Raw genomic sequence first — 57,671 nt, 5'->3', positions numbered from 1 at the left:
CACACCCTGTGCCTATCGCCAGGGCCCACACCACGGTGGGAACACTGCTCACAAGACTCTTGGCCACTTGACCCCCCACGGATTCACTGCCTTCCCTTGACGGGAGCGCCGGCCCTTACTGGCAGATGGTAGTATCCCGCAGCCGGCTGATATGGCCAACAGCATTGCCTATCAGTGAGCGTGCGTAGATTCCTCCCACCCAACTGCCGTTCGCGAAGCTGAAATGGGCATTGGGTGCAAGGACTGTGCCGTAGAAGCCATAGTCAAAGGCGGTGATGGCGGTTGCTTCGGGGAAGTTGAAGAGGACGCCGTGCTCGTCAATGCCACCCGTGAAGACGTGTCCGAAGTTGGCGAAGCGCGCCGTGGTTCCGCGGACGTTGATGACAGCCAGGGAGTTGGCGGGGGCTTCGAGGGAGAGCAGCGTGGCGTTGGTGAACACGCTGGCCTCCACGTTGAAGACATTCACCTCGGGGTTGACACCGCGCAGCAGGACGCCCCCCCAGCTCTCGATGATGACGGTGCCCGCGGAAGGCAGGTTGGACAGGCGGGTGGAGAGCGCGCGCAGCGCGGTGAAGCGCGCGGCGAAGTCGATGGGATTGCCTCGCGCCGCGGTGCCGCGGTTCACCACGACCGAGCCCTGGGGAAGGAGCTGTCCGCCATATCTGGCATTGCCCCAGACCGTGCCGTTGTTGAGGATGAGATTGCCACCCGCGACCAGGACGTTGGTGGTCTCCGTCGCGGGGAGCTTCCAGCCGACCTGGAAGTCCTTGAGGGAGATGTTGCCGCCGGCGGCCACCTGTCCTCCGACGTCGATGCCCTCGCGATAGTCCTCCTGGACGAAGAGGTTGTAGTCCCCCAGGTGGACATCGAGACACTGGCGGGTGCTGCCCTCGCTGACCTTCACGGTGATGCTGGTGTGGAGGCCCCCATTCCGGATGACGATGGTCGCGAGCCCCACGCCTTGAGACGTCACGGTTCCACCCAGGGTCACCGTGGCGACGTCCGCGTTGGACGCGGAGTACACCGTGCCCAGCGCGGGCGAGGAGATGTCGCGCTTCACGCCGTCGTCATAGTGGCCCACCACGACCAGGTGCCGTGTCGAGCCCACGCCGCGAAGCGTGGAGTCGCCGTTGATGACGGACATGGACGTCAGCTTCGCCGTGGTGGTCACGGGAAGCACGAGCGGAGGGGACTCCGCGGAGGTGCCCGTCGCATCGAAGCCATAGGCGGTGAGCGTCACCGTGCCAATGGCATCCCTCGGAATCCGGAGCTGGGTCGTGAAGGGCGCGGTCTTCATGAACGCCCCGTGGCCCACGCCTCCGACGAGCGCGCTCACGGGTAGGAAGCCTCCGGTGCCTTGCAGGCTCACCGTTATCAGGCTCCCCGGCGTCACAGGCGTGCCCGCGGCCGGCGAGACGATTTGCATGGCGCCCGCCAGCAAGGGGAGCGGCTCTGGGGGTGGGGGGCTGTCCTCGAGGGGCGCCAGGGTGGGCGGGCAGCTGTTCTCCCGGGTCAGGAGTCCTGGGGCGGGCATGGACGTGGCGAACAAGGGGCCCTTGACGGGGCTGTTGAGCAGCTCGACGATCCGGTTGTCCTGGGCGTCGTTGCTCATGACCTGGAAGTGTTCGGAGTCGTTGTCGCCGCTGACGACCGGGAAGGTGGTCAATGGGGTGCTGGTGCTGTTGTTGGCGAGCCCTCCCCGCTGGTCTGCCTCGGCGAGGAAGAGGTCGTACGGGTCGTCGCAGAAGATGCGGCTCTTGTTGCCTGTGACGGTGTCCAGTTTGGTCAGGATGAGCCTGTCCTTCACAGAGGACTCGGCGCCCTTGGTGTAGGGGTGTCTGTTCTGCATGTTGATGTACAGCGTCCGGGTGGAGGGAAGCAGCATCTCGAAGGCGGTACCGTGCTCGATGGTGTTTCCTCCGGTGCCGACCAGCACATGCGACGGGACCACGGTGGTCTGGATGCTGTTGATGGTCGGGCTCTGCGTCACGAGGTCATCAATGGCTCCTCCCTCGGCCCCGTCGATTTTGACGCCGAAGTTGCGCAACATGTTCCTGACGGCGGTCATCTCCGATGCGTTCAAGGACGTTCGCATCCTCACGACCTCGTCCGCGATGCGCGTGCCCAGGTGGGGGGTGTTCACGGTGATGAGCCGGTTGAAGTAGCCTTTTCCGAGGTTCGAGTCGTCGTGGTAGTCGGTCCGGTCGACGAACTTGCGGGCCATCAATCCGCCCATGCCATGGCCGATGACGTCGACCTGGGTGACGGCGACATTGTCATGGCGGTGCTCGGTCAAGGCTTCGTCCACGGCCTTCGAGACGACGTCGACGTTCTGCGGAGACTCGATGCCCGCCGAATTGTAGAGCGCGTAGTCCGCACAGGTGACGTCGAACAGGGGGTTGCCGGAGATGCGGGCGCTGCCCGTCCAGAACAGGCAGCTGGACCAGATGTCGTGAACGACCACCAGGGGGGGGCGGATGATGTTGAGCGGGAGCGTCTCCGTGACAGCGGTCCCTCCCGTCGGGGTGAAGGCCGCGGAGAGTGTCGTGGTCCGCTTGTTGACCCCGGCGGAGGTGCCGTTGTTGAAGTCCTCGGGGCTCGTATACAGCGCCAGCGCGTAGAAGCCCGTGCTGAGCTGCACGGCGGGGACCGACACCGTGTTGCTCACGGTGGAACTCCCAATGGCGCTCAAGACGCCGTTCGGGTTCCCGGTGGCGGCGGGCACGGAGAACACCATGTTTCCAGCGCCGCTGACCTTGGCGCGCACGACGAGCTTGGTTTCGCCATCGGCGACCACCGCGCGAATGGAGGCGCCGTTGTCCTCGTGCGCGAGCGCCTCCAGGTCTTGCGACACCGTGCGCGAGCTCCTGTCGATGAGCTCGGGGTTCGGGTCGACCACCTGGAAGGTCCCGAAGGTGATGTTGTCCAGGACCACCGCCGAGTCCAGGATGCCGTCCCCGAGGTCCTGGATGGAGAACTCGAGGGTGACGGGCCCACCGCCCCTGATGGGAATGTTGATGATTTTGTAGTTGGTGATGCCCATGTCCGGGAACGTGGGGATGGTGGACGGGTAGGTGATGGGGAAGTAGTCGATGCCGGCCGGGTCGTCCGCGAGCAGGTCGAACCCGGAGCCTCCGGCGCGCGTGGCGGAGGCATCGAAGAATTCGGCGCTGTTCACCGACGTCTGCTCGATGGTGCGCGTGTTCGTGGCATCGGTCACGCGGACGGTGAACACGTCATTGAATTCGCTGCCGACGTAGTCGGGCGACTCGGCGCTCAGGAAGCGATAGTCGAAAGACATGCGGGAGATTCCCGCGCGCACGTTGAAGGTGAGCCGCAGCGTCACCGCGTCCCCCTCGATTCCCGTGGGCGTGAAGTCCGTGCCGGGCTCGGTGGCGCGCGTCCCAGGCTGGTTCAGGCCGATGGTGCCGGTGCTCAGGACGGCCAGGGTGTTTCCCATGCGGGGCTTGATGACCCCAAAGGTAGGCAGCACGAGCGCCGAGTCATCCGCGGGCGCGGTGAGCGTGGCGGTGGTCCCCGCGGGAGCGTCCATGGCCGCGGCGAGCGCCGCGGCCGTGGCGTTCAGGGTGCTGGAGGTTGCTGGCGCTGGCGCCATGAACTGGCCCGCGAGGCGCAGCCGCTCCGTCCTGGCGTCGGCGCGCAGCCTGGAGGCTCGTGGCTGTTCCGGCTCGGGCGGAGGGAGACTGGCGTCACCACACGCCACGGCGAGCGCTACGACAAACGGGAGCAGGAGAACGGTGCGCGTCTGCATCAGGTTCACTCCGTGGTGTTGAGCTGGTGTGGCACGTGGGATGCGGGCTTCGGTGGGCGATAACGGGCACGGCCACCCAGCGGTTTCCCACTGGGTGGCCGGGTCTTCCGAGCAGGGGCCTGACTCAGGCCGCGAGCCAGGCGCGCTCTACTTGCGCTTGGCGGACATCACGTAGTCGCGGTGCCACTTCTTGGGCAGGTGGGCGAGCACATTGCCGTCCTTGCTCGTCATCGCGATGGACTCGTACTTCTGCTGAATCTGGCCGTCACCCACCACGAAGCCGTTGGCGTAGACGACGGTCTGGTCCGCGGCGAGCGCCAGCTTCTCCGCATCCGAGCCCACCTTGACGTTGTAGACCTTGCCGGCGTACGGCTCGCGGCTGACGTCGACGAGCTTGCTGGGGCCCGTCTTGGTCATGACCACGTCGCCCTTCTTCAGGGAGCGGGCCTGGACCATGCCGCGCGCCATGACCTGGATGGGGTGCATCTCCGTCATCAGCAGGGAGCGGCCGGACTCGCTGCGGATGCGCACCATGGGCACGGTCTCCACGCCGATGGCCGTGTCCATGACGGTGAGCGCGGGCTGGTGCGGGTTGAGCACCCGGTCACCGGCCTTCACCGACTCGATGGGCGCCACCTTGCCCGCGGCCAGCTCGATTTCAGTCCCCGCCGCCAGGCAGCTGTTGGTGATGGTGAGCTTCTTGAAGGAGTAGCTCGGCCGGTCCACCAGGTCGTCGTTGCTCAGGGTGATGGAGGACTGGTAGGGCGTGGAGACGGTGCCGGAGACGAGCACGAGCGGCAGCGTGATTTGCGCCGTCAGCTTCACCGAGTCCTGCACCTGACGGCAGCCGTCGTCGAAGAACGCGGCGTTGGCCTCCGTCATGTCCCAGTAGAGCGTCTTCTTGTCCGAGCTCAGCGTCACGCGGTTCCAGAACTGCGCCATCTTGGCCTGCAGGGTGTTGGTGTCCGTGACATCGCAGCCGCCGCCCACGTTGGTGAGGATGAGCTTGATGTGACCGGAGTCGGGACGCGCCACGTTGTTGTTCAGGTCGACGCGGTACTGATTGATGACCGCCTCGTTGAACGTGTGCGCGCTGCGGATGGAGACGTTGCCCTTGAACGGCAGCTTGACGGACTGGGGATTGCCCGTCAGGTCGTAGTCGCAGTCCTGGGTCCAGGTGCGGTTGAGGCACACGGAGATGAGGTTGTCGTTGAACTTGATGTCCAGCGGCGCCTCGATGACCGGCGGGAGGTTCAGCCGCGGCTGCTGGGTGGTGGTGGTCGCGACGTCGGAGCCGACCTCCTTGAAGACGTACGAGTCCGTGAAGCCCTCCACGGTGTCCTCGGCCTTGTAGGACGCAATCCGGTAGCGCGTGAGCCGGGTCAGGGCCAGGTTGCCCTTGGCGTTGACCGTCACGTTCGTTCCGAGGTCGTACTGCTCACCCCAGATGAGCTCGCCCAGCGGGTACCCCGTGGTGTCGGTATAGGTCGTGTCCGTATAGGTGTAGAAGGAGCCGCCCGGGAACGAGGACGTGGACGTGCCCGTGCCATCGTTGAGGACGTCGGTGTCCTCACCCGTGCTCGCGGCGGCGATGACGTGCTGCTCCTGCCGCGCGGCGGAGTTCTCCGCGAGGTCCTTGCTCACGGGCAGCAGGCCCGGCTTGTAGCCCAGGGCCACGTGCTCGCGGTGCCGCGTCTCCATCGCCTCGAACAGGTAGGGAGAGTTCTCCGGCGTCTTGCCGGCGATCTTGAGCCGCGCGAGCGCGAAGCGGTACTGTGCCGGGTCCGCCAGGTTCAGGCGGATGCGGACGTCGGGCTTGGCGATGCCGTGCAGGTAGCTCTGGTCTGCCTGGTACGTGGCCCACTCGGCCTTGGTCAGCCGCGAGGCATCTCCCACTCCTTGCCTGGTGCGGCCGAAGTTCGCCACCTGTTCATCCCGGGGCGCCGACGTGCAGCCCGACAGCAACGCCAGTCCCGTGGTGCAACCCATCACCAGAAAACGACGCATTCCCATCATAGTGCCTCCTCCGCTTCAGACCGCCGTCAAGGACATCCAGACACGTTCAAATCACTCACACACCTGGGCGTAGTCGGGGCAGCAGTCGCCGAACTCCGCGCAGCCCGGGTCGCAGAAGCAGCCGTCCGCGGCCTCGCCGCAGAGCCCCACGCAGCTTCCGGGCGCCGCGCAGACGAAGTTGCCCTGGTTCAAGTCACTGAAGAGCAGCACGTTGGGCGAGTTCTGGGGATGCAGCACGCAGTCAAGGGTCGCCGAGGCCTTGAGGTTGGTGTTGATCTGCGCCGGGGTGGCCGAGCGGTGGGTGCTCAGGTATTGGGCCACGGCCCCCGCGACGTGGGGGCTGGCCATGGAGGTCCCGTCGTCGACGTGGGTGGCCACCGCGTCACCAATGGACGCACCGAGGATGCTCACGCCCGGGGCGAACAGGTCCACGCATTGCCCCCAGTTGGAGAACCCCGCCCGGGTGTCCGCGTCGTCGACGGCCGCGACGGTGATGGCCTTGGGTTCGCTCGAGGGGGAGCGGGTGCAGGCATCCACGTTGTCATTGCCAGCGGCGACCACGACGGTGATGCCCTGATTCACCAGGTTGGCCACCGCGGTGTTGACGGGGACGAACGTCTCCCCGGCCAGGCTCATGTTGACGACGCAGGGCCCATCCTGGAGGGGACAGTGCGTCCCGACGAAGTTCAGGCCGGCGATGATGCCAGCCCAGCTTCCCTTGCCCGTGCAGCGCAACACCCGCACGGGGTGGACGGTGGCCTCCTTGGCCATCCCGTAGAGGGTGCCAGCGATGGTGCTGCTCACGTGGGTGCCGTGGCCGTTGCAGTCGTCGGTGCCCAGGCCGTCGACCACGGAGGTGAACCCCTCGCCCACCCGGCCTGAGAACTCCGAGTGCTCCGCGTTGAGGCCCGTGTCCAGGACATACACATGGACCCCGGCGCCCGTGCTGCCATGGTCATTGTAGGTGCCGTCGTGGCCCTGGCGCTGGTCCGCCCGGTCGATGCCATCCGCGGGGCTGGGGACCAGCCCCGTGAGCGAGACCTGCTGGTTCTCGTGGATGGAGGCCACGCCCGGGTTTCGCATCAGCCGGTCGAGCTCCGCCTTGTCCAGCCGCGCGGCGAACCCGGGGATGACCGAGTACGGGTGCATCAGCGAGTTGGCTCCACCCGCGCGGGCGATCTGGTTCGCCGCCGCGTCGATGGCCATCCCGGTGACCCCTTCGGAGAAGACGACGATGTACTCATCGGGGATGCGCAGGTCGTCGGGTGCCTTCGCCAGGCGCACGCGCTCGTGAGAGAGGCTCGTGTCGGCCTGGGGCTCTTGCGCCTGTCGCTCACAGCCGCCGCTCCCCACCAGGGCGAGGGTTGCGAGCGCGGACAGGACCTGGGCTCTGTTTCGAGGGCCGCGGAAGAAGTGAGGCTGTGGGGATCGCATGTCGTCTCCGCGTGGGGCAGGTGGACTGGTGGCGCGATGGCAACGGGGCTCCGCTGCCAGGTGGATGTGCTGGAGTGGGGGAGCGGCGGGGGAGACCGCTCGAGGCCGAGGCCGTGTGGCGCCAGGCACCCACGGGAATCCGCTAGACGGCGACTCCGGGGACGGGGTGCCAACGCAATGTTCGCGAGTTAATGACGCCCGCTGGCTTCAACCTATGCAGAGATTCTCAAATTTCACTTAGAGTGAATACTTTCATTGAGGATGCTGCTGAGGCTGAGATTGATTTGACTCTCCACGGTCCGGAGCACGCTGGTGAACTCCTGGGAGGAGAGGTCCAGGCGTTCCATGAGCAGCCGTCGCGTCTCGTCGTGCACGGCCTGTTGGGCGCTCTGGAGCCACCGGGAGACGGTGGACTGGTTGACGCTGAAGAGGGCGCCAATCTTGGTCGTGGAGAGGTGATCCACGAAGTGCAGGCGGAGCAGGTAGCGATGTTCGCTGGGGAGGGCGGCGAAGGCGTCCTCCAGGGCCCGGCGGAACTCGTCGTGGTAGCGGCGCTGGATGACCTCGAGTTCCGGGTCCGAGTGGGGGGCGGGGAGCAGCTCCAGGAGGGCGTCACTGAGTGGGCCTTCGTCGTGGGTTGTCCGGAGCAGGCTCAAGGCCGTGCGCAGGGAGATGACCCGCACCCAGTTGGCCAGGGTGCCCCGACCGGAGTACTCGGCGATCTTCGGTGCGCCTCGGCCGCGCACCAGCAGCCGCTCCCGGACGCGTTGGCGGACCTCGTCGACCACCGCGGGGGACAGCCGCATGTGCGCGAGCACGGAGGGCAGGCTCGCCATGTGGTGTCGCTCGAAGGCGGCGAGCGCCGAGGGAAGGCCCTCCGCGCACGCACACGCGAGGAAGAGGTCCGCTGGCACGAGCTGGGCGAGCAGGTGCGCCAGCGCGTCGCCTGACGCCCGGTGGGGGACGTGGGTGGCCAGATGACAGACGAAGGCGTCGGCGCCCAGGGGGATGTCTGGCCACTGTTCACTGCCCGCCCTCCAGCAACGCAGCAGTTGCTGCTCGAGGCCGTCAGGGGGCTGGGCCCCTTCGCCGCGAGTGCCGATGCGCGCGAGGAATAACGGTGCGAATGCCAAGCCCCCCCCCTTCTGGGCACCATTATATCCCAGCGTATGACCTTGCTGGCTAGGCAGGGTAATCTGGGTGAAGGTCGTCTTTGGGCATGAAAAGGGCGAGTTTCCAGGTTTTCCGAATGAGGCCCGTTTTGTGCGAGGCTTCACCCGGGGTGCTTCAGGGGGGTGGCAAATCCTTTCATCCAGCTGCCTGTGCGAAGAAGAGGTGGTGGCCCTGATGGAAGGGGGGCTGGAGACAGGGGCGCGTGCCCGGGTCCATCACCATGCCGCGGCGTGCCCGGCTTGCCGCGAGTTGCTGGTGGCCGTCGTGCGCAGCGAGGCGTTTCACCTGGACCCGGCGGAGGCGGTGTTCGCTCCGCATCGGATGGCCCCCCTGGGGGAGACGTGGACGCCGCCGACGGAGCTGGACGAGTTCCGATTGATGCGGCTTCTGGGGCGCGGGGGGATGGGGGCCGTGTATCTGGCGCACGACACGTCCTTGGACCGGCTGGTCGCGCTGAAGCTCAGCGTCGCGCTGCAGCCGGACACGAGCACGCTGGCGAGCTTCGCCATCGAGGCGCGGGCCATCGCGCGCATCAAGCACCCGAATGTCGTCACCGTCTTCCGCGCCGGTCAAATCGAGGGGCGGCCCTATCTGGTGTACGAATACGTCGATGGGAAGAGCCTGGCGGAGCTGCCCTTGCCCTTGCCCTGGCGCTACGTGTTGGACATCGCCCTGGGGTTCTCACGGGGACTGAGGGCCGCGCACCAGCGCGGTGTGCTTCACCGTGACCTCAAGCCGGGCAATGCCATCCTGGACTCAGACGGCACCATCAAGCTGCTCGACTTCGGGCTGGCCGCCTTCGTGGGGACGGACCGCTCGACGCCCTGGGCCGTGCCGGGCGTCGTCGGTACGCCTCGCTACATGGCGCCCGAGGTTCGCCTGGGCGCGGCGGCCACGCCGCAGAGTGACCTCTACGCGCTGGGCCTCCTGCTGTACGAGCTGTGCACGGGCAAGGTTCCCCGCGTGAGGCCGACCGCCACCGCGCCGCTGGCAGGGCCGCGAGCCGGGAGCCTGGTGCCGTTGACGGAGCTGGTGCCGGGAATCGACCGGGACTTCGCGGGGGCCATCGAGCGCTGCCTCGCGGACGACCCCGCCGGGCGCTTCGGCCTCGCGGATGCGTTGTGCCTGGCGCTGGAGCGCCTGATGACACCGCTTGGAGGCGAAGCGGCCTTTTCCCCGGAGAGGGCTTCTCCGGGGGCCGTCCAACCCTGGGAAGGGCTCACCACGCTCTGACGGCTTCACGCCGCCGCCTGGTGAGCCTGCGTCAGCGTCCCGGCGACGGCCGCGGCGCGGGACGCTACAGCTCGACCTTCTTCTCCGTCTGGGTTGTCCCGTCGAACCGGAGCATCACGCCCTTGTTGTCATAGCGGGTGATGATGTTGACGGGCCGGCGCCAGAGGGACTGGAGGTTCTTGAGCGTCTCTCGGGCGTAGTCGCCCTTGAGGTCCTGCCCGTCGTGTTTGTGCGCGAGCAGCAGCTCTCCCCGGTTCTCGTGGTTGCCGTCCACGACTTCGATGATGGGCTGGCCAAAGTTGGTGAGCCCCTGGAGCAGCTTGCTCTTCACCTTGCGGAACTCGCGGTCGAGAATCTCCCACGAGTTGCGTTTGTCATTGAAGCCATACACGAAGAGCTTCTGCTCCATCGCGAATTCGGGCGTCAGGAACGTGTCGATGAAGGTGATGTCGTTGTAGTGCTTGCGGACCTCGAAAATCTTCTCGCGGCCAGCGCCCGATTTCTTGTCCCAGGAGCGGCGAGCGCGCAAATCGTCACACTCGTCCCACTCCTTGCCGAAGCGGCCCTTGTTCCACCGCTCCTCGATATCCCGCCACAGCTCGATGCCCAGCTTGTAGGGATTGATGGCGCCGGGGCGGGTGCCCATGGTGCCGGAGTGGTGGTCCGCGTAGTCGATGATTTCGTCATCGCGCAGGGCGCGGCGGGTCATGATGGTGGAGTGCCAGTAGCTGGCCCAGCCCTCGTTCATGATTTTCGTCTGGCCTTGCGGCGCGAAGTAATGCGCCTCCTCGCGCAGAATCGCGAGGATGTCCGACTCCCACGGCTCCAGCGGCGCCTCTTCCAGCAGGAAGAGCAGCACGTCGCGCTGGGGGCGTTCGGGGAACTTCTTGGCGCGCTGCTTCTCGTCCTCCACCTTCTTGCGCTGGGAGTCGAGGAACTCCGACGGGTTGATGTAGCCGCGCATGTACTCGCGGCCGACCTTGAAGCCCTCCACGCGCTCGTTGGCCTTCAGCTCGTCTTCCGCCCGCCGGGGGTCCGGGTTGCGCCGGATGTGGGGCGAGTGCTGGTCGATGAGGTTCTCCAGGCTGAGCGTGCGGTCGATGAAGTCCTCGACCTTCTCCACGCCAATCTTGTCCACCCAGCGGCGCACCCGCGTGGCGTGGTTGGCCATCTCGTCAATCATCCGCCGGTTGGTGTGGCGGAAGGAGAAGTTGTTCTTGAAGAAGTCGCAGTGTCCGTAGACGTGGGCCATGACCAGCTTCTGGTCCACCTCCGGATTGCTCTCCATCAAGTAGGCGTAGCAAGGGTCATTGTTGATGACGAGCTCATAGATTTTGCTGAGCCCATACTCGTAGCCCTTCGCGAGCTGCTCGTATTCCATGCCCCAGCGCCAGTGGGGGTAGCGCGTGGGGAAGCCGCCGTAGGCGGCCACCATGTTCATCTCGTCGTAGGACACCATCTCGAAGACGGTGTCGAAGAAGTCGAGGCCGAACTCCTTCGCGTAGCCGTGGATTTCGTCCCTCAGCGCGGCGAGACGGGGTGTGAGGCTCTTGGGCATCGGGAAGTCTCTCCGAGGGGCACGTGGGGGAGGCCAGACGTCAGCGGCCCTTGCCGAGGAAGTCCTTGATGGACGCGTAGATGGCGTCCTTGTCCGCGATTTCGCTGAGCGCGACGTTGGGGGTGTCTCCCACCGCCTCGCGCAAGTCCTTGATGAACTGGCCGCTGCCGTAGGGGGACTCCACCTGTCCGTAGGCGAACTGGTTGACGTTGGGCAGCACGTCGTTGCGCAGCATCTCGATGCACTGGCGCGTGTCGTCCGCGCTCCAGTTGTCACCGTCGCTGAAGTGGAACGGGTAGATGTTCCACGCGCTCTTGGGGTAGTCCGCCAGGATGATGTCCCGGCAGAGCTTGTAGGCGCTGGAGATCATCGTCCCGCCGGACTCGCGGGTGTGGAAGAAGGTGTCGCGGTCCACTTCGCGCGCCACCGCATCGTGGATGATGTAGCGCGCCTCCAGGCCCTTGTATTGATGACGCAGCCACGTATCGAGCCAGAAGCTCTCGATGCGGACAATCTCCTTCTGCTCGTCACCCATGGAGCCGGACACGTCCATCATGTAGATGATGACCGCGTTGGTCTCCGGCAGGTCCTGGAGCTTGTAGCTGCGGTAGCGGCGGTCTTCTCGCGTGGGGATGATGACCGGGCGCGCGGGGTCGTACGTGCCCGCGGCGATCTGCCTCCGCAGGGCCTGCTTGAAGGTGCGCTTGAAGTGCCTGAGCGATTCCGGACCGGTGGTGTTGATGCCGGTGTAGCGAATCTTCTGGGTGACGATCTTCTCGTTGTGGCGCCGCTCGATGTTGGGCAGCGACAGCTCCTCGCCCAGGATTTGCGCCAGCTCCTCGAGCGTGACGTCCACCTCCAGGGCGTGGTCTCCCTCGCCCTGGCCGGCCTGGTGGCCCTCCCCGGGCTCCACCGCCCCGGGGCCGAGCTGCTGACCCACCTCGCCCTCTCCCTGTCCGACGCCGCCCTGTTCCTTGTGGCCGTACTTGAAGCGAGGGATGTCGATGAAGGGAATGGGGATGCTGATGGCATCCTTGCCTTTCTTCCCAATCATCTCGCCCTTCTGCACGTACTTGCGCAGGTTGGCTTTGATCTTCCCGCGGACGATCTGCTTGAAGCGGGAATGGTCCTGGTGGATCTTCAAGGTCACGACGGCTCGCCCTTCTCCTGAGGTGGTTACTCCTTCGCGTCGCCGCGGGCGAAGATGCTCGCCACGAAGTTCAGCACGTCCGTGGAGCAGATCTCGCAGTAGCCGTAGTTCTTCATCATCCGGTCCTTCACCAGGTCGATCTTCTCCTGGGTCTCCTTGTCCACGACGGAGGAGACGAGGTTCTTCAGCTTGATGCTGTCCTTCTGGTCCTCGAACAGCTTCAGCTCCAGCGCCTTGTGCAGCCGCTCGTTCGTCCGGTAGTTGAAGGTCTTCCCCTCCACCGCCAGCGCGCCGATGTAGTTCATGATTTCGCGGCGGAAGTCATCCTTGCGGCTGTCGGGGATGTCTATCTTCTCCTCAATCGCACGCATCAGGCGCTCATCGGGCTCTTCGTAGAGGCCGGTGTACTTGTTCTTGACCTTCTCCTTCTGGGTGTAGGCCTTGATGTTGTCGATGTAGTTGCCGCACAGCTTGCCGATGGCGTCCTCGTCGGCGGAGATGGCGCGCTGGACCTCGTTCTTGACGATGTCCTCGTACTCCTGCTTCACGGACGTGAGCAGCTCCTTCATCCGCTTGCGCGCGTCCTCGTTGCTGATGAGCGAGTGCGTCTTGAGACCCGCCTCCAGCTCGTTGAGGACCATGAAGGGGTTGATGCAGCCCTCGCCCTTGTCGCTCACCAGTGCGTTGGAAATCTTGTCCTGGATGTAGCGCGGAGAGATGCCCTCCAGGCCCTCCCGGTTGCTCTCCTTGCGCAGCTCCTTGATGTTGTCTTCGGTGAAGTTGGGGAGCGTCTTGCCGTTGTAGAGCTTGAGCTTCTGGAGGAGGGAGAGGTTGTGCTTCTTGGGCTCCTCCAGGCGGGTGAGGACGGCCCACATGGCGGCCATCTCCAGCGTGTGCGGGGCAATGTGCTTGCCCTTGATGGCGCGGGAGTTGAAGTCCTTCTCGTAGATCTTCACCTCCTCCGCGAGCTTGGTGATGTACGGCACGTCAATCTTCACCGTGCGGTCACGCAAGGCCTCCATGAACTCGTTGTTCTCGAGCTTCTTGTACTCAGGCTCGTTGGTGTGGCCGAGGATGACCTCGTCGATGTCCGTCTGCGGGAACTTCTTCGGCTTGATTTTGTGCTCCTGCGACGCGCCGAGCAGGTCGTAGAGGAACGCGACGTCCAGCTTGAGCACCTCGACGAACTCGATGATGCCGCGGTTGGCGATGTTGAATTCGCCGTCGAAGTTGAAGGCGCGCGGGTCGGAGTCGGAGCCGTACTCGGCGATCTTCCGGTAGTTGATGTCGCCGGTGAGTTCGGTCGAGTCCTGGTTCTTCTCGTCCTTGGGCTGGAAGGTGCCGATGCCCACGCGGTCCTTCTCGCTGAAGATGAGCCGGTGGACGTGGATGTGGTCCATCACCCGGGCGAAGTCACCGTGGTACTGCGTCATCAGGTCCTTGAAGACGAAGCGGCACGCGGGGCACAGCTCGGAGCCGTCCGGAATGGTGTGGCCGGACTCCGGCGGGGAGATTTCCGCGTAGACCTTGGGGCGCCACTCCCGGGGAACGAGGTTGAGGGGCTCCTCGTTCATGGGGCACTTCATCTTCTCCTTCACGGTGGTGCCATCCGGCAGCTTCTTGTCGGTGGTCCAGGAGAAGGTGTACGCGGCGCCTTCGGGCGTCTTGGAGTAGTCCTCCGTGCCCTTCTTGAGCAGGCGGGCGATGGTGGACTTGGAGGAGCCGACGGGGCCGTGCAGCAGGATGACGCGCTTCTCGGTGCCGTAGCCCTGGGCCGCGGACTTGAAGACGTTCACCAGCTTCATCAGCGGCACGTCCAGGCCGAAGATGGCGTCGCGGCCGCCGAACTTCTCGTCGCTGAAGAAGTGGTAGCGGATGAGCTTCTTCTTGTTGTCGATGTACTCCGTCTTCCCGTGGCTGAGGATCATGTCGTAGATCCTCTGGAAGGCGGTGCGTGTCACCTTGGGGTTCTTGCGGACGATTTCGAGGTAGTCCTCGAATGAGCCCTCCCAGGTGAGCTCCGCGTAGGTCTTCGCGTCCTGGAGCGCGGCGATTCTGGAGACCCACGAACCCTTTTCAGCGTCCCTCATGTCTCTCCCTCGGGGGCCGTCCAGGGGTGCGAAATGTTCACACCCGAGGGGGCCAGAATGGTGAACCTGGAGGGCTGGATTGCCATTCCACAACCATCCCGCCGAGGTCCCAGGCACGACAGCCCTGCAGCCAATTCGGGACCCCGCCGCGGAATGGGACCGCGCGTTACGCTCGTGTCAGGGGCAGGACGCCGACCAGGCGCGCCCCCTCCACGGGGTGAAGAGGCAGAGGTGATTATAGGGCGGCGCTGGCGAGGGGGTAGGTGCCCCCCCCGAACGCGAGGGGTATTGAACGCCTGAAGGGTTTTCGGGCGCCCGCGGAAGGGCCAACTGTCCGCTGGTTGTGGGGCGGCGTCTCCGTTCGCTCCACATGTCGGCGTCAGGGTTTGCGTTCGTGCGAGGAAAGAGCGGCAGCCAGGCGGGCGACCCGGGCCTGGAGGGTGATACCTTCGCCCATTTGCGTACGGTGGGCGGGCTGGAAGAAGACGCACGCGCGGTGAGGCTCCGGGCGTTTCGGGGCGGGCTTCGCTGAGGGTGAAGTCGCTGGGAGGGCGAGGGCGGCGGAAGCGGGGGTCGCCAGCTTGGCTTTGTGCCGTGCCTGCGTATCCTGCCGCGCGTCATGGCGACCGCACCTACTCCTGTCTCCCACCCTTCGTCCCCCGTGCCGAGCCTCGCGGCGGTCCCCACCCCCGCGCACGAGCCGAGCACGCGCTGGCTCGTGGGGATTCTGCTGGTGGTGGCCCTGTTGCCGCGGCTGGTGGTGTTCTTCCTCAACGAGAATCTCTACGGCGACGCGGTGGTGCGCACGGAGCTCGCGGAGCGCTGGCTGCGCGAGCCGCACCTCATCACCGCGTACGGGGATGGCGCGTACCAGTTCGGTCCGCTGCACCTGTACCTGGTGGGCGTGGCCCTGTCGGTGTTCGACAGGGAGGTGGCGGGGCGCGTGGTGAGCCTGCTGTTCGGCGTGCTGTCGGTGGTGCCGCTGTTCGCGCTGACGCGGCGGCTGTTCGGCTGGCGCGAGGGCGTGGTGGCCGGGCTGGCCTTCGCCGCCTGGGGCATGCATCTGCAGTTCTCCACCACGGCGGGCAGCGAGGCGGTGTCGCTGTTCTTCATGCTGGCCGCCTTCGCGCTGTACGCGGAAGCGGTGGACGAGAACCGCTTCGCGCCGCTGTTCCAGGCCGCGCTGATGCTCAACCTCGCGTGCGCGCTGCGCTACGACGCGTGGATGTACATCCTGCTGCTCTGCGTGGCGTTGGTCTTCAGCAGCCAGGACAAGGTGGCGGCGTTGACGCGCGCGGTGGGCTTCGGGCTGGCGTGCCTGCCGTTCCCCCTGCTGTGGATGCAGGGCAACGAGCTGATGCACGGCGACCCGTTCTTCCCCGTGAAGGCGGTGGAGGACTTCCATCGCAACTGGGTGCTGTCCTCGGCGGGTTCGGGGGCCGCCATCGGGTGGCGGGTGCAACAGCTGTTCTTCTGGCCCGGGGTGGCGCTGCTCACCCTGTCGCCGGGCGTGGCGTTGCTGGGCATGGTGGGCATGGTGAAGGCGTGGAAGGCGCGGCCGGACACGCGCTGGCTGGTGGCGGCGGCGGTGGTGCCCACCGCGTACTTCACGTTCCGCGCGGTGGTGCTGTTGAACTTCGTGCCGCTGGGGCGCTTCACGGTGACGCAGTTGGTGGTGCTGCCGGTGTTCGTGGCCTTCGGCTTCGCGGCGCTGGTGGGCAGCAAGGGCGAGGGGCTGCGCAAGGCGGTGGTGGGCGTGACGGCGGTGCTCGCGGTGGCGCTGCCGGTGGCCATGGGCCTGTTCACCTTCCACGCGGAGGGACGGCTGCAGGACTCCTTGCGGCCGGTGAGTCCCACGTCGACCAACCCGGTGCCGGTGATGCGGGTGGCGGACTTCGTGAAGGAGCAGGTGGCGGCGAAGGGGGGCGCGGTGGCCCTCGACGACGACCCCAGCTACATGGACCTGCAGGTGGCCTTCTTCTCCGGGCTGCCCGAGGAGCGCATCGCCCGCGTGCGCTGGGACACCTTCCGCAAGCGGCTGGCGGAGGCTCGGCCGGAGGTGTTGGTGCGCTTCGACCAGGGCTCGCTGGTGAAGGACCCCGGCGTGAAGCTGGAGGGGCGCACGCTGACGCTGGATGGCGTCGGCTACGAGGAGGTCGAGGGGTTCATCGCGCCGCTGCACGTGTACCGGCGCCGCGAGTAGGGGGGCCTCAGGGCTTGCGGGGCGCTGCTTGCTGCTTGCGGAAGAACTCCACCTGCCACTGCTTCACGAGCGCCTGGTGGCAGGCGTAGGTGGGGCAGAAGAGGTGCGTGCCGTCGTTGCGTGACACGAAGAAGAGGTCCTCGCAGGCCATGGGCGCGAGCGCGGCCTGGAGCGCCGCGGCGCCCGGGCTGGCGATGGGGCCCGGAGGCAGGCCCGACACCCTGTACGTGTTGTACGGGTGCGGCGTCTGGAGGTCCGCGCGGGTGAGGTTCTTCGTGAAGACGCCGCGCAAGAGGCGCATGGCGTAGAGCACCGTGGGGTCCGTCTCCAGGCGCATGCCCTTGCGGAGTCGGTTGTGGAAGACGCAGGCGATGCGCGGACGCTCCTCGGGCGCTCCCGTCTCCTTCTCCACGATGGAAGCGAGCGTGAAGGTCTGCAGCAGGCTCAGCTTCACGCCCGGCTGCCTCGCCGCGTCCGCCTTCCCGTATTCCTCCAGCGCTCGCGCCACCATCTTCCCGAGCACGGCCTCTTCGCCTACGCCCTTGGAAAAGGTGTACGTGTCCGGGAAGAGGAAGCCCTCGATGGACTTCGCCGGCACGCCTGCTTCTCTCAGGAAGGCCGCATCGGTGGTGAGCGCTTCGAGCTTCTGGAGGTCGAGGCCGATTCCGGATGCCGCGAGCAGGGGGAGGATTTCCTCCGCGCGCAGTCCCTCCGGCACGGTGAAGCGGTGCAACTTCACCTGACCGGTGACGATTCTCTCCAGGACCTGGGCCGGAGTGATGGGGCCCTGGAATTCGTACTCACCGGCCTTCAGTCGGGGCCCGAATCCCTCCTGGCGCAGGTAGCGATAGGCCCGCTCCTCGTCCGGCACCACGCCTTGGGCCGCCAGGAGCCGGGCGAGCGCGCGAGGCCCCGTGCCAGGAGCAACGTCCACCGTCACGGGCGCGGGCAGCGCGGAGGGCGTGTCGGCGAAGTCGTCGAGGTGGCGCGCTTGCTGGAAGTACCAGCCTCCCACGCCCGCCGCCGCGAGGACGGCGAGCGCGAGCACGGCGACCAGGGCCTTCTTCACTCCGAGGGTTCCGAATCGTAGTCGTCGTAGTCATCCGCGTGCAGTGCCGTCTCCGGGGGGCGGCGGGCGTCCAGCCAGCCCTGGAGGATGAACTGCGCGGCCACCTGGTCGATGACCTCCTTGCGGCGGGCTCGGCTGACGTCGGCTTCCAGGAGCGTGCGGGTGGCGGCCACGGTGGACAGGCGCTCGTCACACAGCTCCACCTGGACACCGAGGGACTGGGCCACGGCGTCCCCGAACTTGCGCGAGGCCTCCGCGCGCGGGCCCTCGGAGCCGTCCATGTTGAGGGGCAGTCCGATGACCATGCGGTCCACCTCGTGCTCGCGCGCCAGGGCGCCGAGGGCGGCGAGGTCCGCCTTGAGCGAGGTTCGTCGGATGGTGGTGACGCCCTGGGCGGTGAGACCCAGGCCATCCGAGACGGCCACGCCGATGGTCTTGGTTCCGAAGTCCAAACCGAAGGTGCGCATGTGCCGGGGACCATAACCGCAATCCTCCGTCGCGGACCGCTCCGTCCGACGTCGGGGACGCGCCTTGCCTGTCAGTCAGGCTAACCGACGGAATTCGCTGCGACGACGTGCGAGCCGTCAGGCGGCATCCTCTCTGCAAACCCGACGGCCCATCGCACGGCACTGCTTCCAACACGCCGCGCGGGAGGGCTCATGGTGGACTTTCTGAAGGGCGCGACGAACCTGCTGGCCAGCCCGGAGGGCACGGCGATGAATGGGGCGGGTGACGCGGGGGGACTGCCGCCCCTGGTTTCCAACTCCATCAAGACGGCGGCGGGCGTCGCGACGGGCAACGTGTTGTTGGCGGCGAGCGGCGTGGTGGGGGTGGCGGAGGACTTGAAGAAGAACCCGCCCGCGAAGACGGAGTACGCATCGGCTTCGGGGGGAGCGGCGGCGAAGGCGGAGGGCTATGCGGCAATCCTGCCCACGGGCACCAGCGCGCTGGACCCGAAGATGCTGGATTACGAGGACGCGCTGAAGGTGCTTGAGGCGAACTTCGACCAGCTGGACCTCGCGGATGGAAAGAAGTCCGGCTCGCTGTCGAAGGACGAACTGCGGCGCGCGGCCAACGACGCGAGCCTGTCCCCGCAATTGCGAAGCGCGGCCCGCTTCCTGACGGAGAACGCGGCGTTGTTCGAGCGGGTGGATTCGAGCGGGCTGCTCGCGCGGTTCATGCCGGTGGTGGGGCGGCTGTACAACGACGACCGCATCAAGCTGTCGGGCGTGCGCTCGGAGCTGAAGCGCGTGGGCGAGGAGTTCGCTCGCTACGGACGACCGGAGCGCCCTCGGACGCCGAAGCCCGAGCCGGAGACGTGTCCGCCCTCGACGGGGACGCCGGGCACGCGCCCTCCCACCACGGGAGGCCCATCGCCGGGCACTCCTTCACCGGGCACGCGTCCTCCGTCCACGGGTGGCCCTTCGCCGGGCACTTCGTCACCGGGCACGGGGGGAGGAACGGGCCCGGTGGGTGGCGGTGGCAAGCCGCCCACGTCGAAGGACCCGGATTTTCGCGAGTACCTCGAGGCGGTGGCGGTGCTGCGCGACAACTGGGGCACGTTCGACACGGCGTCGGGGACGAAGGATGACCGCGTCACGCGCGAGGACATGGCGGCGCTGCTCTTGAGCCCCGCGGCGTCCTCGACGCTGAAGAAGGCCGCGCAGTTCTTCAAGGACAACCCGCTGTACTTCGACCGGCTGGAGATGGCGGCGGGCATCGACGGCCGCGACGGCATCATCGGATTGCTGGATGTGAAGGCGGAGCTGGCACTGTCGGGCGGCTCGAAGACGACGACGTCCCCGTCGAAGGGCTCGAGCGCGCGCTCCATCGTCGACAACCCGAACATGAGCATCGAGGACAAGGTGCAGGCCATCCTCGGCTCCATCTCCACGGAGACGGACGCGGAGATTCTCCAGGTCATGGAAAGCATGGCGAGCGCGGGGGAGGACCGCGCGGCGCTGGGCACGTCGGACGCGGACAAGAAGAAGGCGGCGACGCTCGACGGGAACATGCGCGAACTGGAGCTGCGGCTTCAGCGACTGCTGGAGAAGCGCAAGTCCATGTTCGACCTGATGAGCAACATGTCCGCGAAGTTCAACGAGATGGCGAAGACGGCCATCTCCAATCTGCGCGGGGCCTGAGGAGCCATGGGACGCGTCATCAAACACGAAGGGGCCGAGGCGATGCGGATGGAGAGCGGCGCGGTGCAGCGGATGAAGTCCTTCGCGCGGGGCGAGGCGACGTGGGCGGAGGTGGAGGGGATGACCTTCGAGGAGGCGAAGGCGATTGCGCAGGTGGGATGTGACCTGGCCGCGGCGGGGCGGCTGGAGGAGGCGCGCATCCTCTTCGAGGGCCTGGTGGCGGGGAACCCGAGGGACGCGGGGGCTCGCGCGGCGCTGGGCACCGTGTACCAGAAGCTCGGGAGGCTGGAGGAAGCCATCGCGGAGTACAGCGCGGCGCTGGCGAGGGATGCCGCGCATCCGGTGGCGCTGGCGAATCGGGGGGAGTTGTACCTGCGCAAGGGGGAGCGGCAGGGGTTCACGGACCTCTCCAACGCCGTGGAGGTGGATCCGCACGGTGAGACGGCGGCGGGCCGCCGGGCGAGGGCGCTGGTGAAGGCCATCACCCTGGTGGCGGTGGAGAAGCTGAAGCAGGACGCCCAGCAGCCGTAGCTGGGCGCGGGGGTGGGTGTGGTGCCGCCGGCGCTCGGGGGAGTGGCCCGGCGGCGGCTGTCGGCGGGTGGGCTCGGGTGGAGAGGGAACGGGAAATGGGGGAGCCCACCTGCCGGCCGCTTTTTCGTGTCGCGTCAGGGTTGAGGCAGGTCGGCGAGCCGCTCGCCAATGGGGGGATGGCTCTGTCCCTTGAGGACGACCCAGCGGGGGGGCGCGGGGTCCATCTTGTTCACGCGGGCGGCCTTCACCAGCATGCGGCGGAACGCGTCGACGTCGTGGGTGAGGCGCAGCGCGTAGCGGTCCGCCTCGCGCTCGCGCTCGCGAGAGAAGGCCCCGGCGATGGGGCCGCCGACGAGGAGGACGCCGGACAGGAGCAGGGAGAGCAGGGGGAGGGTGCGGATGTCCGCGAAGTGCGTGGTGCCGAACCAGCCCCGCGTGGAGGCGGCGCGCAGGAGTCGGTCGATGGCGAAGAGGAGCGCCACCAGGGCCAGCGAGGAGGCGATGCGGCCGGGCCACTTCGGCTCATGCACATGGCCCGCCTCGTGGGCCACGGCGGCGAGCACCTCGTCCTCGGTGAGCTCCTGCAGGATGATGTCGTTGAGGACGATGGTGCGCGTGGGGCCCTGGCCCGCGAAGTACGCCTGGAGCCGGCGCGAGGCGATGGAGGTCTTCTCCACCAGCACGTCGGAGAAGGCGATGTCCGCCTGGCTCATCAGCTCCGTCATCCGCGTGCGCAAGGGGCCCGCGGGCAGGGGGTGCTGGTCGAAGTAGAGGCGCCCCCGGTACGGGTCCAGCGCGGAGGAGACGAGCAGGAGCAGGGCGACGGGCACGCCCAGAATCCACCACCAGTGGCGCGTGCGACGGGCCAGGCCGTACAGGCCGATGACGAGCGCCGCGATGGCGAGCGCCCCCAGCAGGTGGCCCTTGAGCATGTCCCGGGCGAAGGCGGCCGGGGTGTAGTTGGACATGCCGTGCTGGTGCTCCAGCGAGTACGCGAACCAGATGTCCACCGGCGCGTAGACGAGCTTCACGAACAGGTCCGTCATCAAGGCGAAGAGGACGGCCGCGCCCCAGCCCGACTCACCCCACAGCCGGTCCATGGCGCGAAAGAAGGCGCGGCTGACGGGGGCGGTGCGCAAGAAGCCGAGCCTGCGCTCCATGCCGGCCGCGGCCGCCGTGGCCATGCGGAAGAAGGGGCGGACGAGCACGCCCAGGAGCAGCGCCAGCAGGGCCAGCCGCGCGAAGGGGTCCACCGCGGCCCGGACGTAGTAGGGCAGGTGGTAGGCGTGAATCTCCGCCAGTTGCTCGGGCGTGAAGAGGGGCTCCATGCGAAGTCCCCAGGCTACGCCGCGCGGCCCCTGGCTGCCCAGCCAGGGGTGGTCCACCGGTCTACGTATGGGGCTCCAGCTCGGAGGCGGGTGGGGCGGGGACGGGCTCCCCTTCCGCGTCCGCCAGGAGCAGGGCCTTCACCTTGGCGAGGCTCTCCCGCGTGCGGTCCACGAAGGCGCTCTGCGAGCCGATGCGTTCGGCCGTCTCCAGGGTGCGCTCGTAGATGTTGATGGACTTGGTGAGCAGCACGCGAATCTTCTTCCGCAGCTCCTGTCGGTAGACGACGGACTCCTCGGCGTTGAGCTCCGAGGGCGCCGGTGAGCTCACCATCTGCGCATAGAGGTCCTCGTACAGCGCGCCAATCTGCGAGCCCGCGGCGGTGGCCCAGTAGCCGTTGCCCACGCGGATGGAGCGCAGGTAGTGCCCCTGCGCGGACAGGAGCAGCTCCGCCTTGTAGTTGAGGTCCTCGGCGAGCTTGTCGGCGCCCTTGGCCGGGTCCAGCTTCACGTTCTCGTAGTGCAGCCGGTACAGCTCCCCCATGAAGAAGTGCGCCTGCGCGGGGAAGTAGTCATCCACCTCGTCCTTGTCGGCCAGGGCCTCGTAGGACGAGATGGCCTTGCGCAGCGTGGCCTCCGCGGCGTCGGTGCGGCCCGCCTCCAGCTCGCAGACGCCCTGCTGCACCCGGGCCTCGATTCGGCGGTTGGCCGGGAGGTCCTCGCGCGCGGCGATGGTGGTCAACACCGCGATGGCCTCGTCGTAGCGCTCCAGGTGGTACTGCGTCTCCGCCACGCGGAAGGACGCGTCCAGCGCGTCACCCTGGCCTTTGGCCGGGTCCGCCAGCTCGGAGAAGCGGTGCCACGCCTCCTCCCACTCCTTGAGGCGCTGGTGGGCGAGGCCCGCGTTGTAGAGAGATGAGCGACGGTGCTGGCTGTTGGGGTGGAAGTCCGCCAACCGGCCGAAGTAGCGCGCCGCCTGCTTGAAGTCGTTGGCCGCGAAGGCCGACGTCCCCCCGGCGAAGAGCTCCTCGTCGTTGAGCTTGTCCAGCTCCAGGTCCGCCGTCACCGTCACGGCGTCGAACTGGAGCTCCTGCTTCGGGCCTGACTCGGAGGCCTCCGGACGCGCGGCGCTGCCCGTCGTCCGACATCCGGTGACGCCCAGCCCCAGGGCCACTACCCACCACCAACGGCTGACCGACATGTACGTCCGCTCGCTTCCCGTCACGGAATGCGCCTCCTGGCCTTGCCGCCTCAGGACAACGCACCGTCCCTCGGAGTTCCCACCGCTCAGGTGGGCGCGCCCAGTTTAATGCGTCCCCCTGTTTCGTGCCGCCCCGGCTGGCCGCCTCCCGGGCGGGCCTGGCCGGGTGCTCGGTCCAGACTTCAGAAGGTGTCGTCGCCGAGCAGGTAGCGGCCCGTCTGCCACAGGCTGGTGATGTCGTGTACGTCCAGTCCGAAGCGCGGCACCTGAATCAGGGGGATGCCTGGGCAGGCGGCCTGGAGCTGGGCGATGCCGCGGCCATCCTGCTCGGCCAGGACCTGGAGTTCGCGCAGCGTCTCCTCCACCTTGGCGCGCCGGGTGGGCGTCAGCGTGGCGGCGTCCGCCCACATGGCCTCGGTGGGCAGCGGGTGGACGCGATTCACCACCAGCGCCACCACCTCCATCCGGTGCTGCTTCAACAGGGTGTTGAAGTGGATGGCCTCATCCATGCGCTCCGGATGCGGGCTCGTCACCAGCACGAAGCCCGTGGTGGCGTCCTCCAGAAGGGCCCGCACGCCGCGCGCGCGCTCGCGGAAGCCCTCGTTCATGCCGGACAGCGACAGCATGAAGCTGGACAGCTCCTGGAGCATCTCCGTGCCGGTGAACTTGGACAGCGCGCGCAGCACGTAGCCGCTGCGGTTGAACAGCGACAGGCCGAACTTGCCTGCCTTCAGCGCGGGGGCCAGCAGCCACTTCGCCGCCTCGTTGTCCAGGAAGTCGAGGACGCGGTTGGGCGCGTCGAGGAAGTCCAGGGCGTGGGCCGTGGGCGGTGTGTCGAGCACGACGAGCTCGTACTCGCCCTTGCGGCGCAGCTCCCACACCTTCTCCATGGCGATGTATTCCTGGCTGCCCGCCAGGGCCGTGGAGAGCGACTGGTAGAAGCGGTTGGCGAGGATGCGCTCGCGCTGGTCGGGAGGCGCGACGCGGGTGATGAGGTCATCCCACGTCTGCTTCATGTCCAGCATCATCGCGTGGAGGGACGCGCGGGCCGTCACGCCCAGCGGCTCCAGCGCGGAGGACGGCACCTGCGTCTCCGCGTTGCCCAGGGCGGACAGGCCCAGCGAGTTGGCCAGGCGCTTCGCCGGGTCGATGGTGCACACCAGGCTGCCGCGGCCGTCCACCGCCGCGCGCAGGGCCAGGGTGGCCGCGACTGTCGTCTTGCCGACACCGCCGGAGCCGACGCAGATGAGGACGCGCTTCTTGGCGAGCGCGGGACCGAGGGCCGTCGTGCTCACTTCTCCCCCATCACCAGTGCTTCGAGGTGGCCCATGACCTGTTCAATCGCATCCCGACCGAAGGTGGGGAGGTACAGCCGGGGGACGGTGAACACCGGCGCGTGAAGGTTGCGCTCCAGTTTGGTGCCCGCGAGCACCGTCAGCGACGCGCGGTCATGGTTCGCTTGCGCCACCCGGTGCAGCTCGGGGTGGCCCACCAGCGCTTCCAGGTCCGCCTCCGTGAAGCGCTCCGGGATGGACTGGTTGAGCACCGCCGCGTGCGTGCGGATGTGCACCTTGTCCTTGAGCGCCGCGTGCAGCTCCAGCGCCTCGTTCACCGGCATCTCCTCCGGGAGCGCCACCAGCACCGCCGCCGTCACCGACGGGTCCACCAGCAGGTCTCGCATCTTCTGCGCCTCGCGGGACATGGGCCCCTGAGGCACCGTCTGCACGAGCACGTGCGGCACGCTGAGGAAGGAGATGGCGTGACCGGTGGCCGGCGCGTCCAGGACGATGGTGTCGAAGCGCCACCTGCCGTCGGGGAGCTTCTCCTGCAGGTGGTACATGATCTTCCCCAGCAGGACGAGCTCCTGCAGGGACGGGATGAAGCGCAGGAAGTAGCGCACCAGCCGGTTCTCGAAGACCGTTTTGTAGAGGGCCTCGAAGCGCAGCACCATGAGGCCGTACTCGCGCATGGCCTCCTGCGGACGCACGTCCACCGCCCAGAGGTTCTCTTCCAACAAGGTGACTTCGGGGCCGGCGGCGGGGTGCTCCAGGAAGCGACTGATGCGCTCCTGGGTGTTCACCTCGCACACCAACGTCCTTCGCCCCGCGCGCGCCGAGCGAAGGGCGAGCGCCGCGGCAACCGTGCTCTTGCCCACGCCGCCCTTGCCGGAGACGACCCACAACCGCTTGTCCAGGAGCCCTGCCATAAGAGAGCGGCGAACCGTAGGAATCGTGTCTCCAGGAGTCAACGCGTTTGGCCAAGGGGTGTTGCCCTGCTTGACACGTCGCGTTGCCCCCTCGCAGAGTGCGGCGTCTTTTTCCCGACGTCCTGTTGGCGGGTGTCTCCCGCGCGGGTGAAGCTCCTGATTCCCATGCTCAAGAACAACCCGATGATGAAGAAGCTCGTCGAGACGGGCGAGGAGCGCGTCGGCAAGCTGGCGCAGCAGCTCCTGTCGAACGAGAAGTTCGTGGCGACGGTGCAGACGCTGGTGTCGCGCTCGCTGGCGGCGAAGGGCACGTTGGACAGCGCCCTGCGCTCGGCCCTGTCGGCGATGAACCTGCCGTCCACCGCGGACCTGGAGCAGCTGCGCGCGAAGGTGGATGACCTGGAGCGGCTGCTCGCGTCGGTGGAGAGCAAGGTGGACACCCTGGTGGCGCAGAAGGCGCCGTCGTCGAAGAAGTAAGCACCCGGACCCGAGCCGGGGAGTCCAAGGCCCATGCGGCGCATCGCCTTCATCAACGAGAAGGGCGGCACCTGCAAGACGACGCTGGCGGTGAACACCGCCGCGTGGCTCGCGAAGGAGCGGGACTTGCGGGTGCTGCTGGTGGACCTGGATACCCAGGGGCACGCCGGCAAGGCGCTCGGCCTGGACGTGCGCACGCTTTCTCGCAACGTCTTCCACCTGTTGACCGACGACACGGTCCGCCTCGAGGACGTGGTGCGCCCTTCGGCCGTGCCCGGGCTGGATGTGCTGCCCGCGTACAAGGAGATGGCGGACTTCCCCGTGGTGGTGGCGGCGGACGCTCGCCGGGCCCACCGGCTGGCGGACCGCCTGGAGGCGGCTCGGGAGGCGGGCTACGACGCCGTCGTCTTCGACTCGCCGCCGTCCATGGGGCTCACGACGCGCAACATCCTGGTCGCCGCCACGGAGGTGGTGGTGCCCGTGGCGCTGACGTACCTGGCGCTGGACGGCTGCGCGGAGGTCGCGGACACGGTGCGGCAGGTGGGCGAAGCCGAGGGACGTCCGGAGCTGAGCGTCACCAAGGTGGTGCCCACGCTGTACCGGAAGACGGCCCTGGCCACGGCGATTCTGGAGCGGCTCCGGGCGTACTTCCCGGACTCACTGGCCACCACGCCCCTGGGCTACGACGTCAAGGTGGACGAGGCGCAGAGCCACGGGAAGACCATCTTCGAGTACGCGCCCCGGAGCCGAGGGGCGCGGATGCTGTCGGCCATCGCCGCGGAAATCCACGGTGGGCCCGCTCCCCGGAAACGGAAGCGGGCGGCGCGAGCCGACTAGGGCTCCTGCTTCTTCTGCTGCTCGAACTGCTCGAGCTTCTTCTCCAGCTCCTCCAGACGCTGGGTGAGCGACTGCATGTCGCGGCCCAGGGCGGGGAGGTTGCCGGTCAGGTTCTCGACGACGTGCTTGACGCGCTCGTCGATCTTCCGCTGCCAGTCCTCGAAAGCGCGCTGGCTGGCCTTGAGCAGGTCGGCGGGGGACAGGCCACCGGCGGTAGCCGAGTCAGCGGCCTGCAGGGGCTCCTCGGTGGTGGCGGCGGCTTCGGGGATGCCCGCCTTGGCGGCTTCCTCGCGACGCAGGAGCTTGTCGAGACGGGATTCCGCTTCCTCTCGGATGGAGGCGACGCGGGGAGTGACCTCCTTCTGGATGAAACCAGAGATGGACTCGCCGGGGTGACGGATGATTTCCCGGAGCACCGACAGCGGCATCTGGTTCTTCTTCTTCTCCTCCTCGAAGATGATCTGCGCGAGGGTGACCGAGGTCAGGTCTTCTTTCGTGCGGTTATCGACAATCCGCACCTCGGTGCCCTCCTTGATCATCGCGGCGATCTCATCCAGCGTCACGTACCTGCTCTCCACGGTGTCGTAGAGTTTTCGGTTCGTGTACCGCTTGATGATCTTCGGCTCCTTGCTCGGAGCGCCTGCTTGCTCGGCCTCGCTCATCGGTCTCTCCGCCCCTTTTGGGCTCGACTCAAAGCCAGCTTCCGTGTCTGAGTCTCGCAGGGGCGAACCTCGTACCAGAGGGGTTGGAGGCGAGCAAGCAGCGAGAACCCGACTCGCCGTACTCGCCCGGTGGCCCTATACTCGTCCCCGCCCCAGGCCTGAATGATCGTCAAGTGCGCGCGGTGCCAGACGCGGTTCAAGATCCCCGACGAGAAGGTGACCGATAAGGGGGTCAAGGTCCGCTGCACCAAATGTCAGAACACGTTCCGCGTCACCCGCGAACCTGGCGGGGAGGATGCCGGTGCGTCCTCGCCTCCCTCCTCGGCCGGGCAGGCCGACCCCTTCGCCGAGTTCGGTGTCGCTCCCGACCCCAAGGGCGTGGAAGTCACGCGCCCCGGCTTCTTCGCCCAGGGCGTCGCGGCCACGCGCGCTCTGTCGGGCTCGCCGTCCTCGTCCGAGAACCCCTCCTGGAACAGCATGGACGGGGAACTCGATACGGAGGACGGAGTCTTCCGCGAGCCCACGCGCATCGGTCCGATGCCGCGGCCTCCGCTCCAGGCTTCGGGCGCGCCGGGTGTCGCCGCGGCGCGCAACGGGGGCGCCGTGCCCCTGCCCGCACCGCCCGAAGCCATTCGTCCACCTGTCGACACTTCGACGGGGCTGTACGGCGGCGCGGTGCCCCCTCCTGTCGAGGATGGCGCGCCGATGCCGGCTGGCGCCGTGCCCTTGCCGGGCTTTGCCCCCAGTTCCCCGCGGGCCGGGCCGGGAGTTGCCTCCCCTCGGAGCGCGCCACCGGGTGGGATGGCGGCTCGCGCCATGCCGCCGCCCCCTCCGCCCGCCGCATTGCGCCAGGGTGGGGGAGCCGTTCCCCCGCCGCCGCCCGGCTCGGGGGCTCTCGCGGGCAGTGCTTCGCCCCCGGCGCCCGACGCGGACGACCCGTTCGCTGACTTCCTCTCCGCCCCGATGCCTGGGGGCGCACAGGATCCATTCGACGCGCTGCCCGCGCCCGTGACGGGGCCCAGCATCGCCGACCGACGCCCGTCGGCTCCCGGCGCGCGAGCGGTTCCTCCCGCGCCGCCCGCCGTGGAGGACGACCCGTTCGCGTCCATCGACATCGACGACTCGACGATGGTGGGCAGTCCGCCCGCCCAGGCCGCGCCCGTCGCGTCCGCTCCTCCCAGCGTGGAGGACGACCCGTTCGCGTCCATCGACATCGACGACTCGACGATGGCGGGACAGCCGTCGTTTTCGCCGGTGGCACCTGCTTCACGCGGGGCGCCGCCGAGTGCCCCGGCCGCGCGCGGTGGCGCGGGGGCTCCGTCGGGAGCACGTGCGCCCTCGGCGGGTGGCTCCGCGCCACATGCTGCTCCGGCGGGAGCTGCTGTCGCGGCGCCACGTGCGGCCTCGGTGGGAGCACCTGTCGCGGCGCCACGCTTGGCACCGGCGGGAGCACCTGTTGCCGCGTCCGCACCACCTGCCGCCCCGACGGGAGCATCTGTTGGCGCGTCCGCGCCGCGTGCGGTCTCGGCGGGAGCTCCCCTCACCGCGCCTCCAGCGCGCGCTGCCCAGCCGGGAGCCTCCTTCACCGGGCCCGACGACGCGACGCAGGCGGGACGGCCTCCGCATCAGGGCGCTGCTCCGTCGGCCCGTGCGGCGCTGTTCTCCGGGCCTGAAGACGCGACGGTGCCCGGCCGTCCTCCGCTCCAGTCTGCGCCCGGAGGCCCGGACCCGTTTGGTGCGCTCGACCTCGGCGACGCGACGATGCCCGGCCGCCCTCCGCTCCAGTCTGCTCCGGGGGGCGCGGACCCGTTTGGTGCGCTCGACCTGGGCGACGCGACGATGCCCGGCCGTCCTCCGCACCCGGCCGCCGGGGCGGGCTTCGAGTCACCCTCGGCGCCGCCCGCGGGTGCCCAGGACCTGTTCGACCTCTCCTCGGACGGCGACTTCGGTGAGCACGCGGGCCTGCAGCCCTCCGACACCGGGCGCGCCGCGCTGTTCGGCACTTCGTCCCAGGGCGCGCTCGGGCTCGATGACTCCCAGGCGCACTCGACGGGTTCACTCCTTGACGACGTTCCTCCTCCGGAAGAGAGCCTGGACTTCGGAGGAGTCACGCTCGGCCGCATTGGCGGGGCGGGAGTGGGGCAGCGCGAGGTGCTCGAACTGGACCCGCAGATGTCCGCCGCGCCCGTGGTCTCCGTGGCCAAGCCCACGGCTCGGCCGGAAGACGTCGGCATTCCCCAGGCCCGGCCGCCGAGTCGCGCGCGCAAGGTGACGGCGCTGCTCGTCAACCTCATGGTGGCCGCGGCGCTCGTGGTGGGACTGGGCGCGGTGGGCAGCGTCTATCTGAGCGAAGGTCGACTGGACCTGTCGGTGCTGTCGCCCGAGAACCTGCGCGCCCTCGTCGTCCCCGCCCCCAAGCCGCTGGTGGCGCTCGACGTCTCCAACGGCCTGTTCGAGACGCAGGCGGGGCGCCCGCTCTTCTTCATCCGGGGTGACGCGGAGAACCGGACCGCGTCGGCGACCCACGTCCGCGTGCGAGGCGCCCTCTTCGATGGCGACCAGCGCGTGCGCTCCGTCGAGGGGCTCGCGGGGCTGGTGGCGACTCCCGAGGAACTCCACGCCGTGGGCAACGCGGAGGCGGCTCAAGCGCTGCGCAAGCGCCTGGACGCGGGCGCCGTGTCCGTGGCGCCTGGGGCCCGCGTGCCCTTCCTCCTCGTGTTCCACGAGTATCCGGCGGCCCTCGGGAGCTTCCGGCTCGAAGTCACCGTGGAGGCCGTCCCGCCACCCGCCGAGGCCGCTCCCGCACCCACGGAGGCCGCGCCGCCTCAGGCACCCGCCCAGGCCGCGCCCACGGAGTAAGCGCCATGCCCTCAGTGGACGACGCACGCAACGTCGCCAGGTTCCTCCACGCGCTGGGTGGCGGAGCCGAGGTGCGCCGCAAGGCCGCCGCGAGGGAGCTGTCGCGCGGTGACCCGTTCGACGCGAATGAGCTGGTGGGTCACCTCATCTCCCTCTCGCGTCACGGCTGGGAGCCCGCCACCTGCGTGCTGTCCGACTTCCTGGCCGCGCTGGAGCAGGAGGCGGAACACATTCCCCACGTCACCGAGCTGCGCAGGCTCGCGCACGTGCAGGCGCTCGACTCGGTGGCGGACCTGTTCGCCCAGGGCCCGGCGAAGCGCGAGATGAACCCGGATGCCGCCGCGCGGGCGGACGCCAACGCCTTCTCCCAGTCGCTGGGTCACCTCAAGCAGCAGGCCCGACTCACCCGGGACCCGGACACGCTGTCGCGCTTGGCCACCGTCAGCAACCCGTCCGTGCTGCGCAACGTCCTCATCAATCCGCGACTCACCGAGGACCTGGTGGTGCGCATCGCCGCCCGCCGTCCGGCCCGCCCCGAGCCCTTGCTGGAAATCTGGAGGTCCGCCCGCTGGTCCGTGCGCCATGCGGTGCGCCGCGCGCTCGTCTTCAACCCGTACCTGCCCCCTGAAATCGGCGCGAAAATCGTCCCCCTGCTCAACACCAGTGACTTGCGCGAGCTCACGTCGAGCACCGCGCTGCACCTGTCCCTGAGGGAGCAGGCCGCGCGACTGCTGACGGAAGGGCCCGCGGCGCAGCGACCCGAGAGCGAGGAATCGCCCGAGCCCCCACGCGGAGCCCGTCACACCCACGACTGAACGGGAGTGGAAGAGGGGACGAGCGGACGAGCGGACTAGCGGCGGCGAGGTGAGTCGTGCTCGCTGTACTCGGCGTCGGTGGAGCCCCGGCGCGAGGACGGCAGCGACTTCGCGTCGACCAGGTCCTCGCCCTTGGACGCCTTGCGGAACGAGTAGACGAACTTGCCCACCGCGTTGCCAAGCTGACCCATCCGGGCGGCCGAGAAGACCACCAGCAGGATGAAGCCGAGGACGATGATTTCTCCGAGGCCGAGGCCCAACATGATGAGGGCACAGTGCAGCAAAGGAGCAGGGGAGGCAAGCCGCGCGTCCACCCGTGGACGCCCGTCCGCTCTTCTGCTGCGCACGGACCGGCTTCCATCGCACACTGCGGCCCATGCTCCTGCTTGCCCACCGAGGCGCCTCGGCTGACGCCCCCGAGAACACCCTGGAAGCCTTCGCCGAGGCCGCCCGGCAGGGTGCCGACGGCGTGGAGCTGGACGCCATGGTGTGCGGCTCGGGCGAGGTGGTGGTCTGCCACGATGAGCGGCTGGAGCGGCTGGCGCGGCTTCCCTGGGAGGTGCGCCACACGCCCTGGTGGAAGCTGCAACGCGCCGACGTGGGGACGTCACTGGGCTTCGCTCCGGCGCGCATCCCCCTGCTGGAGGATGTGCTGGACGCGCTACCGCCGCAGCTCATCGTCAACATCGAGCTGAAGTGCGACCGGTTCGACGACGACGGGCTCTCCCAGAAGGTGGCGGACCTGGTGCGCCGCCGGGGACTGGCCGAGCGCGTGGTTGTCTCCAGCTTCAACCCGCTGTGCCTCTTTCGACTCCTCGCCGTCGCGCCCGAGCTGCGGCGGGGCTACCTCATCGACCCGGACCGGCGCTGGGGCGTGCACGCGTACGCGGTGAGCCCGCTCGTCTCGTCCCACTCGGTGCACCCCTACTACGAGGACTGCACTCCGGAGCGGGTCGCCACCTGGCGCGCCGCGGGGCTGCGGGTGGCCACCTGGACGGTGGACGACGCCGCGAGGGCCCGCGTGCTGGAGCAGATGGGGGTCAGCTACCTCATCACCAACCGGCCCGGCGCGCTGCGAGAGGCCCTGCGCGCCGCGGCCTGACCGCCGTGCCTAGAAGTCCAGGCCGAGCGTGGTGCTGAAGGCGAATACCGCCGGGAGACCCCGGTCCTCCAGCGCGTTCGGATTGTCCGCGCGAGGCGTCTCGACGCTGCCCGTGCGCGTGAGCGACAGCTCCGCGCCCAGTTGCAGCACGCCGCCGATGAAGCGCACGCCGCCGTAGATGCGCTGGTTCACGTTGTCGCCGAAGGACACCTTGGCGTAGTTGTCCGTGCCCGTCAGCGCACCGCGCGAGTCGCCCACGGTGGAGTCCTCGTAGCTGCGCGAGGGGTCGAAGTCGAGGCGGCTCGTGGTGGCCCCGACGAAGCCCAGGTCCAGGCCTCCGTAGGGCGTCAGCGTCACCATGCCGCCCAGGGGGAACTGCTTGCCCACGCCGATGTCCAGGCCCATCACCGTCAGGCTCAAGTCCCGGGCGCCGAACAGCTTCGTCACGTGCCCGCGCAGGCCCACGTCCGGCAGCCACGTGAAGCCTTCGTTGACGGCCCACTTCACCTCGCCGGTGGCCACCACCTGACTGCTCTTCTCCACCCAGCCCACGCGCCCGCCCAGCTCCAGCGAGAAGGGCAGGCCCTTGCGCACGTGGAAGGAGGGGATGAGCACCGTGGAGGGCTGCTCCGGGTTCTCCGTGGGGATGCGCACGCTGTCCGGCAGCGACACCACGGACAGCTCCGCGTTGACGGCCCAGGCCGAGTGCCCCGTCGTCTCCGGCGGCATCAGGTTCGCCGAGGTGATGGCGGCGCCCATGACGCGGGCGAAGGCGCGGAAGTTCGCGTTCGCGGCGGCGTTGGTGAGCGCTCCGCCCTGCATCGCCTTCGGATCTCCGAAGTCGGCGATGCGCAAATCGTTGTCGTCCGCGTATGCGGTCGCTCCCGAGACACACGCCGCCAGGGCGAGCCACCGACTGAACGTCCGCATTCGAGTCACCGCCTCCCGGGAACCCGCCGGCCGGGGGCGCCCCACAGCGGCGGACGCTAACGCCAGCCCGCGAGGAGCGTCAACAAAACGGGCGGCCCTTCCGACGAGTCTCGTGAGGAGAACCCACCGGAAGGGCCGCCCGGAAGGCGGCGCCGCGTGTCGTCAGACGCCTACTGAGGCTGCGGCTTCACCCCGCCGGGGCTCTGGCCCGTGACTTTCTGGGCGACTTCCGCCGGACGGCGGCGGATGACCAGGGTGCGGCGGCTGGCGAAGTCGGTGCTCTCCCGCGCCACCACCAGCACATTGTTGTTGCCTTCCTTCAGGGTGAACTCGGTGGAGAACTTCAGGGTGTTCGGCTCGCCACCCTTCGGGTCCACGCCCTTGAAGTAGACCTTCTGGTCGTTGACCAGCACGTAGACGTCCAACAGGCCGTTGGGGTCCGTCACCACGCCGGACAGGGTGAACTTCTCCCCGTTGGCGACCAGGCCGCCCGCGGACGGGTCCGCGTCCAGCTTGATGTCCGGCGGGCGCCGCGTCGTCGTCCACGCCAGCTTCGGCTGCACGGGCTTGCCCGTCTTCACCTCGCGGGCATCCTGGGCGCGCACGAAGGCGAAGCGGTTCTTCTCCAGCTCCACGCGGAAGAAGCCCTTGTTCGCGGCCTCCACGGGCAGCACCGCGGCCGCGTTCAGCTTCGCCACCGTGCGGCCCCCTTCCACGGGCGAGCCGAGGAACTCCGTCTTCTCCGCCACGCGCACCGAGCCCTTCTTCGCCTCGAGCGTCGCCACCGGAGCGTCCTTCACGGGCAGCTCCATCTTCTCCATGACGAACTCCTCCAGCGGCTCGTCGATGATGGCCAGCTTCAGCGGGAAGGTGTCGCCCTTGTAGCCCTTCTTCACCTCCACCTGGAACCGCGCCGTCTTCGTCTCGCCGGCCTTCAGCTCACCCAGCTTGAAGCGGCCCTTCTCGATGAAGATGTTCGCGTCCCCGCCATTCTTGATTTGCGTGAAGGAATCCATCGCGACGCCGGGGCCGACGTTCGTCACGTCCAGCAGCACCGCCACCGACTCGCCCCGCTGCACCGTGCCGTCGCCGTTGCAACTGGCGCAGTCATCGACGACCTGCCAGTTGAAGGCGAAGGACGGCCGCGGCAGCTCCGCGAAGTTCAGCTCCGACACGCGCGTCTCCGGCAGCGCGCCCTGGTCGTCGAAGAAGCGCACCGTCACGTCGTCGCGGCGGCTGGTCAGGTCCTTGGGCAGCCGGACCTTCACCTTCCAGGACTTCTTCTCGCCCGGGTTGAGCGCGCCGAAGAGGAACTCGCGGCGGTCCAGGAAGGCGTTGTCGCTCTCCGTCCAGGCGCGCACGCGCTTGAGCGGCTCGGCGCCCTTGTTCTCCGCCGTCACCACCATCTCCAAGAGCTCGCCCGCGTGAATCTTGGTGTCCGGCGTCGGCGTCAGCGTGCCCGTCAGCTGCACGTTCTTCGGCGTGGGACCGGCGCTCCAGTCCACACCCAGCGCGGCGATGGCGGCGTTGATGCGGGTCTCCTCTTCACGGCGCTTCTGCTCGATGAAGGCCTTGCCCTGCTGCAGCTGCTGCTGACGGGTGGCCGCCGGGGCCTTCAGCACGTAGTCCCGCGCGAACTGCACCTCGAAGTCCTCCTTGATCTCCTCCTGCGACTCCGCGTCCAGCTGGTCGTCCAGGTCCTCGCCCTGGCCCGCCACGTCGAGCAGCGGGTCGTTCTCCCCATGCGGCTTCTTGTCCCCGTCCTTGCTCGCGGCGACGGCCTTGGGGTTCTTGGGCTCCTCCTTCGCGGCGACCGCCAGCTTCTCCTGCTGCTTGGGGTCCACCTTCAGGTACTTGAGGCTCTCGCGCGGCTTCTCGCGGTCCAACACGTCCTCGCGCTTCTTGGCGACGGTGGCCGAGTCCGGGTTGCCGAAGTGTTGATCCAGGTCCGCCTCGCCCATGGAGCGGCGCGACGCGAACACGTCCACGCGCTCGTCGGTGACGCGGGTGGGCACCAGCTGGATGTCCGGGACGATGCCCACTTCCTGGATGGAGACGTCGCCGGGCGTCAGGTACTTGGCGATGGTCAGCTTCAGCGCGCTGTCGTCCGGGAAGTCGTACAGCACCTGCACGCTGCCCTTGCCGAACGTCTGCCGGCCGATGATGACCGCGCGGTTGAGGTTCTTCAGCGCGCCCGCCACGATTTCCGACGCGGAGGCGCTGCCCGCGTTGACGAGCACCGCGATGGGATAGGTGTCCTCGCCCTCGGTGGGACGCGCGCGCTTCTCCTCGCGCAGCTTGTCCGACAGGCCCACCGTCGCGACGATGGTGCCGTTGGACAGGAACGTGTCGGACACCTGGATGGCCTGCTCCAGAAGGCCGCCCGGGTTGCCACGCATGTCCAGCACCAGGCCCTTGAAGCCGCCCTTGGCGTCCGCCTGCTTGCGCAGCTCACCCAGCGCCGACTCCAAATCCCGCGTGGTGTTGCCCTGGAAGTTCTTCAGGCGGATGTAGCCCACGTTGCCGGAGAGCATCTTGTGCTGGACGCTCTCGATGGAAATCATCGCGCGGGCCAGCGTCATCACGCGGGGCTTGTCCCAGCCGTCGCGCTCCACGGTGATGATGATGCGGCTGTCCACCGGGCCGCGCAGCTTGGACACGGCCTCGTTGAGGTCCATGTTGACGGTGGACTCCTCGCCAATCTTCTTGATGCGGTCGTCCTTCTGGATGCCGGCGCGGTGCGCGGGCGTCTTGGGCAGCACCTTGACGACGGTGAGGTTGCCCTCGCGCATCTGGATGACGAAGCCCAGGCCGCCGAACTCACCCTTGGTGGACAGCTTCATCTCCCGGTACAGCTCCGGGCGCAGCAGCACCGAGTGCGGGTCCAACGTGGACAGCATGCCGTTGACGGCCGCGTACTCGATGTCGCGCGTGTCCTCGATGGGACGCATGTTCTTCGACAGGAAGTCGAACACGTCCTTGAGGGCGAAGGACATCTTCCACAGCGAGTCGACATGCCCGATGTCGAACTCACGCGTCTTGCCGTTGACGTTGACGGCCAGCTTGCCCGTCTCCGGGTTGCCGTCCACCAGCACGTCCGGAACGCTCTTCTCCACGTACTCGAGCGAGGAGATCATCATCTCCTTCGGCTTGATGCGCTTGGGGTCGACGTAGTTTTCCTTCACGTAGAGGATGACCTTGGTCAGCACGCGAAGGCTGTTGAGGTCGTGGGGTGCCTTCTCGCCCTTGGCGGAGGGCAGGCTGCCATCCCAGGTGCCTTGTCCCTGCCCGGCCTCGGCCGCTCCCATCATCAGCGGAATCGGCGCCCGGTGACTGCCCACGAGGGCCCAGGCGCCGAGGAGCACGGCAACAGCGGCGATGCGGCGGAGAAAACGCGGCATGTGATTCATCCAAGCTGGAGCGCTTGTGGGCGCCCCGGGGTGTGGCGTGAAATGCCTAGAAAATCCGAACGTTTGAAACGGTAGCTGGGCATTGAAGCGGCCGGGCAAGCCTAATCACGGCTTTCTGGTGCTTCAAGGCATCGACTCTCCGCTGAAGAGGCAGAACGTCCCTGGCGGGCACTGCGTTCCCGCCTTGGAGGGACCGACAGCCGGTGGAGGCGTTTATTTCAGGGCAGCGCCCCCTGGCTGCTCGTGGGCGGAGGCGGCAGAAGGTTCGCTTCGCGCAGCCCTCGGTACATGAGCGTCCCGGCGACGATGGCCACGGGCAGGAAGAAGGTATTCAGGATGGGAACCCAGAGGAGCAGGTAGACGCCCGCTCCCAGGCCCAGGGTGAGGGCCCGGTGCTGGCGGAGCATGCGCCTCACCTCGGCGAAAGGGTAGAGGTGACGCGTCATGGGGGCCGCCAGGAACTCGCCCGCCATCCAGGTCATGGTCCACAAGGCGCCGAGCACCGTCCACAAGAGGCTGCCCACCCCGGGCAAGAGGTGGAGCGGCAAGAGGAGCGTCAGCCCGGCGAGCAGGAAGAACAGCCGTGCCAGGGTGTGTGCAAGCCCCGTGACGATGCCCCGCACGAAGCTGGACAGGGTGAAGGGCGGGCCGTCGCCTCCCCCACAGAGGGCCTCGGTGGCCTCGGAGAGGGGGTCCTGGAGGGGGGCCAGCAGGAGCGGGGGGACGATGTTGGCGCCCACCACCCACAGCACGAGGCAGGACAGGACGAGCACCGTGTACCAGGCCCCCCGGCCATACCAGGACTCGGGCTGGGTCCAGAGGGAGCCCAGGGCCCCCGGGGCGTAGTGCCACAGGAGCCAGGCCAGCCCCACGAGGGCGACGGCGGTGACGGCGGCGCACAGGGCGGACAGGACGAAGAGGCGCCGGGAGCGGAAGATGAGGCCGAAGGCCCGGCCGAGCAGGCCCAGCCCCTGGAAGAAGTCGGCCAGGCGGGGCTGCGGGGAGATGGAAGGGATGGGGGATGGGGGGGGCATGGCGGGGCCGGTGTGCAAATCGAAAGCGGCTCTGGAGTTACACGTTATATAGGGCGCGCTCATGTCCCTCGACCTCAAGCGCGCCAACTCCGAGCCGATCACCTCCGTCGACCTGCTGGTGTCGGGTTTTCGGTCCGCCGAGAAGCCCCAGGGCCACCTTCGTCTGGGCCTGGAACACGAGAAGCTGCTGTTCCCCGTGGGTTCAGACGCTCCTGTCCCTTACGAGGGTCCGTCCGGAGTGGGGGCCCTGCTGAACCGGCTGGCCCCCGAGGGCTATGTCCCCTTCCGGGAGACGCCCGAGTCCCCGGTCATCGCCCTCCAGCGGGAGCGCGGCGAGGCGACCATCTCCCTGGAGCCGGGTGGACAGTTCGAGCTGTCCGGCAGCCCCTTCCACACGGCGCGCGAGGCGCACGCGGAGAACCTGGCCCACCTGAAGCAGGTGAAGGCGGCGGCGGGGGAGCTGGGGCTGCGGCTGGTGACGATGGGGTACCGCCCCACGGGCACGACGGCGACGATGCCGTGGATGCCCAAGTCGCGCTACCTGGTGATGCGGCGCACCCTGCCGGAGCGGGGCCAGCTGGCGCTGAACATGATGTTGATGACGGCCACCGGACAGGTGTCGCTCGACTGGAAGGACGAGGCGGACTGTGTCCGGAAGACGGTGGTGGTGGCGCGGCTCTCCCCGGTGATGAACGCGCTGTACGCCAACAGCCCGCTGGTGGACGGCAAGCCCTCTGGCTACCTGTCCTACCGCAACCGCGTCTGGGACGAGGTGGACCCGACGCGCTGTGGCTACCTGCCCGCGTTCTTCGACGGCTCCTTCTCGTACCGGGCCTATGTCGAATGGGCGATGGACGCGCCGCTGCTCTTCCTGCGCCGCGAGGGCCAGTACCTGCACCCGAAGCTCACCTTCCGACAGTTGCTGGAGCAGGGCTTCGAGGGACAGCCCCCGGACCTGGCGGACTGGACCGACCATCTCTCCACGCTCTTCCCCGAGGTGCGCCTGAAGAAGGTCGTCGAGGTGCGCGGCGCGGACTGTGGAAACGCGGCGATGACGGGCGCGCTGGGAGCGTTGTGGCGCGGAATCCTCTACGACGCCACGGCGCTGGACGAGGCGGAGCGGTTGTTGCCGAAGCTCACGTACACCGAGCACCTGGCCTTCCACGACACCGCGCGCCGCGAGGGGCTGGCCGGGAAGCTGGGCACGCACGAGCTGTACCGGCTCGCGGAGGAGATGGTGGGCATTGCCCGGCGGGGTCTGCTGCGCCTGGACGCTGCGGACGCGCCCCTCCTGGACCCGCTGGCGGAAGTGGCCGCGTCGAAGCGCTCTCCCGCGGCGGTGCTGCTCGAGGCGTGGGCGAAGAACCCACGCCCCGAGACAGTGCTCTCGCTGGCGAGCGTGTGAAGCGAGGCCGCTAGAAGCGGCCGCCCAGCGTGAGGTTTGCGTTGAAGAGGCTGCCCTTCGCCGCGCTGTTGGTACCTGGGCGGTCGACGACGTCCTCGCCGCCCAGCAGGCGATAGGTGGCCCGGGCCCCCGCGAACAGGACGCTGCCGAAGCGATAGTCCACGCCGGCGGCGAGCGGAATCTCGGTCATCCAGTCGTTCTGGTAGACGTCGTCCGCGCCGTCGGAGGGGTCCAGGTAGCTCAGGCCGAAGCCCGCGCCGACGAAGGGCCGCCACTTCTGGTCGATGAGCGGCCCGGCCTTGGCCAGCACGCCGAAGTTGTTGCGCCACAGGCCCGCATCCTCGTCGTCGATTCGACGCGAATCGATGGGCAGGCGTTGCAGCTCATAGCCCACCTCGATTCCCACGTACTTCCACGCCTGGGCGTCGGCGTTGATGCCGAAGGTCGCGCCCACGCCGACGTCCTCGCCCAGGTCTCCCGTGAAGCTGCCGAGACCCAGTCGCACGTCCATGCCGACCTCCGGCTCCTTCTTCATGTCCAAGGCCCCGGCCACTCGCTGGGCCTCAATCGCGAAAGCCGGGCTCGCCAGAGCCATGGCTGCCACGGCGACTCCTCCCACCATCGAACGTCGCATCGCATACCTCCCCGAAGTTTCGGTCAGCGACAAGGTGGGCATCCGTTGAGTCGGCTACAGAGAGGGCCCGCTGGGTTGGCGGTGGACCGCCGGGCCCGCGAGGAGCCGGACGGGAAGGCGCTCAGCGGCGGCCGAACAGCTTCTTCAACCCGGACAGCAGGCCACTCGGACGCGCCTCGGGCTCGCCAATCAGCGGCGAGCGGGCAACGAGCGCCTCGCGCCCCGCGTCGTCCAGGTCCTCCAGGGAGAGGGAGACGGGCTGGCGGCGGACTCCGGGCAGCGTGGCTTCCAGCGAGAGGGCTCCGTCGGCGGAGAGCGAGAAGTGCAGCTCCACCTCGCCCGCGCGCTCCACGTTGAGGGAGAGCCGACCCAGGTACTCGTTCTCCGCCGCGAGCGGCGAGGGGCCCTGGAAGAGGGCGAGCTCCAGGGGACCCGGAGCGATGGGGATGACGAGCGTCTTGCCGGCGGGCAGTCGTGTCGTGCGCTCGAGCACTCGGCGCAGGGTGCCTCCTCGCTCGGCGACGCCGATGGGCGCGGAGAGCACCTCGGAGACGGAGGCGGCGGGCTTGCCGCCTTCAGCCAGCACGATTCCGCGGCCGAGCAGCGCGGCGCCCAGGGCCACGCCGCCTCGGGCGTCGACGTCGTCGCGCACGGGGACGCCCAGGCTTTCCTCCAGCCGGCGGCGGACCAGGGGCGTGCGTCCCTGTCCGCCCACGAGCAGCACGGCGTCGAGGCCCTGGGGCGAGAGGGCGTTCGAGTCGAGCACCTCGCGCACGACGGACGTCACGCGCTGGGCGAGGTCCGCGGTGAGGGCCTCCATGCGCTCGCGGGTCAGCGGGGGCACGGTGCCCGAGGGCAGGGTGACGTCCACCTGTTCGCGCTCGGAGAGGGCCACCTTGGCGGCCTCGGCGGCGGTGCGCAGGGGGCCCCAATCGAGCGCGTGTTCAGGGCGGGGAATGCCCTGGTCCGCGAGGTCGCTGGCGAGGGCTTCCGCGATGCGGGCGTCGAAGTCCAGGCCACCCACCGTGGGGTCGCCGCCGGTGGTGATGACCTCCAGGTCGTCGCCGGTGACTTGCACCACGGCGACGCCGAGTCCTCCGCCGCCCAGGTCGATGACGAGCACGCGCTTGCGAGCCAGGCCGCGTCCGTGTCCGTGGGCCAGGGCGGCCGCGGCGGGGGCGGTGAGGATGCGCTGTGCGTCGAGCCCCGCGAGGGTGGCCGCGTCACGCAGGGCCGCGCGCTGGCGGTCCGTGAAGTGGGTGGGGGCGCAGATGACGGCGCGGGTGGCCTTGCGTCCGACGAAGGTCGTGGCGGCGTGCTTGAGCTCGCGCAGGAGCAGGGCCGTGAAGAGGGTGGGCGCGACGAGCCGGCCACCGAGCTCCACGCAAGCATCGCCGCTCGGGTCGGCGGCGACGGGGAAGGGGAGTTGTGGGGCCAGGGCGCGGAGTCGGGGGGAGCGGGCGCGCAGGCCGAGCAGGCGCATGAGGCCGGGCGCGGCACGGCGGGGAGCGCGCATGGCTTCGACTTGAGCCGCCGGGCCGACGAGCAGTTCGTCATTGCCGTCGACTGCGACGAGCGCGGGAAGTTCGTGGCCGTCCGTGCCCGGGAGCGGAACGAGTTGAGCGACGCCATCGTGGAAGACAGCGACTCGTGCGTGTGAGGTGCCCAGGTCGATGCCGAGCACCACCTCTGGAACGGCGGGGGAGGTGGAGGGCGCTGAGACAGGGACCTCCAGGAGCGCACGGCGGCGATTGCGCGCGGTATCGGCGTCCTGGGGGGCGGGTGGTTCGGTGGGCTCGGTACGTGCCTCGGTGGCGGGGCGCGGCGAGGTGGCGGGGGCTGGCTCCGCGCGAGCAGGGGCGGGTGTGGTGGCCCCCGGGGCCTGGTCGGTGGGAGCCGTGTTACCGGCTTGAAAGGCCGGTGTCGTGGGGGCTTGCTCGGCCGTGGTCGCTGGCTGGGTGGCGGAGGCCGTTGCTTCCGTCGAGGAGGCGGAGTTGCTGGTGCTGGTTCGAGTCTCGGTCGAGCTGAGCGCAGTGGGCTCCGTGGGGCCTTCTGCTGCGTGCTCGGAGCGTGGCGTCGGCGATGGCGCGGAGGTGGAGTCGCTGGTGGTGGCTCGCGCCTCGGCTGCTCCGAGTGCGGTGCTCGCCGTAGTGACTTGTGCTGCGTGCTCGGAGCGCGGCGTCGGTGCGCCTGTCTCTGCTGCGGAGGTGGACTCGCTTGCGTCGGTCGCGCCGTGTGCAACTGGCGCCGAAGAGGACTGTGCGGCTGGTGTACCCGTGTCGGCGTACGCAATGTCCGCGCTCCGCGCGGCTGGATCCGTGGAGCCCTCTGCGGTTGTGGGCTTCGGAATTACCGCTGTCGTCTTCGTGTCGGTCAGTGCCTCAGACGCCCCGTGCACGGCAGGCTCCGTGGACGACCGTGCGGCCAGGATGCCTGCTGGCTCGGTGCGAGCCGGCGGCTCCGTGGAGAAGCGGTCGTCGCTGGACTCGTGCGGCTTGGTGCCTGCCGCAGACGGGGTGACTGCAGGCCTGGTGCGAGCCGAAGGCTCCGTGGAGGAGCGGTCGTCCCTGGTGGCGGGCGGCTCAGTGTCTGCCGCGGGCGGGGTGACGGATGGCGCAGTGGGGGTCGGAGGCTCCGTGGCGGAGCGGTCGTTCGTGGTCGCGGGCGGCTTGGTGTCTGCCGCAGACGGCGTGACTGCTGGCTCAGTGCGACCTGAGAAATCCGTGGAGGACCGGGCCGCTGTGGTGGCGAACGACTCAGCACGTGCCGAGGTGTCTTGCGCTGTCTCCGACGCCGCGTTCTCGATGCGCGACAGTTCCGCTGCCGTGGACTCAATGTCGGTACCGACGTTGGTCTGGGTGTGAGCAGTGGAGACAGGGGCAGTCGTGTCGTTCGGCGACTCGGTACGTGCCCGCAGGTTCGTGGACACGGCTGCCTCGGTGGCAACCCTGGCCTCGACATGCGATGCGAGTGACCGAGTTGAGCTCTCTTCCGTGGCGGCTGATTCAGTGCCGCTGGAGCTGGCCGTGATGCCCCACGGGTCTATGTCGCTCGTGGGCTCGATGGGCGACGTGGGTGTCGACTCGACGCGAGACGACGCCGCAACTGCGTGAGTCGGTGCCACTGAGGTGTTCGTCGGCTCGAAGCGTTTGTCGTCGGCGCCCTGGGGGCTGGAGGACGAAGGCTGCTCCTCGGTGCCCGGAGCCAGCCCGGTGGTCGCGTCGAGAGAGGGAGGGGCAGTCACCTCGGAGGGACTTGCCTCCCATGCTGGGACCTCCGGCGTTCCGAACCAGGGCACCTCGGACGACGTGTCCTCGGTGGTACCCGAGGCTCCCGCGCCGGAGCGATTCAAGGAGGCTTCGGGTGCGACGTTCGCGGAGGTCCCCGATTCGAAGCTCAAGCCCGCTTCCATCGCGTCAATCGACGAGGACGCGAAGTTCGAGGGCTGTTCCTCGGCGCCGGCTCCGGAGGCCGCGTTCCTTGTGCCTGGGTCGTGCTCCTGGACGAAAGCGTCGGACGCAGGGGCCGCGCCGAACGTGGGTGCGCTCACCGCGCTCGTTGCTGATTCCGAGGAAGGGAAGAGGTCGCGGGGCGCCTGGGCTGTCCCTGCGTCCAGGATGCGTTCGTCCGTTGCTGGCGCCTGTGCGGGCTGCTCCGTCGACCCCGCGCCCTGCTCACTTCCTGTCGAGGGCTCATCCTCATCGGGATCAAACAAGCTCGCGGTGATGTCGAAGTCGAGTTCGCGATCTTCGTCAGCGGCGAGAGAGGTGGCTTCGGAGGATGTGGATGCCGTGGTCGCGGCACTCTCCGTCCACGAGGACGATGCCTGCTCGGTCGTGTTCCCGAATCCTGGAGATGTGTCGGCGGCGCTCGCGTTGAACGAAGCCGCATCCGACGGCTCACCCTTGCCATGGTGTGGCACTGGCGGTTCCGCTTCGGGTGACTGGTGAGGAGTGGTGTCCTCGACGTGCCGCGCGGTATCGCCGGTGTGTGGGCTCAGGGCCTCGCTGGACGTCCCGGTTTCATTGCTCGCCGGAGCGAAGTGGCCGCCGTGCGGAGTCTCCGGGGTGTTGTCGCTCTCGGTGGCGAAGGAGCTGCCTTGAGCAGCCTCGGTGGCGAAGAAACCGCGCGGTCCGGTCTCAGGGGCAGCAGGAGGACTCTCCGCCTCGCCGCGCTCATCCTGGGACGCCGCTACGTGCGCCGGCGGCTCGGGTGGGCGGACTGGAACCGGCTTGGGTGCCTGCGTCTTGCGAACCAGTCCAGGGACGGTCTGCTGCGGCTCCGGGGCGGCCCGACGCGCGACCACACGGTCGACGAGCGCCTTGCTCGCGGCGTCCAGTTTCACGAAGCGCACCGTCATCCCAGCGCGCCCGCCGCCTGCGTCCACCTGCGACTTCACCACCACGCCTTCGCCGCGCAGCAGTCGGGTGCCATCCGCGAGGACGAACTCGAACGCCAGCCCGGTGCCCTCGGGCTTCAGGGCACGCGTGGCGACGAACACGCCTCCGCGCGCCACGTTCGAGCCGTACTTGTCGACGAACTCCTCCTCCGTGCTGTACGGGAGGCGGATGCGCAGCGGAAGCAGCTTGGACACAAGCCCGCTCATCGCAGGGGGATCCGCACCTCTCCCCCCGTCCCTTGCATGATCAGGTGCAGGGCACCTTCCCGCAGGGCCGGCGGGGGGAGCTCGAACAGGAGGATGATGTCGGCGCGCTCTTCAGGGGCCCAGGTGCGGCGCAGCGGCCGCGTTCCCGCGAGCACCTGCGCGTCCCGGGCCAGCGCATACGACGCGCCTTGCGCATCCACCACCGTGGCTGACTCCAGGTCCAGCGTCACGGGCTTCGGGCCCACGTTCTGGGTGACGAACTGCACGCGGAGGAACAGCTCCTCCGTCGTCACGCTCATCTTCCCCGAGCCCTTCGCCGAGTGAGAGGACTCCAGCCCGGTGAGCTTCACCGCCACCGAGTCCACATGCACCGTGGCGTTGCCCTCGGGCACGCCCAACTGTCGGGGCGCGGCCTCTTCCAGTCCCGCGGCGAGTCCCGCGAGCTGGGCGTTCGGCGCGCCTCGGGTGGCCTCGGGTCCATGGGCCTGGCGACCCCCCTGGTTCACCCGGTCCACTTCCTGCCGCAGCTTCTGGAGCGTGCGCTCATCCGCCGTGCCCAGGGCCTCGGACGAGGGCTCCTCCTTCGTGCAACCCCCGATGAGGAGGGCCGCAGCCAGGAGGCGCGCCACCGGCGCCAGCACGAGAGAGGCGCGAGCGCTCACGCGTTGCCCGCTCCCTTCACCAGCTCGTACAGCTTCTCCAGAGCGGCGGGCAGCTTCGACGCGTCGGGGCCGCCAGCCTGCGCCATGTCGGCCTTGCCGCCGCCCTTGCCGCCGACTTCCTTGGCCATCTCGCGCACGAGGTCTCCCGCGCTGATGCCCTTGGCCACCACGTCCTTCGTCAGCGCGACGAGGATGATGGCGCGGCCGTCCTTTTCGCCGCCAATGGCGATGACGCCGGAGCGCATGCGGTCGCGAAGCTGGTCCGCCATGCCGCGGAACACCTTGTCGTCCGCCGGGTCCACTCGCGTGGCGAGCACCTTCATGCCGTTGACGTCGCGCGCCTGCTCCAGCAGGTCCTTGCTGCCGGCAGTGTTCGCCTTCACGGCCACTTCCTCGACCTTGCGCTCGAGCTCCTTCACGCGCTTCTGCGCCGCTTCCACGCGCTTGACCACGTCCTTGGGGGACGTCTTCAAGAGCTCGGCCGCCTTGCGCAGCTCGTGCTCCTGCTCGCGCACGTGCTGGAGCGCGCCCACGCCCGTGAGCGCGATGATGCGGCGCACGCCGGACGCCACGCCGCTCTCGCTGGAGAGCTTGAACAGGCCGATGTCGCCGCTGCGCCGCACATGCGTGCCGCCGCACAGCTCGGTGGACTCCGGATGCACGGTGACGACGCGCACCGTCTCGCCGTACTTCTCGCCGAACATGGCCACCGCGCCGGACTTCTTCGCGTCCTCGAGCGCCATGACGCGCGTCTCGGCCGCGGCGTTGTCGCGAATCCAGCCGTTGACCAGGTCCTCGACCTTCTCCGCCTGCTCGGCCGTGACGGGCCCGAAGTGCGAGAAGTCGAAGCGCAGGAAGTCCGGCGCCACGACGGAGCCCGCCTGCTTCACGTGCTCGCCCAGCACCAGCTTGAGCGCCTTGTGCAGCAGGTGCGTCGCGGAGTGGTTCGAGCGGATGGCCTTGCGGCGCTCCACGTCCACCGCGGTCTGCACCATGTCGCCGACCTTGAAGGTGCCCTCGGTGACTTCCACGGAGTGGACGATGAGGCCCGGCACCGGACGCTGCGCGTCCTTTACCTGCGCCACAGCCTTGCCGCCGTGGCCCACGATGTTGCCGCTGTCGCCGAGCTGACCGCCGGATTCGCCGTAGAAGGGCGTCCGGTCCAGCACCAGCTCCACCTTGTCACCCTGGGACGCCTGGACCACTTCCACGCCGTCGCGAATCATCGCGCGGACGCTGCCCTCACCCTCGTGGCCCTCTCCCTCGTAGCCGAGGAACTCGGTGGTCCCGAGCTTCTCCACGAGCTTGAGGTAGACGTCGCCGATGGCCTTGTCCTTGTTGAGCTCGCCGCCCTTGCCGCGCTCGGCCTCCTTCACCAGCTCCGCATCGAAGCCGGGGATGTCCGCGTCGAGCCCGTGCTCACGGAGGATGATCTGCGTCAGGTCCCACGGGAAGCCGTAGGTGCCGTGGAGCAGGAAGACGTCCGCGCCGGACATCAGCGTCTCGCCCGCCTTCTTCATCCGGGCGACGCTCTCCTCAATCATCTTCATGCCGCGGCTGAGCGTTCGCCGGAAGCTCTCCTCCTCGTGCTCGGAGACCTTGAGCAGGAAGGGACGGCTCTCGCGCAGCTCGGAGTACGCGTCACCCATCACCTCGATGACGCGGTCGACGACCTTGAAGAAGAAGAGCTGGTCCAGCCCCAGCAGCGTGCCGTGGCGGATCGCGCGGCGCATGATGCGGCGCAGGACGTAGCCCCGGCCCTCGTTGGAGGGCTGCACGCCGTCCGCGATGAGGAACGCCGCCGCGCGGCCGTGGTCCGCGATGACGCGGTGGGAGGCGCCCGTCTCCTGCGAATACGGCTTGCCGGAGACCTCGACGACCTTCGCGATGATGTTCTGGAACAGGTCCGTGTCGTAGTTGGAGCGCTTGCCCTGCGCAACGGAGGCGATGCGCTCCAGGCCCGCGCCTGTGTCGATGGACGGCTTGGGCAGCGGAATCAGCGGCGCGTCCTTCTCCTTGCGCTCGAACTGCATGAACACGAGGTTCCAGATTTCGAGCCACCGGTCGCAGTCGCACGCGACGCCCTGACACTTGCGGCCCGCGGCTTCCTCGACACAGGGGATGTCGTCACCCTGGTGATAGTGGATTTCGGAGCAGGGACCGCACGGGCCCGTCTCGCCCATGGACCAGAAGTTGTCCTTCTTGCCGAGCTTGTAGATGCGGTCGCGAGACACGCCCTGCTGCGCCCACAGCTCGAACGCTTCCTCGTCCCAGGGGATGCCGTCCTCGCCGTTGAACACGGTGATGGACAGCCGCGCCTTGTCGAGCCCGAGCGTCTTCGTCACGAACTCCCAGCCGTACGCAATCGCGTCCGCCTTGAAGTAGTCGCCGAAGGAGAAGTTGCCGAGCATCTCGAAGAACGTGTGGTGCCGGGCCGTGTAGCCCACGTTGTCGAGGTCGTTGTGCTTGCCACCGGCGCGCACGCACTTCTGCGACGTGGTGGCGCGGCTGTAGTCGCGCCGCTCGCGGCCGGTGAAGACATCCTTGAACTGGACCATGCCCGCGTTGGTGAACAGCAGGGTCGGGTCGTTCGCCGGCACCAGTGAGGAGGAGGGGACGCGGCGGTGTCCACGCTCCTCGAAGAACTTGAGGAACGCCTCGCGAATCTCGGAGGCGGTCAGGGCGGAAGGCATGGTGTGGGTATATGCCACAAGAGGAGGCCGCGCAGGAGTTCTTGGAGGTTGCATGAGGGGGAGGACGGCCCGGGAGGGGGGACTCCGACAGCCCTGGCACGCCTGGACGGCAGGTGGGGTGGGGGGCGGGAAACACCGCGCCACGCCCGCGTGGGGTCCGCCCCTCAGTGTCCGTTCGCGGCCTTCTGCTTCACCACCCGGGCGGGGGCTCCCGCCACCACGGCCATGGGGGGCACATCCGAGATGACCAGGGCGCCAGCGCCAATCACCGCGCCGTCTCCCACAGTCACCGGGCCGATGATCTGCGCGCCCACGCCCACATAGACGTTGCGGCCGATGCGGGGGACTCCCGCCTCGCCGCGTCTCGGCTCAACGCTGACGTTCTGGGAGAGGAAGCTGCCTTCGCCCACTTCCACCCCCGGCGCCACCACCACGCCCACGCCGCCGTAACCCAGCCCCACGGAGGCGTGCAGGCGCGCGTCGATGTCCACGTGGCAGTGCAACAGCCGGTCACCCACGGCGGCCACCATGCTCGGAAGCACGGGCACGCCCAGGCTCTTCAGCCGCCTCGCGGCCCGGTAGAAGGTCAGCGCGTCCGGGCCCATGCCCCACCCCGCGCCACCCCCCAGCGACCGGACGGCGTCTCAGCCAGGAGGCGGTCCTCGCCCACGCTCGCCATCCCGAGGAGGGAGGTGGGGGGAGACAGGGAAGCCGTCCAGGGTGAAGGGCGCGTCGTGGCCATCGCTCCGCGCCAATCTAGGGGACCTCCTGGCTCGGGCCAGCCGCTCGTTCGAGAGGCCCTGGGGAGCGTCCGCCAGCGAACCTCCGACGGTCCGCGCCGGCCCTGGAGTGCCACTGGGCGGACACTCGGCTCGGTGGCTCACGGGGGCGCGTGCTTCAGGAGGCCGCGCTCTCGCGCAGCCGCTTCAGGGCCTCCTCGACGTACTGGACGCCCTTGGGCGTGATGGCCTTCCCCTTCTTGGTGTCCTGCGCGTAGCCGGCGTGCAGACGCAGCGCCTTCGCGGCGTTGGGGGCGGCGTAGGTGACGCCCAGCTCGCCCCAGAAGCGGGACGTCGTCCCCGACGTCACTTCCAGGTCCAGCTCCACCGCCCGGGCCAGGTACAGCGGAATCAGCGAGCGCACGAGCTGATCCTTCAGCTTGCCCGCGGAGCGCAGCTCCTCGTGACGGGGGTGTGCGCGGAGCGCTTCCATCAGTTGGCCCACGGCCTGACCCGTGTCCGCCGAGGACGCCGCCTGGGACGCGGGAGCCGCCTCGCGCTTCTTCGCGCGGGCCTTGCTCCGGGCCGGGCTCTTGCCCGACTTCGTGACGGAGGCCTTGGCGGCGGGCTTCGCGGACTTCACGGCCCGGGTCTTCTTCGCCACCTTCGGGGCACGAGGCGCCGGTGGCTCGGCGGCGACGGCTTCGGCGGGAGGACCGTCCACCTCGGAGATGGGGCGCGGGCGCGGTGTGCGCTCGACGCGCGTGGACTCTGGCGCGCTGGGAGGCGCGGCGGCCACGGGGGCAGGGGACGGCGAGTTCCGCCGATCCACGTGACGGGGTGCGGAATGGTCGGCACCGTTGCGGGAAGGGGCCTGCGGGCGCGCATAGCCCAGGCGCGAACGCACCTCTTCCACCACGCCGCTCAACCCCACTTGCTGCAGCAGACCTTCCAACCGGGAAGCGAATGACACCGGGCATGCCCTCCTGGACGTGCGCACGTTACCCCAGGATGGCCCCAGGTCGGATCCACCCTGCCTACGCAAGCAGGGAAGGTGGGTGTGCGTGGACCGGGCATCCTGCAACTGTTCGTCAGCGGGCAGACGGCGCTACACTCTCCGTCGTCCCCGCCATGCGGCTGCCTGCCCTCCCCCTCCTCGTGTTGCTCGTCGTGCCCGGTGTGACCCTCGCCCAGGGGGACACCCGCCTTGCGTTCCTCGGGCGCCAACTCACGCAGGGCAAGGACCCCCGTTCGCGCTCCCAGGCGGCCCTGGTGCTGGGGGCCACCGAGGATCCGGAGGCCGTGACGCCCCTGTGTGGCGGCCTGAAGGACCCGAGCGAGCTGGTGCGCGCGGCCGTCGCCAAGTCCCTGGCGAAGCTGCAGGAGTCCTCCGCGCTGCCCTGTCTGGAGGCCCACAAGACGGAGGCGGACGCGACGGTGCAGGCTGCCGTGCGCGAGGCGGTGAGCGCGCTGAAGGAGTACCAGGCACGACCTCCGCGCTTCTACGTTTCGCTGGAGGGGATGAAGGACCTCACGCGCTCGTTGCCGGCCGAGCTGGTGAAGGCCACCGAGGCGCGGTTGCGCTCGCGGCTGATTCGCCGGGGCGCGCTGCTGGCGCCGGCCAAGGAGTCCAAGGCGGCGGCGAAGGGGGCGCTGAAGAAGCTGGGCCTGCATGGCTATCGCATCACCCCGGAGGTCCATGCGATGGAGGGAGGCGGGTTGCGGGTGGCCATCGTCTGCCTGAGCTACCCGGACCTGTCCCTGCTGGGGCAGGTGGATGTGAAGGCCGCGGGCGCGCAGCCGGCGGACCTCCTCAAGGCGCTGGTGCCGCGCGCGGTGGAGGAAGCAGCGGAAACCTTCGAGTGGAGCAACGAGACATGACGACGAGCACGACGGCGCACGCGGCGGCCCCGAAGCGGCGCTGGCGTAACTTCCTCCTGGATACGAGCTTCCAGCTCAAGCTGACCGCGTACATGGTTGGAGTGACGGTGGTGCTGTCGGCCCTGCTGGGCGTGTTCCTGGTGCGCTCCGCCTGGGCGCTGATGCGGGAGACGGCGACAGCGGTGGAGGCCCGCTCCCGGGCCGCCGAGGTCAGCCGGGAGTTGTCCGGCGCCACGCTGTCCAACGAGCTGCTCGCGCGGATGGACGACCCGACGTTCGAGGCCACCTTCCGGGAGAAGGCGCAAGGCATCGACGCGGCCTACGAGGCGGAGCGGGCCGCCATCGTCGAGCAACGCGCGGAGCTCGAGTGGCGTCAGCGCGCGACATGGTGGGTGCTGGGGGCCTTCCTGGTGGGCTTCATCGCCGTGGTGGCGATGGGCACCATCGTCGTGACGCACCGGGTGGCCGGGCCGCTGTTGCGCATCCGGCGCATGGTGGGCGACGTGTACGAGGGCAAGCTGCGCCCGCCGCAGTACGGCCTGCGCGACGGCGACGAACTGCGGGAATTGTTCGACGCGACGCGGAGCATGATGCAGAAGCTGCGGGACCAGAGTGAAGAGGATGCTCGGGTGCTGGCGAAGGCGCTGGAGACGGCGGAGCGCTCCGGTGTGCCGGGAGAGTCGCTCGATGAGCTGCGCGCGCTGGAGTCCCGCTTCCGCGCGCGTCTGGAGGCCTGAGTCTCGTGAAGCCGTCCCCGGTCAGTGCTTCCGGGGACGCAGCTTGCGGAGCTCGGCTTTCATCTTCGCCAATTGTTGCTCGGCGTCCTTGCGCCACTGGTTTGCTTCCTCCAGGGCCTGCTCGATCTTTCGAAGACGTCGGGCCTCGGAGGCGAGACGGCGTTCGGTGTCCTTCCTCCGCTTGGCCTCCGCTTGTCGGCGCAGCCGGGCCTTCTCCATCCGGGCCTTGAGCTGGTCAATCATCTCGGTGGACTCGAGCAACAGCGTCTCACCGGCCCAGACGAACATCTTGTCGCCACGGACCTCGAACTCGAGCCCCAGCACCTTCGAGGTGAACCGTCCCTGCTTCGACCGAAGGGGGACATAGGTCCTGTCCTTGGCGGACTTCAGCCGGAACCCCTCCAGTCGCTCCCGACCCGCGTCGTAGATGAAGTATTCGCGGATGCCGAGCCGCGCGTTCCGCTCCACGTTGACCACGGCGTCCTTCTTCCGGTTGCCGCCCGAGTGAACCTCCATCACCCAGTCCAGGCCCTTGCCCTCATGGCTCACCAGCCACTTCTCACGAGGGTGTGGCTCGACGTCGAACACCACTAGCAGGTCCGGCGCGAAGCGGCGCTCCCCGGGGTAATACACGGGCAGCTCCGAGCCGACGTAGGCCTTGCGCCGCCGATGACGGAAGTGATGCCTGAGCACATCGAGCACCCGGTGCTTCGCGTCTTGATGCAAGTCCCCCTCGGGCGGCGACATCTCCCGGTACGTCACCTCCGCTGGCAGTGACTCCACCACCTGCGCCCTCTCCTCGGGCCCCATCGCGTCCCACGCCTCCTGGGTGGGCGCCCGAGGGAAGGCGTCACCACGAACTCTGTCCGCGTGCCGTCCCATGCTTCAAAGCGTGGAGTTGGCAGCCTCGCGCGTCAATGCCCGAGGCGGATGAGCAAGGCGTGGGCCATGCACAATCGCGCGCGCTCTGAAGCAGGAATCAAGCAATGCGAGTGAATCGTGTTCCAGGACTCCGTGAAGGAGTCCACGGGAGCGGACTTGTGAAGCTTCACGGTGGCGAGGCGACGTCCACGGTGAGCCCCGTCTGCTTGAGCACGGCGTGGATGCGCAGGCGCGCCTGGGCCCACGGAAGCGCCTCCACGCGATAGCCCTCGAGCGCTTCCATGAGGTGCGCGCGGTAGCTCGGGTGGCCCGGGTCCGCGACGATGACGACACCTCGGTCCGTGGTGGAGCGGATGAGTCGACCCACGCCCTGGCGCAGGAGCAGTAGCGCGCGCGGAAGTCGGTACTGGAGGAAGCCCTGGTACTCGCCACCGGAGCGGGCCAGCGGCTCCTCACGCGCGGCCACCAACGGACGCAGCGCGGGCTCCAGCGGGAGCTTGTCGATGAAGACGCAGCCGACGCCCCGGCCTGGGATATCCACGCCCTGCCAGAAGCTCTTCGTGCCCAGCAGCACCGTGCCCGTGTCGCGCTCCTGCCGAGCCGCCAGCGAGCGACTGTGTCCGCGCGACTGCCGCAGCACTTCGATGCCCAGCGGCTCCAGTCGGCTCCGCGCTTCCGCGCCCACGCGCTCCATGCGCCGCGTGGAGGCGAACAGGCCCAGCAGCCGTCCACCCATCGTCTGCGCGAGGCCCGAAATCCGCGTCGCGGCCCACTCGACAAACGGGTCCTCGTGCGCGCGCGGCGCATCGGTGACGAGCACCACCAGCGCCTGCTCGTGGAGTTGAAAGGGAGACGGCGCGCGCAACAGCCGGGGGGCAGGGCGGTCTCCGCGTCCATCCAGCCCCAGCCGCTTCAACACGAAGGGCGTTCCCGAGCCGTGGCTCGTGGGACCCAACGTGGCCGAGGTCAGCACCAGCGCGCGCTTGTTCGCCGCGAAGTCACGCGACACATGGAACGACACGTCCACAGGCTGCGCGCCCACGTTCCATCGCTGCCGCCGAGGCTCGGCTGTCGCGGAGTAGCACCGTCCCGCCGCCGCTTCGCCCGAGAGCTCCTGCGCCAGCGTCGCCAGTTCGCCCAGCTCCGTGGTGGCACCGGACAGTTCGCGCTCCAGCGCGGGCATCCGCGCGGCCAGCTCCGGCAGGGCCTCCAGCACCCGCACCGCGAGCAGCGTGTGCAGCGCCTGCAGCGCGCCGCGCACCAGCTCCAGGCCGTCACGCACCGGCTCCCACGTGGGCAGCGCGCGCACCGCCTCCGTCACGCGCAGCTCCGGCGCATACGCGCCCTCGTCGGGGTCCTCTCCCGCGGTGGTCGCCGAGGGCTCGCACAGCTCTGTCACCCGCGAGCCCAGGTCCCGCGCCTCGTCCATCAGCCGGCGCAGCGCGTCCTCCACCTGGCCCATCAGCGCGCGCGACTCCTCGCGACGCGACGCGGAGAGGGCGCGGCGCAGCTCCGCGAAGAGGCCGTGGCGTCCATCGCGTCCGTGCAGTCGCTCGGTGAGCCGCTGGAAGGCCAGGTCCGACAGCTCCACGGTGAGGGCCGTGGTGGCCACGTCCTCCACCTCGTGGGCCTCGTCGAGGACCAGATGCTCCAGCTTCGGGTAGCGCGCCGGCCACGCGAAGGCGAGGGACTGGTTGATGACCAGCACATCCGCCTCGCGCGCCTGGGCCACCGCCGAGTGGTAGAAACACCGGTGGTAGTGCGGGCACTTCTCGCCGAGCGTCGTCGCGGCCTCGGAGCGCACCGCGGGCGTCAGGCCCATCAGGACGGGGAAGCGCTCGCGGAACCAGTGGCTCAGCCGGTCCATGTCGCCATCCACACTGCGGCGCAGGTACGCGCGCAGGTAGGCGCGAGGCGCGCGAGCCGAGTGCCCCATGCCCGGCTCCACGCGCGTGGCCTCCAGCGCGCGGCGTCGGCACAGGTAGTTCGACTGTCCCTTGAGGAGCGCGTAGCCGAAGGTGCCGCCCATCGCCTTGTGCAGTCGAGGCAGGTCCTTCTCCAGCAACTGGTCCTGGAGCGTCTTCGTGTGCGGGGCCACGCCCACCTTGCGCCCGTTGCGCGCGGCGAAGAGGGCCGCGGGCGCCAGGTACGCGAGCGACTTGCCCGTGCCCGTGCCCGCCTCCACCGCCACCTGCTCACCGTCCGACAGCGCGCGCGCCACCGCATGCGCCATCTCGAGCTGCGCGGGCCGACTCCGGAAGCCCTCCTCCATCCGCTCCAGCGCGCCTCCAGCGCCCAGCACCGCCGTCACCTCGTCGGCCCGCACAGGCAGCACCGGCGCGTCGGTCTCGGGCTCGGGCAGCGAGGGGACACCGGCCGCTCGTCGTCGCTCGGGCTTCCCGCGAAGGAAGCCTTGCGTCTCCAGCGCCAGCGACGCGGGCGCGGCGCGACAGGCGTCGCTCAGTCGCGACAGCAGCTCCAGCAGCGGCCACTCCTCGTAGTCGAACGCGCCGCCGTCCGTCTCTGGAGGCCCCAGCCGCCGCGCGGCCCGAGGGTCCAGCGTGGCCAGCAGGTCGGAGACGTCCTCGCCCCGGCCCTCGCGCACGAAGCGGTCCATCGTCTGCACGAGCACGGCGTGCACTGCTTCGCAGTCGGACAGCGCGCGGTGCGGCTGGCGGATGCCCAGCCCGGCCCAGCGCAGCAGCGACTCCAGCGAGTGGCTGGTCAGCTCCGGGTGCAGGTAGTGCATCAACTCGCACGAGTCGAGCACCGGCGCGCGGATGGGACCCAGCAAGTCCGGCAGGAAGCCCTTCTCGAACGGCGCGTTGTGCGCCACCACCGTCCAGCCCGTGAGCCGACTTCGCAGCTCCTCGATGTCAGTCCCGAAGCGAGGCCGACCCGCCAGGTCCGCGTCCGTCAGGCCCGTCAGCCGTCGGATGGTGAGAGGCAGGGGTCGCGACGCCGAGTACAACCGCGCGAAGCGGTCCACCTCGCGTCCGTTCTCGAAGAAGAGACACCCCAGCTCGATGATTTCGTCGGCACGTGGATCCAACCCCGTGGTTTCGAGGTCGAGGAAGACATGCCGCGTGAAAAGCTCCGCCGCGCCGCCCATGCAGGGCCGGGAGACTAACGCTTCCCGGCGCGGTGCCCAGATTTCAGCCTACGTCTTCAGTCCACCAGGAAAACGCCGGAAATCATCTTCCCCATGGCACACCCGTAGACGAGTTTTCCGGACTCCTTGGGTGTGAAGGAGATGTCCACCGGCTGGTTGAGCGGCAGCGGCGTGTTGATGTCGTAGCCGTCCATCACCACTTCGGTGGCGCACGTCTGGTCCGTCTTGCGCGTCACCACCAGCTTCACCGGCTCGCCCTTCTTGAGCGTCACGGGGCTGGGCTCGTAGCCCTTCTCCGTCACCGTCAGCTCCACCACGCGCACGCCGTTCTCCCGCTTCTCGGGGACGGTGGGCGCCGAGGGGGCCGCTTCGGCGGCGGGCGTGTCCTTGGTGCATCCCTGCTGCGTGGCGCCCACCATGGCGGCCGTCGCGGCGAGCGCGAGCCAGGGCTTGATGATGCGGGAGAAGAAGGGGCGCATGGGGTGCCTCGAACGAAGAACTTGCGAAGGTGAAAGGGGCGGCGCCCCCGACGCAGGGCCCTCAGGCCTCGTCGACGGGAGCGCTCGCGGGACCCGGCTCGAACCGGAGCAGGGCGTGGAGCGGGACGAAGACCTCATGGCCCGGCTCACCCAGGAGCAGGTCGAACCGGCCCACGTGCATCAGCGGGAGCTGAAGCGTGATGCCGTTGCGCAGCACCAGCTTCACCGTCTCGCCCAGGTGGTCCAGGAACGCGCGCGGGTCCGAGTACGGACGCTTGTCCGGCTGACGCGCCACCGTGGAAGGCTTCTGCGTCAGCTTGGCGTCACGCTCCAGGCCGGGCAGCAGCCGTTCCCACTCAGCGCGCCGCGCCAGCAGCACCACCTGCAGCTTCTCCAGCCGCCCGGTGCGCTCCAGCGTGAAGGCGATGGGCTCCTCCGCGACGAGCGTGTCCAGCAGCGAGCGCTCCGCCAGGACGACGGAGACCTCCACCTTGCCGGCGATGAGGCCGCCGAGCAGCTCCGCCACCACGGCGTTGTCGACCTCGCCGCGCGCCTGCTTGATGGCCGCTTTGCGCTGGGTGCGCTCCTTGCGCGCCATGAACTCCGCCACCGTCATGCCGCTCTGGAGCACGCCGAAGGCATCCCCCAACGACAAGCTCGGCGTCTGGCCCATCAGCTCGTAGACCTGGTCGAAGCGCTTCGCCTCTTCGGCGTGCAGCTTGCGCCAGATGCGGGCCTTCATCTTCCCTTCCAGCTCCCCCTTGGCGATGCGCGCGGGCACATGCTCGCGCTGCGCCAGTGCGAGGATCTGCTCGGGCGTGGGCGGAGGCCGGGGCGTCGAGGAGCGGAAGCCCCCCGGCCGACCACCGAAGCCGCCCGGACGCGCACCGGGTCCCCCCGGGCCTCCGGGTGCTCTCGGCGCCAGTGGACGGGCCCCTGGCGTCACGCTCGCCGGACGCGGCGAGGGTGCGGGTGCCGCGCCGGTGGGCCGGGGAGCGGGCAAGGGGGCGGCGGTCGTCGGCGCCGTCGCCGCGGGAGCGGCGGGGCGGGGCGAAGGACTCACCCCCGAGGGCCGAGGAACCGCCGGCGTGAGGGGGGGCGCCGTGCCGGCGGTGGGCCGGGGCGTGGGCGTGGGGCGCGGCGTGGGCGCCGGAGGGGCGGATTCCAAGGGGGACGGAGTCTGGGCGGCGCTGCCGGGCGTCGAGGCCGGCCGCCGGATGACTTCGACCGCGGGAACCACCCGCCGTGTCTTCCGATCGTTCACAGTCGTACGTTACCTGATGCGAGGAGCCCGAGCATGCCCGGCTTCACGGCTGGAGGGAGGCTGAGAGGTCCACTTTCCACCCAGACGGCTCTCGGACCATCCGGACCTCGTGGGTGCTGCCTGACGAGCGAACGAGCACGGTCGCCTCGTCGCCCGCCTCCCGGACCAGGGAGACCTCCGTAACATCCGGAGGAGGGGGGACATTCGCGAAGAAGAGGCCCAGGGGCTCGGGTTTCACCGCGCCCCCGGAGGCGTCACTCACCGCCTGGGCCCGCTTCGTCAGGGCCGTCTGGGTGGGCTGGGACAATGCGCCCCAGGCCGCGCGCAACTCGCCGCGCTTCACCAGACGGTGGAAGGACGTATACGCATCTTGCGGTGTGCCGAAGCGGGGCTGGTTGCAGCCGGCCACGCCCACCAGGAGCAGGGCCAGCAACCAGGGCATCGTCGCGGTCAGGCGCATGGACGTGGGGTTTAGGTCAAAGCGGCGCCGGGGGAAAGCCTTGGGTGCGTCCGTCTCACGGAACGTGTTGCTGGACACGGTTGCGCCCCGCTCCCTTGGCCGCGTAGAGCCCCGCATCCGCCGCGCGAAGAAGCTCCTCCGCGCTCCCCAGGTCTTCCGAGGGCACCGTCGCCACGCCGAGCGACGCCGTCAGGCGCACCTCCTGCCGCTTCCCGTCCACGCCCACGTGCTCCACCCGCAGGCCGGCGATGGCCTCGCGCACGCGCTCGCACACCTTGAGCGCGTCCGCCGTCGCCGTCTCTGGCAACAACGCGATGAACTCCTCCCCGCCATAACGCGCCAGCACGTCCACCTCGCGCAGCCGCGAGCGCGTCGTCTGCGCCACCGCCTTGAGCACCTGGTCCCCGAAGGGGTGGCCGAAGGTGTCGTTGATGCGCTTGAAGTGGTCGATGTCCAGCATCACCAGCGACAAGGGAGACTGGTAGCGCCGCGAGCGCGCGAACTCGTCGCTCAGGCGCTCCTCGAAGCAGCGCCGGTTGAACAGCCCCGTGAGCGCGTCGGTCCGGCTGAGCGCCAGGAGCTCCTCGCGCCGCCGCGCCAGCTCCTTGTTGGCCTTGTCCAGCTCCCGGTTCTTCTCCACCAGCGCGTCCTGGAGCGCCTTGAGCCGCAGCATCGACTTCACCCGCGCCGACAGCTCCAACATGTCGAAGGGCTTCACCAGGTAGTCGTCCGCCCCCAGCTCCAACCCCTCCACCTTTCCCGCCGCCTGCCGCGCCGTCATCAGAATCACCGGGATGAAGCCGAAGCCTTCCTCCCCGGAGTTCGCCTTGATGATGCGGCACACCTCCACGCCGCCCAGCCCCGGCATCTCCACGTCCATCAAGATGAGGTCCGGCCGCGCCTCGC

General features: G+C 68.9%; 43 protein-coding genes and 1 pseudogene (2 of these 44 running past the window's edge). 12 read left to right on the top strand and 32 right to left on the bottom strand.

Translation table 11 applies throughout. The features are described 5' to 3' along the window. The 5 genes from HUA78_RS04980 to HUA78_RS04960 form a co-directional block, all read right to left on the bottom strand. Window positions 1-67, bottom strand: the 5' portion of a protein-coding gene (locus HUA78_RS04980) for a M36 family metallopeptidase (RefSeq protein WP_174475749.1). The gene continues 4,028 nt to the left of window position 1, outside the view; 67 of the gene's 4,095 nt are visible here — the first part of the coding sequence; it begins with the start codon at window positions 65-67; its stop codon lies beyond the left edge, outside the window. Window positions 68-115: 48 nt separating this feature from the next. Further along, window positions 116-3,772 (bottom strand): choice-of-anchor A family protein, encoded by a 3,657-nt coding sequence (locus tag HUA78_RS04975; protein ID WP_174475748.1) that lies wholly within the window; start codon window positions 3,770-3,772, stop codon window positions 116-118. A gap of 147 nt (window positions 3,773-3,919) precedes the next feature. Next, window positions 3,920-5,779 carry a Hint domain-containing protein gene (locus tag HUA78_RS04970; RefSeq protein ID WP_254623543.1) on the bottom strand — a complete coding sequence of 620 codons (1,860 nt, stop codon included), beginning with the start codon at window positions 5,777-5,779 and terminating at the stop codon, window positions 3,920-3,922. 60 nt (window positions 5,780-5,839) lie between these two features. After that, window positions 5,840-7,222: a S8 family serine peptidase gene (locus HUA78_RS04965; protein ID WP_174475746.1), complete on the bottom strand. Its 1,383-nt coding sequence runs from the start codon at window positions 7,220-7,222 to the stop codon at window positions 5,840-5,842. A 233-nt stretch (window positions 7,223-7,455) separates the two neighbouring features. Beyond that, on the bottom strand, window positions 7,456-8,355 hold the full coding sequence (locus HUA78_RS04960; protein WP_174452989.1) for a sigma-70 family RNA polymerase sigma factor: 900 nt from the start codon (window positions 8,353-8,355) through the stop codon (window positions 7,456-7,458). 214 nt (window positions 8,356-8,569) lie between these two features. Between HUA78_RS04960 and HUA78_RS04955 the strand changes: the two genes are divergently transcribed. Further along, a complete protein-coding gene (locus HUA78_RS04955) occupies window positions 8,570-9,628 on the top strand; it encodes a serine/threonine-protein kinase (protein WP_254623586.1) in 1,059 nt (352 codons plus the stop codon). 64 nt (window positions 9,629-9,692) lie between these two features. On the opposite strand, the gene HUA78_RS04950 is transcribed toward HUA78_RS04955, so the two are convergent. The 3 genes from HUA78_RS04950 to HUA78_RS04940 are packed head-to-tail and all read right to left on the bottom strand — an operon-like array spanning window position 9,693 to window position 14,426. Further along, window positions 9,693-11,186, bottom strand: coding sequence for a SpoVR family protein (locus HUA78_RS04950; RefSeq protein WP_141644900.1), 1,494 nt, complete (start codon window positions 11,184-11,186; stop codon window positions 9,693-9,695). Between the two features lie 40 nt (window positions 11,187-11,226). Then, window positions 11,227-12,336, bottom strand: a complete 1,110-nt coding sequence (locus HUA78_RS04945) for a DUF444 family protein (RefSeq protein WP_141644901.1) — start codon at window positions 12,334-12,336, stop codon at window positions 11,227-11,229. Window positions 12,337-12,362: 26 nt separating this feature from the next. Then, the gene (locus HUA78_RS04940; RefSeq protein WP_141644902.1) at window positions 12,363-14,426 is read right to left on the bottom strand and encodes a PrkA family serine protein kinase; all 2,064 of its coding nucleotides are present in this window, start codon (window positions 14,424-14,426) and stop codon (window positions 12,363-12,365) included. A gap of 619 nt (window positions 14,427-15,045) precedes the next feature. Between HUA78_RS04940 and HUA78_RS04935 the strand changes: the two genes are divergently transcribed. After that, window positions 15,046-16,629 (top strand): glycosyltransferase family 39 protein, encoded by a 1,584-nt coding sequence (locus HUA78_RS04935; RefSeq protein WP_174475745.1) that lies wholly within the window; start codon window positions 15,046-15,048, stop codon window positions 16,627-16,629. A 7-nt stretch (window positions 16,630-16,636) separates the two neighbouring features. Here the strand turns inward: HUA78_RS04935 and mltG are convergent, their stop codons facing one another. Next, window positions 16,637-17,698, bottom strand: coding sequence for an endolytic transglycosylase MltG (gene mltG / locus HUA78_RS04930; protein ID WP_174461582.1), 1,062 nt, complete (start codon window positions 17,696-17,698; stop codon window positions 16,637-16,639). After that, on the bottom strand, window positions 17,695-18,165 hold the full coding sequence (gene ruvX / locus HUA78_RS04925; protein WP_141644905.1) for a Holliday junction resolvase RuvX: 471 nt from the start codon (window positions 18,163-18,165) through the stop codon (window positions 17,695-17,697). Before ruvX ends, mltG begins: the two co-directional genes overlap by 4 nt. A 192-nt stretch (window positions 18,166-18,357) precedes the next feature. On the opposite strand from ruvX, the gene HUA78_RS04920 reads away from it, so the two are divergent. Both HUA78_RS04920 and HUA78_RS04915 read left to right on the top strand, forming a co-directional pair. Beyond that, entirely contained in the window at window positions 18,358-19,842 is a 1,485-nt protein-coding gene (locus HUA78_RS04920; RefSeq protein WP_174461581.1) for a hypothetical protein, read from the top strand. A gap of 6 nt (window positions 19,843-19,848) precedes the next feature. Next, window positions 19,849-20,373, top strand: coding sequence for a tetratricopeptide repeat protein (locus HUA78_RS04915; protein ID WP_141644907.1), 525 nt, complete (start codon window positions 19,849-19,851; stop codon window positions 20,371-20,373). A gap of 134 nt (window positions 20,374-20,507) precedes the next feature. Here HUA78_RS04915 and HUA78_RS04910 read toward each other — a convergent pair whose 3' ends face one another. From HUA78_RS04910 to HUA78_RS04895, 4 genes are all read right to left on the bottom strand, one after another. Continuing rightward, a complete protein-coding gene (locus HUA78_RS04910; protein ID WP_174475744.1) occupies window positions 20,508-21,701 on the bottom strand; it encodes a M48 family metalloprotease in 1,194 nt (397 codons plus the stop codon). A gap of 61 nt (window positions 21,702-21,762) precedes the next feature. Further along, the gene (locus HUA78_RS04905; protein ID WP_141644920.1) at window positions 21,763-22,899 is read right to left on the bottom strand and encodes a tetratricopeptide repeat protein; all 1,137 of its coding nucleotides are present in this window, start codon (window positions 22,897-22,899) and stop codon (window positions 21,763-21,765) included. Window positions 22,900-23,081: 182 nt separating this feature from the next. After that, window positions 23,082-24,194 (bottom strand): ArsA-related P-loop ATPase, encoded by a 1,113-nt coding sequence (locus tag HUA78_RS04900; protein ID WP_174475743.1) that lies wholly within the window; start codon window positions 24,192-24,194, stop codon window positions 23,082-23,084. Continuing rightward, window positions 24,191-25,105 (bottom strand): ArsA family ATPase, encoded by a 915-nt coding sequence (locus HUA78_RS04895; protein ID WP_141644910.1) that lies wholly within the window; start codon window positions 25,103-25,105, stop codon window positions 24,191-24,193. Before HUA78_RS04895 ends, HUA78_RS04900 begins: the two co-directional genes overlap by 4 nt. Window positions 25,106-25,270: 165 nt before the next feature. Between HUA78_RS04895 and HUA78_RS04890 the strand changes: the two genes are divergently transcribed. Then, window positions 25,271-25,582 carry a hypothetical protein gene (locus HUA78_RS04890; RefSeq protein WP_141644921.1) on the top strand — a complete coding sequence of 104 codons (312 nt, stop codon included), beginning with the start codon at window positions 25,271-25,273 and terminating at the stop codon, window positions 25,580-25,582. A gap of 33 nt (window positions 25,583-25,615) precedes the next feature. Next, window positions 25,616-26,419, top strand: a complete 804-nt coding sequence (locus tag HUA78_RS04885; protein WP_141644911.1) for a ParA family protein — start codon at window positions 25,616-25,618, stop codon at window positions 26,417-26,419. On the opposite strand, the gene HUA78_RS04880 is transcribed toward HUA78_RS04885, so the two are convergent. After that, window positions 26,416-27,081, bottom strand: coding sequence for a polyhydroxyalkanoate synthesis regulator DNA-binding domain-containing protein (locus HUA78_RS04880; protein ID WP_174475742.1), 666 nt, complete (start codon window positions 27,079-27,081; stop codon window positions 26,416-26,418). The genes HUA78_RS04885 and HUA78_RS04880 overlap by 4 nt on opposite strands. Before the next feature lie 162 nt (window positions 27,082-27,243). On the opposite strand from HUA78_RS04880, the gene HUA78_RS04875 reads away from it, so the two are divergent. Continuing rightward, window positions 27,244-29,940, top strand: a complete 2,697-nt coding sequence (locus tag HUA78_RS04875) for a zinc-ribbon domain-containing protein (RefSeq protein ID WP_174475741.1) — start codon at window positions 27,244-27,246, stop codon at window positions 29,938-29,940. Between the two features lie 5 nt (window positions 29,941-29,945). After that, window positions 29,946-30,755, top strand: coding sequence for a hypothetical protein (locus HUA78_RS04870; protein WP_174475740.1), 810 nt, complete (start codon window positions 29,946-29,948; stop codon window positions 30,753-30,755). 35 nt (window positions 30,756-30,790) lie between these two features. On the opposite strand, the gene HUA78_RS04865 is transcribed toward HUA78_RS04870, so the two are convergent. Next, complete coding sequence (locus tag HUA78_RS04865; RefSeq protein ID WP_141644922.1) at window positions 30,791-31,018, bottom strand: twin-arginine translocase TatA/TatE family subunit; 228 nt, start codon at window positions 31,016-31,018, stop codon at window positions 30,791-30,793. A 113-nt stretch (window positions 31,019-31,131) separates the two neighbouring features. On the opposite strand from HUA78_RS04865, the gene HUA78_RS04860 reads away from it, so the two are divergent. Further along, on the top strand, window positions 31,132-31,857 hold the full coding sequence (locus HUA78_RS04860; RefSeq protein WP_174475739.1) for a glycerophosphodiester phosphodiesterase family protein: 726 nt from the start codon (window positions 31,132-31,134) through the stop codon (window positions 31,855-31,857). Window positions 31,858-31,866: 9 nt separating this feature from the next. Here HUA78_RS04860 and HUA78_RS04855 read toward each other — a convergent pair whose 3' ends face one another. From HUA78_RS04855 to HUA78_RS04845, 3 genes are all read right to left on the bottom strand, one after another. Then, a complete protein-coding gene (locus HUA78_RS04855; protein ID WP_141644916.1) occupies window positions 31,867-32,787 on the bottom strand; it encodes a hypothetical protein in 921 nt (306 codons plus the stop codon). Between the two features lie 170 nt (window positions 32,788-32,957). Further along, the gene (locus tag HUA78_RS04850; protein ID WP_141644917.1) at window positions 32,958-36,197 is read right to left on the bottom strand and encodes an MXAN_5808 family serine peptidase; all 3,240 of its coding nucleotides are present in this window, start codon (window positions 36,195-36,197) and stop codon (window positions 32,958-32,960) included. Between the two features lie 218 nt (window positions 36,198-36,415). Beyond that, window positions 36,416-37,231, bottom strand: a complete 816-nt coding sequence (locus HUA78_RS04845) for an EI24 domain-containing protein (protein WP_174475738.1) — start codon at window positions 37,229-37,231, stop codon at window positions 36,416-36,418. Window positions 37,232-37,292: 61 nt separating this feature from the next. Between HUA78_RS04845 and HUA78_RS04840 the strand changes: the two genes are divergently transcribed. After that, entirely contained in the window at window positions 37,293-38,636 is a 1,344-nt protein-coding gene (locus tag HUA78_RS04840) for a glutamate--cysteine ligase (RefSeq protein ID WP_174475737.1), read from the top strand. Window positions 38,637-38,646: 10 nt separating this feature from the next. Here HUA78_RS04840 and HUA78_RS04835 read toward each other — a convergent pair whose 3' ends face one another. From HUA78_RS04835 to HUA78_RS04805, 7 genes and pseudogenes are all read right to left on the bottom strand, one after another. Continuing rightward, window positions 38,647-39,231 carry an outer membrane beta-barrel protein gene (locus tag HUA78_RS04835; protein WP_246137894.1) on the bottom strand — a complete coding sequence of 195 codons (585 nt, stop codon included), beginning with the start codon at window positions 39,229-39,231 and terminating at the stop codon, window positions 38,647-38,649. Between the two features lie 160 nt (window positions 39,232-39,391). After that, window positions 39,392-40,954, bottom strand: a complete 1,563-nt coding sequence (locus tag HUA78_RS46195) for an Hsp70 family protein (protein ID WP_371745511.1) — start codon at window positions 40,952-40,954, stop codon at window positions 39,392-39,394. Between the two features lie 2,673 nt (window positions 40,955-43,627). Next, window positions 43,628-43,876 (bottom strand): annotated as a pseudogene (locus tag HUA78_RS46190) (TIGR02266 family protein); the annotation flags it as partial. Beyond that, on the bottom strand, window positions 43,873-44,538 hold the full coding sequence (locus HUA78_RS04820) for a hypothetical protein (RefSeq protein WP_174475736.1): 666 nt from the start codon (window positions 44,536-44,538) through the stop codon (window positions 43,873-43,875). The pseudogene HUA78_RS46190 and the gene HUA78_RS04820, both read right to left, overlap by 4 nt. Further along, window positions 44,535-47,231 carry an alanine--tRNA ligase gene (gene alaS / locus HUA78_RS04815; protein ID WP_174475735.1) on the bottom strand — a complete coding sequence of 899 codons (2,697 nt, stop codon included), beginning with the start codon at window positions 47,229-47,231 and terminating at the stop codon, window positions 44,535-44,537. The genes HUA78_RS04820 and alaS overlap by 4 nt, the downstream gene beginning before the upstream one ends. Window positions 47,232-47,395: 164 nt before the next feature. Beyond that, complete coding sequence (locus HUA78_RS04810) at window positions 47,396-47,836, bottom strand: acetyltransferase (RefSeq protein WP_141647926.1); 441 nt, start codon at window positions 47,834-47,836, stop codon at window positions 47,396-47,398. A gap of 292 nt (window positions 47,837-48,128) precedes the next feature. Further along, the gene (locus HUA78_RS04805; RefSeq protein ID WP_174475734.1) at window positions 48,129-48,923 is read right to left on the bottom strand and encodes a hypothetical protein; all 795 of its coding nucleotides are present in this window, start codon (window positions 48,921-48,923) and stop codon (window positions 48,129-48,131) included. Window positions 48,924-49,081: 158 nt separating this feature from the next. On the opposite strand from HUA78_RS04805, the gene HUA78_RS04800 reads away from it, so the two are divergent. Together HUA78_RS04800 and HUA78_RS04795 are read left to right on the top strand one after the other, a co-directional pair. Continuing rightward, window positions 49,082-49,831, top strand: a complete 750-nt coding sequence (locus HUA78_RS04800) for a HEAT repeat domain-containing protein (RefSeq protein ID WP_174453006.1) — start codon at window positions 49,082-49,084, stop codon at window positions 49,829-49,831. Beyond that, the gene (locus HUA78_RS04795; protein WP_141647923.1) at window positions 49,828-50,568 is read left to right on the top strand and encodes a HAMP domain-containing protein; all 741 of its coding nucleotides are present in this window, start codon (window positions 49,828-49,830) and stop codon (window positions 50,566-50,568) included. The genes HUA78_RS04800 and HUA78_RS04795 overlap by 4 nt, the downstream gene beginning before the upstream one ends. A 21-nt stretch (window positions 50,569-50,589) precedes the next feature. Here HUA78_RS04795 and HUA78_RS04790 read toward each other — a convergent pair whose 3' ends face one another. The 6 genes from HUA78_RS04790 to HUA78_RS04765 form a co-directional block, all read right to left on the bottom strand. Continuing rightward, the gene (locus HUA78_RS04790; protein ID WP_254623542.1) at window positions 50,590-51,378 is read right to left on the bottom strand and encodes a Uma2 family endonuclease; all 789 of its coding nucleotides are present in this window, start codon (window positions 51,376-51,378) and stop codon (window positions 50,590-50,592) included. A 238-nt stretch (window positions 51,379-51,616) separates the two neighbouring features. Continuing rightward, window positions 51,617-54,562, bottom strand: a complete 2,946-nt coding sequence (locus HUA78_RS04785; protein WP_141647921.1) for a helicase C-terminal domain-containing protein — start codon at window positions 54,560-54,562, stop codon at window positions 51,617-51,619. Window positions 54,563-54,618: 56 nt separating this feature from the next. Continuing rightward, complete coding sequence (locus tag HUA78_RS04780; protein ID WP_174453008.1) at window positions 54,619-55,041, bottom strand: cupredoxin domain-containing protein; 423 nt, start codon at window positions 55,039-55,041, stop codon at window positions 54,619-54,621. Window positions 55,042-55,102: 61 nt separating this feature from the next. Further along, window positions 55,103-56,209 (bottom strand): hypothetical protein, encoded by a 1,107-nt coding sequence (locus HUA78_RS46185; RefSeq protein WP_254614274.1) that lies wholly within the window; start codon window positions 56,207-56,209, stop codon window positions 55,103-55,105. Between the two features lie 139 nt (window positions 56,210-56,348). After that, window positions 56,349-56,765 carry a hypothetical protein gene (locus HUA78_RS04770; RefSeq protein ID WP_141649421.1) on the bottom strand — a complete coding sequence of 139 codons (417 nt, stop codon included), beginning with the start codon at window positions 56,763-56,765 and terminating at the stop codon, window positions 56,349-56,351. A 55-nt stretch (window positions 56,766-56,820) separates the two neighbouring features. Further along, window positions 56,821-57,671: the 3' portion of a diguanylate cyclase gene (locus HUA78_RS04765; protein WP_141649420.1), read on the bottom strand. 193 nt of this gene lie beyond the right edge of the window; 851 of the gene's 1,044 nt are visible here — the last part of the coding sequence; its start codon lies off the right edge, out of view; its stop codon occupies window positions 56,821-56,823.

It is taken from the genome of Myxococcus sp. CA033, assembly GCF_013336625.1.
Classification (GTDB): Bacteria; Myxococcota; Myxococcia; order Myxococcales; family Myxococcaceae; genus Myxococcus; species Myxococcus llanfairpwllgwyngyllgogerychwyrndrobwllllantysiliogogogochensis.
This window is presented reverse-complemented; position numbering and strand designations above follow the sequence as displayed.

What these genes read in the sequence shown, in the direction of transcription:
- HUA78_RS04770 (WP_141649421.1), bottom strand. Translation starts at nt 56,765, where the DNA reads ATGCGCCTGACCGCGACGATGCCCTGGTTGCTGGCCCTGCTCCTGGTG.
- HUA78_RS04895 (WP_141644910.1), bottom strand. Translation starts at nt 25,105, where the DNA reads ATGGCAGGGCTCCTGGACAAGCGGTTGTGGGTCGTCTCCGGCAAGGGC.
- HUA78_RS04795 (WP_141647923.1), top strand. Translation starts at nt 49,828, where the DNA reads ATGACGACGAGCACGACGGCGCACGCGGCGGCCCCGAAGCGGCGCTGG.
- HUA78_RS04940 (WP_141644902.1), bottom strand. Translation starts at nt 14,426, where the DNA reads ATGAGGGACGCTGAAAAGGGTTCGTGGGTCTCCAGAATCGCCGCGCTC.
- HUA78_RS04910 (WP_174475744.1), bottom strand. Translation starts at nt 21,701, where the DNA reads ATGGAGCCCCTCTTCACGCCCGAGCAACTGGCGGAGATTCACGCCTAC.
- HUA78_RS04785 (WP_141647921.1), bottom strand. Translation starts at nt 54,562, where the DNA reads ATGGGCGGCGCGGCGGAGCTTTTCACGCGGCATGTCTTCCTCGACCTC.
- HUA78_RS04845 (WP_174475738.1), bottom strand. Translation starts at nt 37,231, where the DNA reads ATGCCCCCCCCATCCCCCATCCCTTCCATCTCCCCGCAGCCCCGCCTG.
- HUA78_RS04855 (WP_141644916.1), bottom strand. Translation starts at nt 32,787, where the DNA reads ATGCGGACGTTCAGTCGGTGGCTCGCCCTGGCGGCGTGTGTCTCGGGA.
- HUA78_RS04965 (WP_174475746.1), bottom strand. Translation starts at nt 7,222, where the DNA reads ATGCGATCCCCACAGCCTCACTTCTTCCGCGGCCCTCGAAACAGAGCC.
- HUA78_RS04835 (WP_246137894.1), bottom strand. Translation starts at nt 39,231, where the DNA reads ATGGCTCTGGCGAGCCCGGCTTTCGCGATTGAGGCCCAGCGAGTGGCC.
- HUA78_RS04950 (WP_141644900.1), bottom strand. Translation starts at nt 11,186, where the DNA reads ATGCCCAAGAGCCTCACACCCCGTCTCGCCGCGCTGAGGGACGAAATC.
- HUA78_RS04905 (WP_141644920.1), bottom strand. Translation starts at nt 22,899, where the DNA reads ATGTCGGTCAGCCGTTGGTGGTGGGTAGTGGCCCTGGGGCTGGGCGTC.
- HUA78_RS04920 (WP_174461581.1), top strand. Translation starts at nt 18,358, where the DNA reads ATGGTGGACTTTCTGAAGGGCGCGACGAACCTGCTGGCCAGCCCGGAG.
- HUA78_RS04870 (WP_174475740.1), top strand. Translation starts at nt 29,946, where the DNA reads ATGCCCTCAGTGGACGACGCACGCAACGTCGCCAGGTTCCTCCACGCG.
- HUA78_RS04875 (WP_174475741.1), top strand. Translation starts at nt 27,244, where the DNA reads ATGATCGTCAAGTGCGCGCGGTGCCAGACGCGGTTCAAGATCCCCGAC.
- HUA78_RS04800 (WP_174453006.1), top strand. Translation starts at nt 49,082, where the DNA reads ATGCGGCTGCCTGCCCTCCCCCTCCTCGTGTTGCTCGTCGTGCCCGGT.
- HUA78_RS04780 (WP_174453008.1), bottom strand. Translation starts at nt 55,041, where the DNA reads ATGCGCCCCTTCTTCTCCCGCATCATCAAGCCCTGGCTCGCGCTCGCC.
- HUA78_RS04790 (WP_254623542.1), bottom strand. Translation starts at nt 51,378, where the DNA reads ATGGGGCCCGAGGAGAGGGCGCAGGTGGTGGAGTCACTGCCAGCGGAG.
- HUA78_RS04865 (WP_141644922.1), bottom strand. Translation starts at nt 31,018, where the DNA reads ATGTTGGGCCTCGGCCTCGGAGAAATCATCGTCCTCGGCTTCATCCTG.
- HUA78_RS04850 (WP_141644917.1), bottom strand. Translation starts at nt 36,197, where the DNA reads ATGAATCACATGCCGCGTTTTCTCCGCCGCATCGCCGCTGTTGCCGTG.
- alaS (WP_174475735.1), bottom strand. Translation starts at nt 47,231, where the DNA reads ATGCCTTCCGCCCTGACCGCCTCCGAGATTCGCGAGGCGTTCCTCAAG.
- HUA78_RS04885 (WP_141644911.1), top strand. Translation starts at nt 25,616, where the DNA reads ATGCGGCGCATCGCCTTCATCAACGAGAAGGGCGGCACCTGCAAGACG.
- HUA78_RS04860 (WP_174475739.1), top strand. Translation starts at nt 31,132, where the DNA reads ATGCTCCTGCTTGCCCACCGAGGCGCCTCGGCTGACGCCCCCGAGAAC.
- HUA78_RS04840 (WP_174475737.1), top strand. Translation starts at nt 37,293, where the DNA reads ATGTCCCTCGACCTCAAGCGCGCCAACTCCGAGCCGATCACCTCCGTC.
- HUA78_RS04935 (WP_174475745.1), top strand. Translation starts at nt 15,046, where the DNA reads ATGGCGACCGCACCTACTCCTGTCTCCCACCCTTCGTCCCCCGTGCCG.
- HUA78_RS04890 (WP_141644921.1), top strand. Translation starts at nt 25,271, where the DNA reads ATGCTCAAGAACAACCCGATGATGAAGAAGCTCGTCGAGACGGGCGAG.
- HUA78_RS04915 (WP_141644907.1), top strand. Translation starts at nt 19,849, where the DNA reads ATGGGACGCGTCATCAAACACGAAGGGGCCGAGGCGATGCGGATGGAG.
- ruvX (WP_141644905.1), bottom strand. Translation starts at nt 18,165, where the DNA reads ATGCGCACCTTCGGTTTGGACTTCGGAACCAAGACCATCGGCGTGGCC.
- HUA78_RS04880 (WP_174475742.1), bottom strand. Translation starts at nt 27,081, where the DNA reads ATGAGCGAGGCCGAGCAAGCAGGCGCTCCGAGCAAGGAGCCGAAGATC.
- HUA78_RS04955 (WP_254623586.1), top strand. Translation starts at nt 8,570, where the DNA reads ATGGAAGGGGGGCTGGAGACAGGGGCGCGTGCCCGGGTCCATCACCAT.
- HUA78_RS04810 (WP_141647926.1), bottom strand. Translation starts at nt 47,836, where the DNA reads ATGGGCCCGGACGCGCTGACCTTCTACCGGGCCGCGAGGCGGCTGAAG.
- HUA78_RS04970 (WP_254623543.1), bottom strand. Translation starts at nt 5,779, where the DNA reads ATGCGTCGTTTTCTGGTGATGGGTTGCACCACGGGACTGGCGTTGCTG.
- HUA78_RS04975 (WP_174475748.1), bottom strand. Translation starts at nt 3,772, where the DNA reads ATGCAGACGCGCACCGTTCTCCTGCTCCCGTTTGTCGTAGCGCTCGCC.